Source organism: Galbibacter marinus (genome assembly GCF_000300875.1).
Lineage (GTDB): Bacteria > Bacteroidota > Bacteroidia > Flavobacteriales > Flavobacteriaceae > Galbibacter > Galbibacter marinus.
Window position 1 is genome coordinate 1 of record NZ_AMSG01000017.1, and the last position, 57671, is coordinate 57671.

Annotated in this window: 53 protein-coding genes and 2 pseudogenes (1 of these 55 running past the window's edge); 21 read left to right on the plus strand and 34 right to left on the minus strand. The window is 36.8% G+C overall.

Annotation, left to right across the window (positions count from 1 at the left end; genetic code table 11):
- Positions 1-43: 43 nt before the first annotated feature.
- On the minus strand, positions 44-952 hold the full coding sequence (locus I215_RS11185) for a hypothetical protein (protein WP_008992075.1): 909 nt from the start codon (positions 950-952) through the stop codon (positions 44-46).
- Between the two features lie 152 nt (positions 953-1104).
- On the minus strand, positions 1105-1644 hold the full coding sequence (locus tag I215_RS11190) for a hypothetical protein (RefSeq protein WP_008992076.1): 540 nt from the start codon (positions 1642-1644) through the stop codon (positions 1105-1107).
- Between the two features lie 167 nt (positions 1645-1811).
- On the opposite strand from I215_RS11190, the pseudogene I215_RS16500 reads away from it, so the two are divergent.
- Both I215_RS16500 and I215_RS11195 read left to right on the plus strand, forming a co-directional pair.
- Positions 1812-2180, plus strand: a pseudogene (locus I215_RS16500) (transposase); the annotation flags it as partial.
- Between the two features lie 14 nt (positions 2181-2194).
- Positions 2195-3418 carry an SIR2 family protein gene (locus I215_RS11195; RefSeq protein WP_083852501.1) on the plus strand — a complete coding sequence of 408 codons (1224 nt, stop codon included), beginning with the start codon at positions 2195-2197 and terminating at the stop codon, positions 3416-3418.
- Positions 3419-3463: 45 nt separating this feature from the next.
- On the opposite strand, the gene I215_RS11200 is transcribed toward I215_RS11195, so the two are convergent.
- The 5 genes and pseudogenes from I215_RS11200 to I215_RS15915 all read right to left on the minus strand — a co-directional run.
- Complete coding sequence (locus I215_RS11200) at positions 3464-4909, minus strand: type IV secretory system conjugative DNA transfer family protein (protein WP_008992079.1); 1446 nt, start codon at positions 4907-4909, stop codon at positions 3464-3466.
- Positions 4906-5940 carry a MobB family relaxase gene (mobB, locus tag I215_RS11205; RefSeq protein ID WP_008992080.1) on the minus strand — a complete coding sequence of 345 codons (1035 nt, stop codon included), beginning with the start codon at positions 5938-5940 and terminating at the stop codon, positions 4906-4908. The genes I215_RS11200 and mobB overlap by 4 nt, the downstream gene beginning before the upstream one ends.
- Positions 5909-6487, minus strand: coding sequence for a BfmA/BtgA family mobilization protein (locus tag I215_RS11210; RefSeq protein ID WP_008992081.1), 579 nt, complete (start codon positions 6485-6487; stop codon positions 5909-5911). The genes mobB and I215_RS11210 overlap by 32 nt, the downstream gene beginning before the upstream one ends.
- 470 nt (positions 6488-6957) lie before the next feature.
- Complete coding sequence (locus tag I215_RS11215; protein WP_008992082.1) at positions 6958-7764, minus strand: hypothetical protein; 807 nt, start codon at positions 7762-7764, stop codon at positions 6958-6960.
- 434 nt (positions 7765-8198) lie between these two features.
- A pseudogene (locus I215_RS15915) lies at positions 8199-8390 on the minus strand (transposase); the annotation flags it as partial.
- A gap of 473 nt (positions 8391-8863) precedes the next feature.
- Here I215_RS15915 and I215_RS11225 point away from each other — a divergent pair.
- The 5 genes from I215_RS11225 to I215_RS15920 all read left to right on the plus strand — a co-directional run bounded on the left by I215_RS11225 (position 8864) and on the right by I215_RS15920 (position 12706).
- The gene (locus I215_RS11225; RefSeq protein WP_008992084.1) at positions 8864-9313 is read left to right on the plus strand and encodes an RrF2 family transcriptional regulator; all 450 of its coding nucleotides are present in this window, start codon (positions 8864-8866) and stop codon (positions 9311-9313) included.
- A 193-nt stretch (positions 9314-9506) separates the two neighbouring features.
- Positions 9507-10067: a DUF6448 family protein gene (locus I215_RS11230; protein WP_237738956.1), complete on the plus strand. Its 561-nt coding sequence runs from the start codon at positions 9507-9509 to the stop codon at positions 10065-10067.
- Between the two features lie 120 nt (positions 10068-10187).
- Positions 10188-10649: a carboxymuconolactone decarboxylase family protein gene (locus tag I215_RS11235; RefSeq protein ID WP_008992086.1), complete on the plus strand. Its 462-nt coding sequence runs from the start codon at positions 10188-10190 to the stop codon at positions 10647-10649.
- 11 nt (positions 10650-10660) lie between these two features.
- Positions 10661-11968 carry an NAD(P)/FAD-dependent oxidoreductase gene (locus tag I215_RS11240; protein ID WP_008992087.1) on the plus strand — a complete coding sequence of 436 codons (1308 nt, stop codon included), beginning with the start codon at positions 10661-10663 and terminating at the stop codon, positions 11966-11968.
- A gap of 480 nt (positions 11969-12448) precedes the next feature.
- Positions 12449-12706: a hypothetical protein gene (locus I215_RS15920; RefSeq protein WP_237738957.1), complete on the plus strand. Its 258-nt coding sequence runs from the start codon at positions 12449-12451 to the stop codon at positions 12704-12706.
- Between the two features lie 202 nt (positions 12707-12908).
- Here I215_RS15920 and I215_RS11250 read toward each other — a convergent pair whose 3' ends face one another.
- Positions 12909-13385 (minus strand): Crp/Fnr family transcriptional regulator, encoded by a 477-nt coding sequence (locus I215_RS11250; RefSeq protein WP_202802602.1) that lies wholly within the window; start codon positions 13383-13385, stop codon positions 12909-12911.
- 289 nt (positions 13386-13674) lie between these two features.
- Between I215_RS11250 and I215_RS11255 the strand changes: the two genes are divergently transcribed.
- Both I215_RS11255 and I215_RS11260 read left to right on the plus strand, forming a co-directional pair.
- Complete coding sequence (locus tag I215_RS11255; protein WP_008992090.1) at positions 13675-14898, plus strand: MFS transporter; 1224 nt, start codon at positions 13675-13677, stop codon at positions 14896-14898.
- 149 nt (positions 14899-15047) lie between these two features.
- Positions 15048-18332, plus strand: coding sequence for an amidohydrolase family protein (locus tag I215_RS11260; RefSeq protein WP_008992091.1), 3285 nt, complete (start codon positions 15048-15050; stop codon positions 18330-18332).
- A gap of 82 nt (positions 18333-18414) precedes the next feature.
- Here I215_RS11260 and I215_RS11265 read toward each other — a convergent pair whose 3' ends face one another.
- On the minus strand, positions 18415-19089 hold the full coding sequence (locus tag I215_RS11265) for a DUF1684 domain-containing protein (RefSeq protein ID WP_040460291.1): 675 nt from the start codon (positions 19087-19089) through the stop codon (positions 18415-18417).
- Between the two features lie 54 nt (positions 19090-19143).
- A complete protein-coding gene (locus I215_RS11270) occupies positions 19144-20511 on the minus strand; it encodes a hypothetical protein (RefSeq protein ID WP_008992093.1) in 1368 nt (455 codons plus the stop codon).
- A 99-nt stretch (positions 20512-20610) separates the two neighbouring features.
- Here I215_RS11270 and I215_RS11275 point away from each other — a divergent pair, with 99 nt between their 5' ends.
- Positions 20611-21171 carry a DUF1543 domain-containing protein gene (locus I215_RS11275; protein WP_008992094.1) on the plus strand — a complete coding sequence of 187 codons (561 nt, stop codon included), beginning with the start codon at positions 20611-20613 and terminating at the stop codon, positions 21169-21171.
- Positions 21172-21187: 16 nt separating this feature from the next.
- Here the strand turns inward: I215_RS11275 and I215_RS11280 are convergent, their stop codons facing one another.
- Positions 21188-21661 (minus strand): Lrp/AsnC family transcriptional regulator, encoded by a 474-nt coding sequence (locus I215_RS11280; protein WP_008992095.1) that lies wholly within the window; start codon positions 21659-21661, stop codon positions 21188-21190.
- A 115-nt stretch (positions 21662-21776) separates the two neighbouring features.
- Here I215_RS11280 and I215_RS11285 point away from each other — a divergent pair, with 115 nt between their 5' ends.
- Positions 21777-22196, plus strand: coding sequence for a hypothetical protein (locus I215_RS11285; protein WP_008992096.1), 420 nt, complete (start codon positions 21777-21779; stop codon positions 22194-22196).
- Here I215_RS11285 and I215_RS11290 read toward each other — a convergent pair.
- Positions 22193-23695, minus strand: a complete 1503-nt coding sequence (locus I215_RS11290; protein ID WP_040460295.1) for an ATP-binding cassette domain-containing protein — start codon at positions 23693-23695, stop codon at positions 22193-22195. The two genes, I215_RS11285 and I215_RS11290, sit on opposite strands and share 4 nt — an antisense overlap.
- A 96-nt stretch (positions 23696-23791) precedes the next feature.
- Positions 23792-27274, minus strand: coding sequence for a methylmalonyl-CoA mutase family protein (locus tag I215_RS11295; protein ID WP_008992098.1), 3483 nt, complete (start codon positions 27272-27274; stop codon positions 23792-23794).
- 160 nt (positions 27275-27434) lie between these two features.
- Between I215_RS11295 and purU the strand changes: the two genes are divergently transcribed.
- Both purU and galB read left to right on the plus strand, forming a co-directional pair.
- A complete protein-coding gene (purU, locus tag I215_RS11300) occupies positions 27435-28289 on the plus strand; it encodes a formyltetrahydrofolate deformylase (RefSeq protein ID WP_008992099.1) in 855 nt (284 codons plus the stop codon).
- A gap of 227 nt (positions 28290-28516) precedes the next feature.
- Positions 28517-31258: a beta-galactosidase GalB gene (galB, locus tag I215_RS11305; RefSeq protein WP_008992100.1), complete on the plus strand. Its 2742-nt coding sequence runs from the start codon at positions 28517-28519 to the stop codon at positions 31256-31258.
- Between the two features lie 161 nt (positions 31259-31419).
- On the opposite strand, the gene I215_RS11310 is transcribed toward galB, so the two are convergent.
- The 5 genes from I215_RS11310 to I215_RS11330 form a co-directional block, all read right to left on the minus strand.
- A complete protein-coding gene (locus I215_RS11310) occupies positions 31420-32229 on the minus strand; it encodes an ABC transporter substrate-binding protein (protein WP_008992101.1) in 810 nt (269 codons plus the stop codon).
- The gene (pyrF, locus tag I215_RS11315) at positions 32226-33035 is read right to left on the minus strand and encodes an orotidine-5'-phosphate decarboxylase (protein WP_008992102.1); all 810 of its coding nucleotides are present in this window, start codon (positions 33033-33035) and stop codon (positions 32226-32228) included. Before pyrF ends, I215_RS11310 begins: the two co-directional genes overlap by 4 nt.
- A 90-nt stretch (positions 33036-33125) precedes the next feature.
- On the minus strand, positions 33126-34202 hold the full coding sequence (gene prfA, locus I215_RS11320; protein ID WP_008992103.1) for a peptide chain release factor 1: 1077 nt from the start codon (positions 34200-34202) through the stop codon (positions 33126-33128).
- Between the two features lie 218 nt (positions 34203-34420).
- On the minus strand, positions 34421-35602 hold the full coding sequence (locus I215_RS11325) for an AIR synthase related protein (RefSeq protein WP_008992104.1): 1182 nt from the start codon (positions 35600-35602) through the stop codon (positions 34421-34423).
- Positions 35603-35901: 299 nt separating this feature from the next.
- Positions 35902-38088 (minus strand): glutamine synthetase III family protein, encoded by a 2187-nt coding sequence (locus I215_RS11330; protein ID WP_008992105.1) that lies wholly within the window; start codon positions 38086-38088, stop codon positions 35902-35904.
- Between the two features lie 276 nt (positions 38089-38364).
- On the opposite strand from I215_RS11330, the gene I215_RS11335 reads away from it, so the two are divergent.
- From I215_RS11335 to I215_RS11350, 4 genes are all read left to right on the plus strand, one after another.
- On the plus strand, positions 38365-39390 hold the full coding sequence (locus I215_RS11335) for a glutamine synthetase beta-grasp domain-containing protein (RefSeq protein ID WP_008992106.1): 1026 nt from the start codon (positions 38365-38367) through the stop codon (positions 39388-39390).
- 172 nt (positions 39391-39562) lie between these two features.
- Positions 39563-39922 (plus strand): BlaI/MecI/CopY family transcriptional regulator, encoded by a 360-nt coding sequence (locus tag I215_RS11340; protein WP_008992107.1) that lies wholly within the window; start codon positions 39563-39565, stop codon positions 39920-39922.
- Positions 39922-41259 (plus strand): M56 family metallopeptidase, encoded by a 1338-nt coding sequence (locus I215_RS11345; RefSeq protein WP_008992108.1) that lies wholly within the window; start codon positions 39922-39924, stop codon positions 41257-41259. Before I215_RS11340 ends, I215_RS11345 begins: the two co-directional genes overlap by 1 nt.
- Before the next feature lie 341 nt (positions 41260-41600).
- Positions 41601-41753, plus strand: a complete 153-nt coding sequence (locus tag I215_RS11350; RefSeq protein ID WP_008992109.1) for a hypothetical protein — start codon at positions 41601-41603, stop codon at positions 41751-41753.
- Here the strand turns inward: I215_RS11350 and I215_RS11355 are convergent.
- Positions 41750-42265 carry an adenine phosphoribosyltransferase gene (locus I215_RS11355; protein ID WP_008992110.1) on the minus strand — a complete coding sequence of 172 codons (516 nt, stop codon included), beginning with the start codon at positions 42263-42265 and terminating at the stop codon, positions 41750-41752. The genes I215_RS11350 and I215_RS11355 overlap by 4 nt on opposite strands.
- A gap of 130 nt (positions 42266-42395) precedes the next feature.
- On the opposite strand from I215_RS11355, the gene I215_RS11360 reads away from it, so the two are divergent.
- Together I215_RS11360 and I215_RS11365 are read left to right on the plus strand one after the other, a co-directional pair.
- Positions 42396-42722, plus strand: a complete 327-nt coding sequence (locus tag I215_RS11360) for a DMT family transporter (protein WP_008992111.1) — start codon at positions 42396-42398, stop codon at positions 42720-42722.
- Between the two features lie 38 nt (positions 42723-42760).
- The gene (locus tag I215_RS11365) at positions 42761-43144 is read left to right on the plus strand and encodes a Dabb family protein (RefSeq protein ID WP_008992112.1); all 384 of its coding nucleotides are present in this window, start codon (positions 42761-42763) and stop codon (positions 43142-43144) included.
- Positions 43145-43245: 101 nt separating this feature from the next.
- On the opposite strand, the gene rimO is transcribed toward I215_RS11365, so the two are convergent.
- From rimO to recR, 14 genes are all read right to left on the minus strand, one after another.
- Positions 43246-44550, minus strand: coding sequence for a 30S ribosomal protein S12 methylthiotransferase RimO (gene rimO / locus I215_RS11370; protein ID WP_008992113.1), 1305 nt, complete (start codon positions 44548-44550; stop codon positions 43246-43248).
- 319 nt (positions 44551-44869) lie between these two features.
- Positions 44870-45148, minus strand: coding sequence for a hypothetical protein (locus tag I215_RS11375; protein ID WP_008992114.1), 279 nt, complete (start codon positions 45146-45148; stop codon positions 44870-44872).
- Positions 45148-46101, minus strand: coding sequence for a signal recognition particle-docking protein FtsY (gene ftsY / locus I215_RS11380; RefSeq protein WP_008992115.1), 954 nt, complete (start codon positions 46099-46101; stop codon positions 45148-45150). The genes I215_RS11375 and ftsY overlap by 1 nt, the downstream gene beginning before the upstream one ends.
- A 274-nt stretch (positions 46102-46375) precedes the next feature.
- A complete protein-coding gene (locus I215_RS15925) occupies positions 46376-46528 on the minus strand; it encodes a DUF4295 domain-containing protein (protein ID WP_008992116.1) in 153 nt (50 codons plus the stop codon).
- Positions 46529-46535: 7 nt separating this feature from the next.
- Positions 46536-46718: a 50S ribosomal protein L33 gene (gene rpmG, locus I215_RS11385; protein ID WP_008992117.1), complete on the minus strand. Its 183-nt coding sequence runs from the start codon at positions 46716-46718 to the stop codon at positions 46536-46538.
- A 27-nt stretch (positions 46719-46745) separates the two neighbouring features.
- A complete protein-coding gene (gene rpmB / locus I215_RS11390) occupies positions 46746-46982 on the minus strand; it encodes a 50S ribosomal protein L28 (protein WP_008992118.1) in 237 nt (78 codons plus the stop codon).
- 75 nt (positions 46983-47057) lie between these two features.
- Positions 47058-48305: a competence/damage-inducible protein A gene (locus tag I215_RS11395; RefSeq protein WP_008992119.1), complete on the minus strand. Its 1248-nt coding sequence runs from the start codon at positions 48303-48305 to the stop codon at positions 47058-47060.
- Positions 48306-48310: 5 nt separating this feature from the next.
- Complete coding sequence (locus tag I215_RS11400) at positions 48311-48646, minus strand: Hpt domain-containing protein (protein ID WP_008992120.1); 336 nt, start codon at positions 48644-48646, stop codon at positions 48311-48313.
- Between the two features lie 11 nt (positions 48647-48657).
- A complete protein-coding gene (locus I215_RS11405; RefSeq protein WP_008992121.1) occupies positions 48658-49269 on the minus strand; it encodes a fumarylacetoacetate hydrolase family protein in 612 nt (203 codons plus the stop codon).
- A gap of 25 nt (positions 49270-49294) precedes the next feature.
- Entirely contained in the window at positions 49295-50251 is a 957-nt protein-coding gene (locus I215_RS11410) for a carboxypeptidase-like regulatory domain-containing protein (RefSeq protein ID WP_008992122.1), read from the minus strand.
- Positions 50251-51027, minus strand: coding sequence for a 3'-5' exonuclease (locus tag I215_RS11415; RefSeq protein WP_008992123.1), 777 nt, complete (start codon positions 51025-51027; stop codon positions 50251-50253). Before I215_RS11415 ends, I215_RS11410 begins: the two co-directional genes overlap by 1 nt.
- Before the next feature lie 427 nt (positions 51028-51454).
- Positions 51455-52126, minus strand: coding sequence for an ATP-binding cassette domain-containing protein (locus I215_RS11420; protein ID WP_008992124.1), 672 nt, complete (start codon positions 52124-52126; stop codon positions 51455-51457).
- 693 nt (positions 52127-52819) lie between these two features.
- Complete coding sequence (locus tag I215_RS11425; RefSeq protein WP_008992125.1) at positions 52820-54169, minus strand: dihydrolipoamide acetyltransferase family protein; 1350 nt, start codon at positions 54167-54169, stop codon at positions 52820-52822.
- 97 nt (positions 54170-54266) lie between these two features.
- Positions 54267-54887, minus strand: a complete 621-nt coding sequence (recR, locus tag I215_RS11430; protein WP_008992126.1) for a recombination mediator RecR — start codon at positions 54885-54887, stop codon at positions 54267-54269.
- A 78-nt stretch (positions 54888-54965) separates the two neighbouring features.
- Between recR and I215_RS11435 the strand changes: the two genes are divergently transcribed.
- The gene (locus I215_RS11435) at positions 54966-56450 is read left to right on the plus strand and encodes a sodium:solute symporter (protein ID WP_008992127.1); all 1485 of its coding nucleotides are present in this window, start codon (positions 54966-54968) and stop codon (positions 56448-56450) included.
- Here the strand turns inward: I215_RS11435 and I215_RS11440 are convergent.
- Positions 56421-56780, minus strand: coding sequence for a CoA-binding protein (locus I215_RS11440; RefSeq protein ID WP_008992128.1), 360 nt, complete (start codon positions 56778-56780; stop codon positions 56421-56423). The genes I215_RS11435 and I215_RS11440 overlap by 30 nt on opposite strands.
- An 86-nt stretch (positions 56781-56866) precedes the next feature.
- On the opposite strand from I215_RS11440, the gene I215_RS11445 reads away from it, so the two are divergent.
- A protein-coding gene (locus tag I215_RS11445) for an outer membrane beta-barrel family protein (protein WP_040460309.1) crosses the window boundary here: on the plus strand, positions 56867-57671 show its 5' portion. 1667 nt of this gene lie beyond the right edge of the window; only the first 805 of its 2472 coding nucleotides appear in the window; the start codon lies at positions 56867-56869; its stop codon lies off the right edge, out of view.

Sequence of the window (57671 nt, forward strand, 5' to 3'; positions counted from 1 at the left end):
GGACTCTTCGTTCACGGCCGTCTACTCGATTAGTGGCTTTTATTCATTTTTTTAGTTTAATCAGCATATATTGGTAAATCTTATACTCTTTCCAAAGGACTTCACCAAAATTCAACCATCTATCAATAATTTGTTCATTGGAATTAAGCGCCTTTTGTGAAACATTATTTTCACTCAATTCATTCAAAAGAGACATTGACTCCTTTAGATTAATCATTTCCGTTGTAGGTTGACCATTTCTGAATTTTAAGAAGTCATAAATTGTTTGTCCGAGATTTTGTTCGTTATCAAGTCTAGTTGGTTCGTGAAAGCAGATTTCTTTGCCAGATTCTAAATAGCTATATCTGTGTTTATGCGTTGTAACCTCTGTATGAGGTGGAATAACAATATGCTCTCGAAGAATCGGAATATTTTGAAATCTGATACTCCCCGTTTGAGTTAAGATATTTTGTGTTTGTTCGAAAAAAGGGTCATGTCTATACCAATGCCAAGGTCTCCAAGATAATAAGGAAGACATATGCACTGCTAACAAATATGCTGTTCTATTGAGGAATAATGGTGCTGTGTAAAAAGCCTTTCCTTTTCCTGCTTTATCCAATTTATTTTTCAAATCAAAAAGTATATTGTGCTGGAAATCCTTGTGTTTAGGTTTCTTTGCTCTTAATTCAAAGTATAATGTTCTTGGAGAGCAGTTAGCCTTTAAGGCTTTTCTATCTTTTATGAATTGTGCGGAGCTGTAATCAGGATATGCTAAAGACCTTTTGAATTGAATATATATTGGACTAATAGAATCAATTCCCACATCAGCTCCATAGATCCTTTCTTCACTCTTGGAAAGAGGAACCATCGCAAAAGGAGCTCTAGGAAAACGAGTAATAGTCAACATACTCTGAACCATAAAACCTACAAGGTCTTCTGTGAAGTCTGGAATTATTTGGTTGGATTTACTCATTTTGTTTTAATTGCCACTAACGTATTTGTATAAGAATAGTGCAGTTTTGAGTCAGAGGATTTTCCGTAGGAAAATCAGAGTGACCAAATACGCGCTAACTTTTGGTTTTGTACTAAACTACGCATTATTTTTTACGGTGTTGGCAATAGTTTTTAATTCAGATTATAAATTTCTTTAGCATATCTATTTAATGCTGATTTAATTTCGTCTTTAAATTTCGTGTTATTAGCAAGAAACAATATTGAATTTGATGAAACCATATTTAAAAACAGAAAATCATTTTTAATATTTACAATGTTATAATGTTCAGTAACATTATCTTTTGTGATTAAAATACTATTGTTGTCTATAATTAATTCATATTCTGCGCGTTTAACAATTCCGTTTGTTGTAATTAGTAGTTCATTGTTGTTTCTAAAAGTGAAAAGGATGTTATCATTCGGCTCATTAGTAATTATCCAGCTGCATCCTGTTAAGTAAGATTTACTAATTTTCTTTTCTATTGATTTTTTAGTTTTATTAAAAGTTGTGTTCACTAATGCTGAAGTATTTTCAGTTGATTTATTGAAATTCCGTGTGAAATTGTTGATTTTTTCTTGAGATTTTTGCTTTCCAACTGCTATGTTCCAAATAGCAAAAATTATAGCTCCGAGTATGATTACGAGTATGATTAATATTATTATGTATTCCATTTTATTTAGATTCTGGTTAGTTTTCTCAAATTATCGCCAACGGCAGTCTGTCTCAAAACTACCGATTATATTTTAAAAATAGTTGGATTTGGTGTATAAAACAAATTAATTTGATATTGGTTTGTTCTATGGTTAAGGAAGCTTAGAAAGCTTGATTTCAAGTTTAACAAGGTAAAAAAGTAACTTTTAGAAAACAGAAACTAGAAAAAGGAACGCTAAAAGGTAATTACTTTACCAAGCGTAGAGATTGTAAGGGCTGCCCAATAAAACAGCAATGTATTGGCAAGAGTCATGAAAATCGGATCAATATTACCGCTTACCGGAAAGAATATGAACGTAATATAGCTCGGGTAAACAGTCCACAGGGACGTTATATGAAAGCCAAGCGACAAAGCACCGTAGAGCCCGTTTTTGGAACACTTACCCAGTTTATGGGTCTTAGAAAAATCAATACCATAGGCATCAAACAGGCGAATAAGTGTATGCAGCTCGCTGCCATAGCTTACAATTTGAAGAAGTATCTGAAATTCATTGAAAACCAAACTCTTTAATTCTTACTGATGAAGATTATAATAATTATGAGGGTAGAAATGCTTATTTAGCTGCTAAATTGCTTACAATTTTCATCGAAAATCCAATTATTTTTATTGGATATAGTTTAGATGATAAGAATATTCAATCAATTCTTAAATCCATTATTAAGTGTTTAACTAAAGAGAAAATTGAAAAATTAAAAGATAGGTTAATATTTTGTCAATGGACTCCAAATTCCATTGAAACAGAAATGTCTGATAGTACTTTACTAATATCGGATACAATAATACCTATCAAATTAATAACTACGAATGATTTTATTGATGTTTATACCGTTTTGGCTAATAATAAGAGAAAACTTCCCATTAAAATTTTAAGGCAGATGAAAGGTATGGTATATGATTTTGTGAAATCAAATAATTCAAAGTCTAAAATTTATGTAACAGACAATCTTGAAAATATTGAAAACATTCATAATGCAGAGTTTGTTTATGGTGTAGGACTAAAAGATAGGTTTGCAGAAGTCGGCATAAAAGGAATTGAACTTAAGGATGTTCTTTTAGATTCGATTAAATCTAGGGAATGGGATGCTATAAAAATATCAGAATTATGTTTACCTTTTTTAAATGGAAAATATATTCCTTATTTTAAGCATTTGAGAGCTGCTGGCTATTTAAATGATAATAATAATATTGATGAAGATAACGAAACAACTGAGTTTTCTCCAGAATTTATAAAAAAAGTGAATGATGTCAAAACAGAAAGTTTCTACCCATCTGCTAGCTATGTTAGAAAAAAAGAAGAAATTAATAAGAGTTATAAATCTTTACATGACTTGATATCAACAAATAATCAAATACATATTTTAATGTACACTCCGTTTAGCAAAGCAAGTCGCCCGGGAGAATACGTGGCATTTTTCACCATACAAATACCTACCATGGAAGGTCCTGGAATTGTATTTCTAGGTTGTGACGCCTATAGCGAGTTTGGTTTTCATACTGGTGTTGAAGAAGATGAATCCCCTGCAAATATTTTAAAGCATATTTACTTGTTAACTGAGGATGAAAAATTTGTTATCCACAGAGATAAAGGATTTACTTTAGTTCTAGATCGCTATGAGGAATTATCAGAAAGAATAGAAGGCATCATTAAACCTGTTAATGGTCGATTATTGTTTAATAAAAAGTTTCACGACAAAATTACGAAGCCCATGCGAGAGGGATTTCTGAAACACTGAAACTATGAGATTCATCAGAAGGAAATAACACTTCAAACAATTAGGTTATATCCCTTTAAAAATAGACTGCACTTCCCGGTGGGTTTTCTGAAAATGCATGGCCAAGTCTGCATCAGAAACCTGATGTTCCTGTTTAGGCTTATCTTTTAAAATGGGCTGTAACTGAAAACATACCTTTTTATCCTTTCCATCAGCAAAGGCGATAAATTCCCCTTGTTTTAGTTTAAAGAATATTTCGGCTCTACGTTTAGAAACCTCGCGTTCCCCTTTGGTAATACGGCTTTCAAAACTCATACCACTACTTTTGCTAATACTTCTAGTGGGCGTTTTAATCATTTCAAAAAAACGTTCATAATATTTAGCGGTATCTGGATCATTCACCTTTCCAAAAAACTGATACGACAAATTGCTTAAAATAGCCTTGCTCGCCTTATCCCCATATAGCAGATCGTTCTGCACTTTATCCTGCATCACATAGACGGTACAAATATCATAACTGCGGAGTGTTGCCGGAACACGGTGCATATTGGGCAATTTTAAAGTTGGAGCCTCTTCCATAAGTAAAAACGAGGAGGCTTTACCCCGTAGGCTCATTTGCTTGATGATAGTATGCATCACCATGGCAATGACAGGCGAATAGGTCGAATCATATTTAGGGTTGTTCACCAAGGCAATTACCGCAGGGTTTTCGGGGTTATTGATATCCAAAGACACTTCATCTTTAGACAATACGTAAAACAATTTTTTGGAACTGATTTTTTTAAAAGCATTCGCCAAGGTACTTTTGACTCCAGCAGTTTGTTTTTCAGATTCAATCCCGTTAATAAAAGCACTCGCCATACTTCGGGAGGTCAGATCGGACTTTAAAAATGCCACTAATTTTTTGGTATTCAAGGTCTGAAACAAGGCAATAATATGGGGCAGGGTACAGAAATCAGGGTAGGCCGTTTTCATTTTCCATATCATACCACTGAGTAGGCCTTCCACAGCATCAGAGAAAAATTTATTACTACCGCTATTTTCCGATAGGTTCTGTTCCAATAAGTTTTCCATGAGGACTCGCGACAACTCATTAACACTTTCCTCGTTGGGCAAATACTGTGGCGCGATAGGATTTAGCCGAAAATGAATCTCATCAAAGGCGATGGTATAAAAAGGCATTTCAACAGCTTTGAACAATGGAAAGGCCATTTCAGTGAGTTCGAAATCCTTATAATCATGGATGACCCCACAAAAACCATTTTGACTAAAATGTTGCAAAAAATTATAGACCACGCTTTCAGTTTTACCACTACCTGCCGAACCAATGATAGATGCGCCCCTTCTTATATTATCAATTTTAAAGTTGCCGTTTTTTAGTTTGAAGCGCACCTTGTATTTCTTATGAATTTGTTCCTTTTTTTCACCATAAAAAAGTCCATACAAAACAGCCCCCACAAATAATATTGGAGAAACAATATACAGGATGATATGTTCAAGCTGCCAATTCATATGCCAATAGATCCAGATTCAATAGCCTTACCAATGCCTTTTTTCAGGGTGTTAATGGCTTTCATAGTGAGTTGGAGTTTATTGGTAGGGATACTGAGTAATGATGTATTCACGCCTGTTTTTTGCAGCAGTTTAAAAGCCATTGCCCTTTCGTTTGTAGGTAGTTTGGTAATCATGGAAAAATACTGCTTGGGGTCTTTTAAAAAGGTTTTACGGGCGGTGTAAGATTCCACATAATTGCGTTTGTAATTGAATAGGGTATCAAAGGTTTTTTCGGCATTCTTATAAAAAGCATCCCGATCGAATCCGCGCTTTACAGTTTTGCCATTCATTTCTACTTCAGAAGCTTTGTATTTGCTTCCCGGAGACAAGCTATAACGATTTGATGCATCTTTGCGACTGACAATAATATGAATATGGCTTTGAGGTCCGGGCTTAGGCATATCTCTAACAATACGTTTACCATGCAATTGATATGGTGCTTCACGTTCCAGACGCTCAATGGCTTTTTGCAGCTTTTTGATATCGCCTGCCGTTTCTCCACGCTGAATGCTTCGCATCTGTAGTTTTAACTCTAAGATTTTAGTGGCATAAGATTGGTTTTCTTGAATTTCTTTATCCGAACCTTTAAAGGTGCGTTGGCGTTCCACTTTGGCGAAATATTTAATATCATCGATATTGACTGGTTTCCCATCGATGTCCCGGTTAAAAGCTTTAGCGTACTCTTTCATGGCTTCCCTTGTGTATTGTTTTAAAGCTTCAGGAGAATCCTGAATAGCTTTCAGCTCACGCTGACTTGGATTCAGGGTAATGGAATAAAATTTGGGCTCTGTTTTTTTTAGTTTAGCCGTATTGTTATCAATTTCTTTGATGACCTGTTCAGCGGAGATTTCATTATGATGTTGATCAAAAAAATGCTCTAGTTCAGGCATGGGTTTCCCTTCATTCTCCTTTTCGAGATAGTCTATAAAAGCGGCAGCACTTTGACCAAAGTTTCCACTAAGACTTTGTGCGGTGATGGTGATGTACATGATTCAATGATTTTTTTATGTTTTCCAATTCATCTTTATCCATATTTAGTTTATGATACCCTTTCCCAAAAGTTCCTTTCACATGATGCAATCGACTTAGTAGGATATCTATATTATTTTTATACCTGCTCAATTGCTGTTGCATCTCTTCAAATCGGTTTCGGTAATGTTCCAATTCGGTATCCCTGGTAATGGTTTCAGGAGTACCAAAATCAAAAGCATCTTCAGTCATTTCTATTTCCTCTTGTTCTTCTGATTGTGTTATTTCCTGAAAGAGCGTATCCAGCATCGCTTTGGTGGGGAGGGTCTGTTGTTTTTCTATGTTCCGAATGATAGCAATCAGGGCATTAATTCGTTTTTTAGTGTCATCCGCTTTTATTCCAAGATTATCATTAGGGTCAAGATTGTTCCATTTGAAGAAGTTCAACATAGCTTCTAGTGTTTCAGAATGTGATTTGGAAATATCTTTGGAGAAGACACGAAACCGTTCGGCAATATCTTTTTTGACATTGATCCCTGAGAAGCCGTATGTTGAAAATTTCTTCATTTTGCTGCAAAAAATTGCCTGTTTATCATGGGTTTCAGAAGTTTTGCTGCAAACTCCTGAAAATCAGTATAATCATCATGGTTGTAATTGATTGAAAATCAATTAATTGAAAACAACAAGCAAATCGAAACACCGCATCGCGTGTTACCCTCTTGCTCTTCCGCTCCCGTCCCTAAAAGGGACGAAACCAACAGACATCCACTACCAGTGGATGCAATATTTTAAATCTGATTTTAAGGTCATCTTAGGAAGGTCAAATCAATTTTTGTAATGACCAAAGTATTACGCTATTAATTTGATTAAAGATACAAAAAACTTTGAAGGTAGAATGGAATTGTGGAATTGCAAATAAAATCCACATTAAAAGTTAAGCCATAAATAAATATTTCAAACGTCAAAAATAATCCTTGATTTTTTTTAGAAAGAACTATACGTCAAGATATCAACCCTAGGATTGCTGCATCATTTTATTAATTAATATCATTATTAGAAGGTTTATTATAATTATTCATGTCCTCTAATTTTTTCGAAATCGAACAGATTATTTTTCTTAAAAAATCTGAGGGTTTAAATTCTAAATCTTTCAACAAAGACAACACTTTATCAAATGCAATAAAAGTGATAAAAGATTGTAAAATTATATTATCATAAGCTGCTATCCCAATTAAAAAGCTTTCCTGATATTCTAATACATTAATTACTATCACAGCAAGGAAATAAAGGAAGTATATTAAAAATCTAACATTCCTTTCGGATATAAAATAATCTGTGAGTTCGCGTATTTCATAAGGTCCATACCTTGAATCATTTACTATAGTAGTAAAAAAATAAAATAAATTTCTAATCTGATAGTTAAAGAATACAGCAAAAAACACTGGTATGGTAACTACGCCATAGAGAATGGTTAAATCCGTCGCGAATTCTAAATAACCATTATTATTTAAATAATTGAGTAGGAATAATGGGGTCACGGCTGTAATTATGAAGTATAAACATATAAATAGGAAAACCATAAGAAAGGGAAAAATAACAACCGCAAAAGCAGAAATAACCCCGAGTGGAAATAACACTACATTTGTGATCTTTTGAATCATTTTCTTTTTGAATTGTATTTGAATAATAATAGCAATTATACAAACTATAATATATCCAAAAATATATCCTCCATATGAATGGAAAAATTCTTTCTCGAAACTAACCAACAAAATTAGCTTATAACCTATAAAAAAAATTCCAACTAGTATTAATGTAGATCTAATCTCTTTAAAATAATTCATTATAAAGCGTATAATATAATTCAATGAATATAGAAAAATTATTACAAATATTTGGGTAATTATTTATGAATCGATTCTCTTAGAAAAATTGGTTAATAACAAGTTACTTTATACATTCTCGGATCTAAGAAATTAAATCCCTGAATCTAGTTAAACTCAAAACTAAAACTTTATTTTTGCAACAACGAAAGTACTAAAAACTAATTGGGGTGCTTTAATAGGGGCGTAATTGTTGGATATTATGTGTAATCCACTAAAGTACAGCGATTTACAAAAGTATTTCGAATCCAGTCATCCCGACAAAATGGGTGTCAAGCGACACCAATAAAATGCTAACTATATGATTATCAGTAGCTTTAATTTTTATTGATTTCATATGGTTAGCTTTAAAATCAAAACAAAAGTTACCTATTCGGTTACCCAGGGCAAACGCATCATAAATTTAAAACTTTTAGCAGGTAAGCATTACTCAAGGCTGCTTTGAACCTTTTCCCTTTAACCCCAACCTTTGCTGTCTTTTCATTTTTTAATAGGTTCAATGCTATTTTATTTAAGATTGAAAAGTTTTGAGCGGAGTTCCCAGTTCTTTTTCTAGAAGCATCCTCGGAAAATGCTACATCCAGGGTCCGGTCCCAGAAGCGTCCCAGTGGGTCAGGGTATCCAAGTGTTCTTCGGTGATGGCAAATCCATCCCGGTTTCTCAGTACATTTTCCAGAAGAATCCGAATGGAAAAAGGCAGCCTTGCGACATCGATTCCTCTTTCCTCTAATTTTCTTAGAGAGGCGATTTTATAGCTCATATTTTTTCTTTTGAGGCTTTAAAGTACGAAATAAAAATGAAATTAGGAGGCGAGAGTCGTGTTGACATTCCCCCAGAAACCTCTCAGGTCCGATCCTCCTTCTTTCATACCCTTAAATATTCGATAAAGGGAATTCTCATTAATTTATTAATTCCGCGCGACATTTTTATTTCCAAATCAAAGTTTTAAAATACTTGAGGACCTTCCTAAGCTGCAAGGATATTAAAGAAAAAATATAGAAGATAAACAAGTCCTTTATAACTTTTCCTATATTTGTTATAAATTCAATTATTAGAAAGTATGATCTCAAAATCCTGTAAATATGCAATAAGGGCGACTGTTTTTATTGCTTCCAAGGCCCGTCAGGACGTGAAACTGGGGATGAAGGAGATAGCTGCGGAGATTGAGGCCCCTGCCCCATTTACCGCCAAGATTCTTCAGATGCTCAACAAGAACAGGATAATCACTTCTCTAAAAGGTCCATATGGCGGCTTTTATTGTGAACAGGATCAGTTGGACCTCTCGGTACTGGAGATAGTGAATGCTGTGGATGGTCTTGCGGTTTTCCGAGAATGCATAATGGGGCTACACATCTGCTCTGACGAACATCCCTGCCCTTTGCACCACAAATACGCTGCGAACCGGGACAATTTGCTTAAGACATTTGAGGAGACAAGCATCAGGAGCCTTGCGGAAGATCTTTCCAAAGGCTTTGCTTTCATTAATAATCCTGGATACGAGGGTATATAATACTCCTAACCACCTCTTTCCATTCATCCTTCTGCTTTATTCTCCAACTAATTTTTATAAAGGATATTCTTGTCTTTTATAGGAAAGCTCCTTATCTTTGTATAGAATTTAAAATCCTAAAGTCATGGAAACCAAAAACAAACAAAAACGTAATTTATCAAAGATCATCGGCTTTTTTGGGCTACTCATTGCGATGTTATTGCTTCCGCAAAATAGCTTTGCCCATTGCGATTCTTATGATGGCCCTGTTATTCAGGATGCCTTCAAGGCTTTGGAATCTGATAATGTGGAGCTGGTCTATAAATGGATCAGCGAAGACCAAGAGGCGGAGATCACCTCTCTTTTCAATAAAACCTTAAAGTACAAGAACAGGGATAAGGAGGTATACCAACTTCTAGAGAAACATTTTCTGGAAACTCTGGTTCGTCTGCACCGAGAAGGAGAAGGGGCACCCTACACAGGTCTGAAACCGGCAGGCTCTACCAAGCAGATCATAGGTCTGACTGACACCGCAATCCTTGAAAAAGATCTTCCAACCCTTCTGAATAAGTTGAACAAGCATATCGGGAAGGTGATTAAGGAGAAGTATGAAAAAGTGGCTGCTCTCTATGATGTGAGGGATGAATCTCCTGAAAAGGGTCGCGCTTATGTTGCTGCCTACGTAGATTACACCCATACCATCGAAGCGATCCATGCCCCACTGGAACACAACGAAGCTTCACATCCTGCCCAACGAACAGTACATAAGCATTAAAATTGCAGCCTCATTACCCGCTGGTTTCCCCACCTCGATGAAAGAATCTAGAGAATGTAGTAAGTGTTGATCAGGCCAGATACCCCCTGAAGAGAAGAACTAATAAAAAAGTACAGAAATATGAAACAACGAATAAACTACTCTAAATCAGCTCCGGAAGCCCTGGGAGGGATTATGGAAATGGAAAAATACGCTGCTTCCATCCTGGAGATGTCTTTAATAGAACTTGTAAAATTAAGGGCATCACAAATTAATGGCTGTGCCTTCTGTATTGATATGCATACCAAGGATGCCAGGACAGCCGGGGAAACCGAACAACGGCTTTATACCCTGAGCGTTTGGAGGGAAACCCCGTTCTATAGCGAAAAAGAAAAGGCTGCCCTGGAATGGACTGAGGCACTCACCCTGATCTCAGAAAATGATGTTCCTGATACGGTATATACAGCAGTAAGGGAGCACTTTGAGGAAGAGGAGCTCATCGCCCTGACCATTTGTATCAATGCGATCAACAGCTGGAACAGGCTGGCCATCAGTTTTCGTACCCCTGTGGGAACTTATCAGCCTGCAAAAGGCAAAATTTAAGTATACGTACTATGAACAATAAACCCAAAAAAACAGTCATCATAGGCGGGGGGTTCGCAGGAATCACCGCAGCCAATAACCTGAAGAACTCCAATACCGAGGTCACCATTATAGACAAGGCCAATCACCATCTTTTCCAACCCTTGTTATACCAGGTGGCTACAGGAGCCCTTTCCCCCGGGGATATCGCGGCCCCTATTCGAGCCATCCTGGGTAAGAATTCCAAGATTCGGGTGGTACTAGGCGAGGTGAAAAAGATCCATCCCAGGAAAAAACACCTCAGTCTGGTCAATGGGAGAAAAATACCCTTTGACCAACTGGTGCTGGCACCAGGAGCCCAGTACAATTATTTTGGAAATGAAGAATGGCAGGAACATGCCCCAGGACTGAAGACCATCAGCGATGCCTTAAAAGTACGGGAACGTATTCTCCAATCCCTCGAGGAAGCTGAACAACTCCAGGATCCCCAGCAACGGCAGATGCATCTGACCTACGTCATCATCGGGGGCGGTCCAACTGGTGTTGAAATGGCAGGAGCCATTGCGGAGATAGCCAAACGAACTATGCGTAACGGCTTTAAAAATGTCAAGGAAGAGGAGATACGGATCTTTCTTGTCGAGGCTGCTCCAAACATTCTAAATGGATTCCCAGAACCCCTGGGAGATAAAGGTAAAGATATGCTGGAAGAGCTGGGAGTAAAAGTGCTTAGAGGAACCCCGGTGGTAAAAATAGAACGAGATACAGTACACCTGAAGGTAGGAAGCATCCACAGTAGCAATATCATATGGGCTGCGGGAATAAAAGCTTCTCCCCTGCTGGATTCCCTCCAGGTGGAACAGGATCGACTTGGCCGGGTTTTCGTCAATGGCGACCTCAGCATTCCCGGATATCCAGATATTTTCGTACTAGGGGATGCAGCCCATTTCAAGGACCCCTCCGGAAAACCCCTACCCGCCCTGGCATCAGTGGCCCGACAACAGGGAATTTATCTGGGAAAACAACTCGCCCGGAAAGAGAAAGGTAATTACCTACCTCCCCACTTCCGTTATATCGATAAGGGAACCATGGCTACCATTGGAACAGCAAAAGCAGTAGCCAACATCAGGGGACTCAAGTTCAGTGGCTTCTTCGCCTGGGTACTTTGGTCAACCATTCATATCCTCCTGCTGATCGGTTTCAGGAACAGAATAAATGTTTTTGTGGAATGGGTATGGAATTACATCACCAGGAAGAGAGGTGTTCAACTTATAACCGACAGATCCAGATGCAGACATTGTAGTAATAATGAAGTTCAAGTGGGAAGAAAGAAGAGCATTTAAAGAGAAATTTTAAATACAGAATATTCCGGAACCTGAGATGGTTAAGATTTCCCATTACTGATCGTAATCTCTCGCCAGCTCTTAGGGCAAATAAAGAAGCTAGAATGAGTTTCGGCTGTGAAGCCTGGTTATTTATTCCCATTTTTCGTTACGAGCCTGACCCGATATGGAATGATTAGCTAATCGGGGGCGCTTTCTGTTCAATTAATATAGGATTAATGCTTATGTCATTGCTGAGATTATTGCCTATGTGAATTCTCCAGGCAGTTGCCAGTATAAACGAAGGAATGTGGGATGCAAGATTAACTGAATTTGCGCAGCAACCGGGAATGGATACCATTAAATGGTTACGTGTAACCGGGGATACCACTTTTGCTATAGGATTTTTTGCCTTAATATGGTTTGTTTTCTCACTTAAAAGTGGCAGAGAAGCAGAGAAAGAATTAAAAATTAAAAGCTATGGATATTTACACAAAAATAATGGAGTTCCTCAAAAAACCCAAAGAAGAAACAAGGGACAGTGCACCCGAAGGTTTATGTGCAGTATGTTGGGGATATCAGGAATATGATAAGAAGATCCGAACCATCTTTGAAGACAAGCAAATCGATGTCAACAACCATTCCTATAAATACATGCGGATCCAGAAAATCCTGAAAGAGCATATTGAAGGCATCAAATTGAAAGAAGGGGAAATACACGATTGTCCCACCTGCAGCGGGAAGGGAGCGAATGAATAAATTTATTCAGGACCAGGGGGGTATTTTAATAGTAGAAAATAGAAATCTTCGTAAAATAAATTAATGGTGAAACTAAAAATGCAAAATCCCATTTTAGGGGACTTGATTTATAAAAATAGCGAATCGTTCTAAATTTTCAGGAATAGTATAAGTAGTGAAGCTTTTTTATGCCGTATGTCTATAGGCTAAATATATTCAAGTATCATGAACCTGAGTACAAACGACTAAGGGTCTCTCTACTGACCCCCGAATACTCGGCAATATATTTTTTGGGCACTTTTTGTATTAGATTGGGATAATTGTTTGCAAATTCTTCATATCGCTGTTGTGGATTGCTAGACAGAAGAGAGATTATCCTTTGTTGCAGAGATAAACAGCCATTGGTGAGTTTAACTCTAAAGAAATGCTCCATTTTAGGCAAAGTCAAAGCTAGCTTCTCTCTTCCTTCCAATGTAAGGCATAACACTTCCCCTGCTTCCATACATAGAACATTCATAGTAGCTTGTTTTTGGTTGAAGTAGGCTATATAATCTGACATCCACCAATTTTTTATAGCAAATTGAACTATATGCTCTTTTCCATTTTCATCAAGGTAAAAAACCCTAAAGATTCCATGCAGAATTAGAAATTCATATTTTGCTTCTTCCCCTTGCTGGATTAGGTATTGGTTTTTTAAAATTTTTCTTGTCGTAAAAAAAGCTTAATTTGTTCAAATTCTTCATCTTTGATAGATGTAATATTTTCTATAAATCGTATGTTTTATACTACATCTACTTTTGAGCAATAGCAAAAAAATAAGGTAATCTTCAAAAATACATATTTTAGAATACTGGTAATCTTAATGACCTTCTAAAGTTGGTTTAATGAGAGTTAATCATTACTCTAAAAACAATCTGATAATTCTGTTCAATTTATTGGTTCACTTACCTTAATTTTGTTGTTTTTATTTGAATCAATTTTCAGGCCCTATGAACGTCCAAAAAAAGACAAATCAGGCTACCGCCTATAGCATATTAATCGGCATTAGTTTTGCACACTTGCTCAACGATTCTATACAATCTTTAATACCTGCCATTTATCCCCTTTTAAAGGACGAATTCACCCTCTCGTTTGCTCAGATAGGTCTGATTCAGTTAACTTTTCAATTCACCGCAAGCATACTGCAACCCTTTGTTGGTGCCTATACTGATAAGCACCCGCAACCCTACTCCATCGCTTTTGGAATGTTTTTATCCCTTGCAGGTTTAGTCTATATAGCATTTGCATCAGATTATACAGGAATATTACTTTCCGCAGCCCTAATAGGGGCGGGATCATCGGTATTCCACCCAGAATCTTCAAAATTGGCCAACATGGCCTCTGGTGGAAAACGTGGCCTAGCTCAGTCCATATTCCAAGTTGGTGGAAACACTGGCAGCGCAATAGGACCAGTTATCGCAGCAGCAATTGTTGTTGCGTATGGAAGAAATTATGCAGCCTATTTTGCCATATTCGCATTAGTAGCAATTGTGGTTCTAATTTACACAGGACGCTGGACTAAGAGAAAGCTAGAAGAATTTAAAACATTAAAGAAAAACACCCTCACAGAAGACTTCAATACCCATTTATCCAAAAAGATGGTATACAGGTCGGTAGGTATTCTTTTTGTGCTTATTTTTTCAAAGTACATTTATATGGCCAGTATAAGTAGTTATTTCACCTTTTACCTCATTGAGAAATTTGATGTATCAGTCGCAGACTCCCAATTGTTTTTATTTGGTTTCCTTGCCGCGGCAGCTGTAGGAACCTTTTTCGGTGGCCCATTGGGCGATCGATACGGTAGAAAGTATGTCATATGGTTTTCAATACTTGGTGCAGCTCCATTCGCATTATTAATGCCTTATTTAGATAGTTTATTCTTAACCTCTGCCTTTAGCATTATTATTGGTTTTATACTTTCATCGGCATTTCCAGCCATCATAGTGTATGCTCAAGAACTAATGCCTGGAAAAATTGGAATGATTTCTGGATTGTTCTATGGGCTTTCCTTTGGTATTGGAGGAATCATGGCTGCTCTACTAGGTGTTCTAGCGGATTATAAGGATATCTACTTTGTGTATTACCTGTGTTCGTTTATGCTACTTTTAGGTCTTGTTGCTTATTTCTTGCCTAACTTAAAATCCTTGGCAGAAAGCGACGCGGAATCAGCTTAATTTAGGAGAAGCTTAATAGCATTGATAAATAAACACTTCTTAGAAATATCGATTTAAGAAGAATCCAGATTAAATTTCACTTTGTAGCTAAAAGTGCTTTTCATCCCTAGAAAAGAAGCTGTATATTTGGTCGTTTTAAATCATACATTATGCTAAGAAAGTTTCTTTGGATGCTGATAATTTGCACAGCTCCTATGTATCTTATTGCTCAAGAAAAAAAACAAAAAGACGAGCAATGGAATGTTTCAGATCCCTATACAGATCAATGGAATATCAAAGAAGTTCCCCTTAAAACCAATGAGGGTACTTGGATGAATCTCGATGTAAGTCCTGATGGGAAATTCATCGTATTTGACCTATTAGGCGACATCTATAAAATGCCTATTTCCGGTGGTAAGGCCAAAGCACTTCGCTCGGGAATGCCTTTTGAAATACAGCCAAGGTTCAGTCCTGATGGAAAGAAAATAGCATTCACTAGCGATGCTGGTGGAGGCGATAATATATGGATCATGGATGCCGATGGCAGACAGGCCAAACAACTGACAAAAGAAACCTTTAGATTATTAAATAATGCTGTTTGGACTGCTGATGGTAATTCAATCATCGCCCGTAAACACTTTACCTCATCAAGATCATTAGGAGCTGGTGAGATGTGGCAGTACCATATCGCAGCAGAAGGTGGCTATCAATTAACAGAAAGGAAAAACGACCAACAGGATGTCAATGAACCTAGCACCTCCTCTGATGGACGCTATTTGTATTACAGTGAAGACATGTATCCAGGTGGATATTTCCAATACAATAAAGACCCTAACTCACAGATATATGTAATCAAACGTTATGACCTCAAAACAGGCAAAACCATTACAGTTACAGGAGGACCGGGTGGAGCAGCAAGACCTCAGGTATCCCCTGACGGAAATCTTCTAGCTTTTGTTAAGCGCGTTAGAACTAAATCCGTATTGTTTATCCACGATTTAAACACTGGAGAAGAGTGGCCAGTTTATGATCAACTAAGTAAAGATCAACAAGAAGCTTGGGCTATATTTGGAGTATATCCAGGATTCGATTGGATGCCTAACAACAAAGAACTTGTTTTCTGGAGTGAAGGAAAAATTAAAAGAATCAATATTGAGGATTTAACCGTAAATGATATTCCATTTGAGGTAGATAATGTGATAAACATTGCTGAGACTCATTTAGTCCAGCACCCAGTATTTCAAGACACTTTCAAGGCTAAAGTTATCAGAAATGCGACCACTTCACCAGACGGAAAAACCTTGGTATTTAACGCTGTTGGATACCTTTGGAAGAAAAGCCTACCTAAGGGTAAACCTGTTAGATTAACACAAAGCCAAGAATTTGAATTCGAACCTTCATTTTCTCCTGACGGAAAACAGATTGTTTATGTGACTTGGAGCGATAAGGATTTGTCCTCTGTTCGTAAATTATCCCTAGCAGATGGGTCTGTAACAGAATTAACCACTGAAAAAGGAATCTACAGAAACCCCTCATTTTCAAATGATGGTAAAAAGATTGTCTTTGTAAAAAAGAGTGGAAACAACGATTTAGGACATACCTATGGTAAGGAATCAGGAATTTATTTAATGTCATCCGAAGGTGAAAACATCAGAAAAATATACCATCAAGGTGACTTTCCAGTATTTAATCTCGATGATAGCCGCGTATTTATTCAAACTGGCGGTGCTATGATGGGTGGTATTACCAAAACCTTAAAAAGTATAGACCTTCATGGTGAGGATGAGCGAGTATTAGTGAGTTCTAAATACGCCAATAGATTGGTTCCTAGCCCCGATAACAAATGGATTGCTTTTACCAATTTACATAAAGCATACATTGCTCCACTTGTTTTAACTGGTCAAACTATTGAATTAGATCCTAAAACAAAGTCCGTTCCTGTTACTCAAATCACCAAAGATGCAGGACTGAATTTACATTGGTCAAATAATAGCCAAAACATTCACTGGACACTTGGAGACCAATACTATACTAATGAAGTCTCACAACGGTTTACCTTTTTAGAGGACTCTCCAAAAAAGGTAGGGCCAATTACGGAAATAGGAATCACTATTGATCTAGAAGTAACAACAGATGTTCCTAGTGGCTCCATTGCATTTACAAATGCACATATTATCACCATGGAGGGTGATAAAGTAATTGAAAACGGGACGATCTTAATACGCGAGAACAAAATTGAAAAAATAGGTTCTTCCGATGAGATAACCTTACCAGCTGATGCTAAAGTTTACGATCTACAAGGCAAAACCATCATGCCTGGTATAGTAGATGCACATGCGCATATAGGCGCGTTTCGTTATGGATTAACGCCAGAGCAACATTGGCCATCATTTGCAAACCTAGCTTATGGTGTTACAACGGTACACGATCCTTCAGCTTTGAGTGAAACCATTTTCAGTATGGCTGAATTGGTAAAAAGTGGAGATATGGTAGGCCCACGAATATTCTCAACAGGTATTATTCTCTATGGAGCAGATGGTGATTTCAAAGCCGAGATTAACGGTTTAGAGGATGCAAAATCCGCTATTCGTAGAACTAAAGCCTTTGGTGCTACATCTGTTAAGAGTTATAATCAACCTAGAAGAGAACAACGCCAGCAGATCATGCTGGCTGCCAAAGAATATGACATTAATGTGGTACCAGAGGGAGGAAGTACCTTTTATCACAATATGACTATGATTATGGACGGTCATACAGGTGTTGAGCACAACATACCGATAGCCCCTATATACAAAGATGTTCTTACATTATGGGGTGAAAGTAATACGGGTTATACCCCGACTCTCATTGTGAATTACGGTGGTATCAATGGTGAATATTATTGGTACGACAAAACCAACGTTTGGGAGAATGAAAAACTCTTAAATTTTACTCCAAGAGCATTAATTGATTCCAGGTCAAGACACCGAACTAAGATTCCAGACCAGGAGTATGAAAATGGACCAATCTTAGTTTCTCAAACTGTTAAAAAACTATCAGACGCAGGGGTTAAAGTAAATCTTGGTGCTCATGGGCAGCTTCACGGTTTAGGAGCACATTGGGAACTATGGCTGTTGCAAATGGGCGGTATGAGTAATTTTGAAGCCTTACAAGCAGCAACTATCAACGGTGCTCAGTACATTGGAATGGGAGAAGAAATCGGTTCCTTAGAAGAAGGTAAACTCGCGGATCTTATTGTATTAGAAAAAGACCCTTTAGAGGATATTTCGAACTCAAACACCATCATTTACACCATGGTCAATGGTAGGTTGTATGAGGCAGAAAACATGAATGAAATTGGAAATCACCCCAAAGAAAGAGGTGAGTTTTACTGGGAAAATTCAAAGAGTAATGCTGCTTTTCCATGGCATCAAAGTACGCATAGTTTTACAGCACCAGGCTGTAGTTGTCAGTAGCCTCTTTATAGTATAATATAATTCACCCTCTAGGAATTTATGATTCTTAGAGGGTGAATTTATTTTAGTTAAACTATAAATTTTATGATTTCGAATTTTTAAAATCTTTTACCCCAACTGTAATGGCGTAATCCAATGTATTTTCTTTTGGCACTATGGGACATGAATACTTTTCATCATATGCACAATAAGGATTATACGCCTTATTAAAATTGATTACAATGAAATCACCCTTAGGAATAGTTAGGTCTAAATAACGTCCTCCACCATAGGTTTCCTCCTCATTAGTTAGATCAGAAAAAGGCAAAAACAAATAATCCTTAAACTCTTCAGTTTCTCTTAGTTGAAGATTTTGATAAACATTAAGCTTAAATGCTTTACCGTGGATTTCAAAGCTAACAACACCAAATAGAACTTCTTGGCTCATTCTTTCGGTGGTAGTTGGCATAAAAAATGGTTGTTCATTTGGAGTGCGCTGAAATTTTGCGACTACACTGAAAGTTGTATCAATTGGAAAAAAGGACAGACCATTAAAACTCTCTAGATCCTTCTTCTTTAAAGGGGAACTTTTTGGATTGGAAAATTCCTCATTTATTTTTTTTTGAAACAACACCGCTTGGTCATATGGGTTATCAGCACCCAATGCTTCGGTATCTGTTTTTTCTTGAGTATCGGTTTTTTGATCATGATATTTTTTACCATCCTTACACCCGTAACTCACCATTAAAATCGAAACTAAAACTATCCAAACTCTCATAATACTGAAATTTAGCCCCAAAGTTACAACTAAACTTCTGATTTAGGGTACATTTCAATAGCGTACTTGTAGCCCGTATGACTCTAAAAGTTCATTGTATTCTGGTTGTATCCTTAGTAAGGCAATCTCATGTTGCTTGTCTAATAATTCGGTGGCTGTGAAACCATTTTTAAGCATTTTATCCAAGTAATACAATGCCATTCCATATTCGCTCTTTTTAACGGTGATTCTCAGTATTCCAATATACGCATCGTAATTCTTTTCATCCACCAAGGTCTGCAAAATGGCGATATACAATAAATTATCAAGTTGCTCATCAGAAGTATAAGAATTTGCAAGTTCGCCAGAGGCGACTTCTAAGAAACTAAGCAATCTTGATCCTAAATTTCTTCGCTCCCTTATAGGCGAATTAAGAAAGTTATTTTTAATGCTATTCACTTGTTGTTCCCAATAGGCCAAAGATTCCAATTCACCACTTGAAATGTCTTGCGGAAGAAAGCTAATATAATCCATGTACTTATAAGACTCGATTCTTCGAACCTCATTCCAATTGTTTCGTTGTTTTCTAAAATTTTTATGCTTACGAATGGCTTTTTCTAAAGCTCTTAAATTATCTTTTTCGATGGAGAATCTGTAATTGGTTTGGTTGAGCTTCATATCATTATATGCTCTATAAACTAGGTTCTCTTCTAATAGATCTTGGTTAAATCTTAGCTCCATCCTAAAATATTCATCCAATTTTTCTGCCCCTTCTGGGCGCATATTTTTATTGATAGCTTTAACACTTACTAAACGAACGGCTTTATCGATATATTCCTTTGGTGGCCACTTGTGTCCTCCAGAGAATACTAATAAATTAGCATCAAATTTCTTTTGTTCAAGGTAGTCTAATGCCTGCAGCATTTCATTGTAGTTGAAATCCTGATCTCCGACCATCCCAATGTAAAAAAACTTATTTTCTGTAGGCACATATCCTGGTACATTTGAAAACGATGCACCACATGCAATAACACCTTTAATTTGAGAAGACATAACTGCAATACTCATCGCCAAACGTGCACCTCCAGAAAATCCAGCCAAATAAATCGCATTTTTATCAATGGAATAGCCCCTTATAACTTCACTATAGAAAGTTCTTGATTTTAGTAGATTCTCTTGGTAATTCCCATTTTTTACCTCATCAGGCGATGCAATCACATAGCCATAACGATCCGCTGATTCTTGAAAACGCTTCACAGCCTCTACCGCATCACCAACTGGAGAGAAAACCATAATGACAGGCCACTTTTTATCCTCGCTATATTGCTCGGGAAGATAAACGGCATAGGTGTCTGATGAATTTGAGATTTTAACCGCATCCAAAAGTTGAGCGTTAGATAAGTAAGCTCCTAACAAGCACAGGATTATAATAATTCTTTTCATTTTAAATTTCTATCGGAATTGGCGCAGTTAAAAATTAATAAATAACTGCGTTTTAACTGATGTTAAAATACAATACCTTTGTGTTTTGGCAAAACTATTATGAGAAAGGATTTAAAATTATTTATGGTAATGTTGGGGTGTAAACCCGAAGGTAGGTTCACGGAACAGCATGATATCTTCTTTGGTATTGGATCCTCTCTCAAGGATTTATTGCCTCAGATGATTGAATTTTGGCCCGAGGCCAAGGGTAAAATTCATATTGATGCCTACAGAGAAGTAAATCATGTCGACCGTTACAATGTTATGGTGAAAGAACGGGAAAAAGACTCCAGCCCTCTTCAATTATTTTTCCTTAATCTTGGTGGTTATAAAGAGAATGAATTCGAGGAATACCATTACAAAATCCTGACCATCACTCAATCTAAAGCAGAGGCCGTCAAAAACGCAAAAGAATCTGCTTTCTATAAACATTGTGGATTTGAGGGAGCGCCATCGCATATCGATGATAAGTATGGAGTGGATGTGGACGATATTTATACCATCGAGGAGATCTTATCTGATTCCATAAAGCAAAAATACCAACTGTACTACACCAAATCTTCGGAACAATTGGAAGATGAACTGCATATTGGCTACCTTAAAATCGATAAGCTCAGATAACATAATAAAATTAATCTTATCGGACCTTCCCTAAAAAACTAGAAGTTCTACGGTTGTGTTCAATAGGATTGTGTTCCACGACCTTTGAAAGTACAATGGAGGTGCGAACCTCCCCATAGGTTAATAAACGATCGATAAATTCCTCCAAATGAAATTGGTCGGCTAAAACCACCTCCATCAGTAAATTCTCATTACCTGTGATGCGATAACAATTTCGAACCTCCTTATAGGTTTTTACTTGTTCCATAAATGGCTTTAGCTTGCCCATAAAAGCTTTCAAGGTTACAAAAGCTTTTAACTGGTACCCTGATTGAATATGGTTTATTGCTACTTTATAACCGGTAATAATCCCGAAGTCTTCCATCTTTTTTATACGTTCTGCAACCGCTGGTGAAGACAGCCCAACTTTCCTACCTATTTCAGCATTGGTATAGCGAGCATTTTCTTGTAATAGTCTTAAAATAGACCAGTTTAAATTGTCGTTTTTCATTTTAAATGAAATTTGGAATTTTACCTTAATAGTTAATGCAAATTAACTATTTCTCCTTAAAATCAAAATTAATTATTCGTAAATCTGTAGTATTTTTGGAGTACAAAGCAAACTGATGAAAAAACATTATTCATACTATAAAAAACGACATGTCACTAAGTTACCTGTTTACCGCAAGGCATTACATATCTTTAAGCTTAGCCGTCAAATAGTGGATTTTCTTCGTGGTGATAAATCTGTCCTAGATTTACACAGGTCTTCATGTACATCAGATCAGTTTTCTGAGAAACTCATCATGGCTTCTCTTGGTTTAGCGCCAAAGATTGCCATAGCAGAAAGCTCTCCAGATCCTACGGTCAAACATGCGTCCATTTCTTCAATTGAACGTACCACTGCTGCGATTCTCCATTATTGTGAAAAACTAGAGAGCTCTCATAAACAAAGTAGCGAATTTTTAAATCTACTTCGCACCGAGGTTAGAAAATTTGGCCACCTTCATGATAAGTGGGCAATTGGTCTACACAACAAGAACTAAAGAGTCCTTATTGGTCCATTTTCAATAACTTTTCCTTTTTCTAAGACTAATACATTTTGAACACTGCTTGGGATTTCATCTTTGTGATGTGATACATAGACCATTGTAATATGTTTAGAACTACAAATATGATCCAATAATCCTTTAAAGTATTCAATTTGATCCGCATCCATACCCTGACAAGGCTCGTCTAAAATTAATAACGCAGGTGCTTTAATTAGTGCTCTAAGAAGTAAAATAACACGTTGTTCCCCAAGAGATGCATCTAAAAAGAGAGTGTTTTGTAATTTGGTAAGCTTTACCATTTCCAGCCAAGAAAGTGCCGTAGCCCTTTGATGGGGTGTCGGTGGAGATACTGTACCGATTTCATCGAGATATCCCGAAATGATCACATCTAAGCAACTCAAGGTACTATAAGGTTTTGCATCAGAGGTAATCCCTGGCACACTACTAAGGACTCCTTTACCTCTCATAAAATACAAATGGAGCTCTGGAGATAAGTAACCAATACGGCTTTTTATATCCCATATACTTTCTCCACTACCTCTTTGCCTGTCAAAAAGTTTTAAATCATTGGTATATCCTTGAGGATTATCAGCTGTAACCATACTGAGAAGTGTAGATTTTCCAGCTCCATTGTGCCCCAGTAAAGCCCAGCACTCCCCCTGTTTTACTTGCCAGTTAATATCTATAAGGATTGGGCTACCCTTCATTTGTACATTCACATGGTTCATCGATATAATGGTATCGAAACGATCTGTTTGTTGACCAAGTAACTCATCTACCTCAATAGTGGTATTTATCGCAGTCTCATCTGGGCTTTTTACCTTGACCTGCTGTGGATTTCCCTCTAAGGCTATCTGGCCTTCTTTCAAAAGAAACACCTTATCTATAAAGTCAGGAACTTCTTTTTTTCCACAGATTATAACAAGGCTCAATCCCTGCTTGATAAGCTGCTTGAGTAAGTCAGACAATTGAGCCCGGGCTCCGACATCTAATCCTGTAAAAGGCTGGTCCACAATCAGTAATTCTGGCTGCTCCAAGATCGCTACTATTAACTGCAATCGCTTACGTTCTCCATTACTGAGTTGCATAAGGTTTCTATCCAATAGGTAACGAACCTTAAAGGTATCCAATAGTTCCAAGTCCTCCAAAGACTGCTGCTCTATTGCGAGTCTCTTAAGAAGTTGCTGCAAAAATTCAGGTACAGTCATTGGGTTCTCATAATCGTGAAACTCATAGCGCTTACTATAATAAGTACTACCAAGTCCTGCGATTTCACTAAAGTGATCTTGTTGGGGAACAAATACTGTACGAAAATTATTTTCAACAATCCCTGAGGTTGGATGTACCGATTTAGATATGAGTTTGGCTAGGGAAGTCTTTCCACTTCCAGAAGCCCCAATAATAGCTAGAGACTCTCCAGGGTTTAACTCAAATGTAATATCTTTTAAAACTTGTGTGCTTTTATATAAAAGTGAGGCCTTTTCAAGTCTCAAGCTAGGATAATTTGAAACCATATTTTTTATATTCAAATAAGGTCCGAAAGTAATCAAATTTCAGCACACAATCCTCATATACCACATCGATAAAAACTACATATTTCTTCTGTATTGTCCACCTACCTCAAATAGTGCAGTTGTAATTTGTCCAAGCGAACAATATTTGGTTGCCTCCATGAGGGTTTCGAATATATTCTTGTTCTCAATAGCAGCTTGTTTAACCTCCTGTAAAGCTTTTTGGGCTTCCTTCTGATAAGTATTATGCAAAGTGGATAAGGTTGTTAATTGTAGCTGTTTTTCCGCCTCAGTTGCCCGGATGACTTCTTTTGGAATTACTGTTAAGGAACCTTTACTACTTAAAAAAGTATTTACCCCTATAATTGGATACTCTCCTTTGTGTTTAAGGGTCTCATAATACAAACTTTCTTCTTGAATTTTTGATCGCTGATACATGGTTTCCATCGCTCCAAGGACTCCCCCACGCTCAGTTATTCTATCAAATTCTAAAAGCACTGCTTGTTCTACCAAATCTGTCAGCTCTTCAATGATGAAACTTCCTTGAATAGGATTCTCATTCTTAGTAAGACCTAATTCTTTATTGATAATGAGCTGAATAGCCATCGCTCTACGGACAGACTCCTCTGTTGGAGTTGTAATGGCCTCATCATAAGCGTTGGTATGCAAAGAATTGCAGTTATCATAAATGGCATATAGCGCTTGTAGGGTAGTTCGAATATCATTAAAATCGATTTCTTGAGCATGTAAAGATCTACCAGAAGTTTGAATATGATATTTCAACATTTGAGAACGTGGGTTGGCTCCATACTTATCGCGCATGGCCTTTGCCCATATTTTTCTTGCCACACGACCAATTACCGCATATTCAGCATCTACACCATTGGAGAAGAAGAAAGATAAATTAGGACCAAATTTATTGATATCCATACCCCTACTCAAATAGTACTCCACATAGGTAAATCCATTGGCAAGTGTAAAGGCTAGTTGAGTAATAGGGTTGGCTCCTGCTTCTGCAATATGATATCCAGAAATCGAAACAGAATAAAAATTTCTAACTTCATTAGAAATAAAATAACTCTGAACATCACCCATTAATTTTAAAGCAAATTCTGTTGAAAATATACAGGTGTTTTGTGCTTGATCTTCCTTTAATATATCAGCCTGAACGGTCCCCCGTACTTGGGTCATAGTTCGTGCCTTAATACTGTTGTAGACCTCTGGGTCCAAAACCATATCTCCCGTGACACCTAACAACATAAGTCCTAGGCCATCATTTCCCTCTGGTAACTGTCCATTTTCTTTATTACTTCCATCGACTGAAAAGCCGTGATACGTAGGTCGCTTCTCTCCTCTTTCTTTATAAATAGCATCAATTTTATCTGAAACTTGTTGCTCTAAACCATTTTCTTTAATATACAGTTCACATTGCTGATCAATGGCTGCATTCATAAAAAAACCAAGCAACATGGGTGCGGGTCCATTAATGGTCATACTAACTGATGTCATTGGGTTTGCAAGATCAAAACCACTATAGAGTTTTTTTGCATCGTCCAAACAACAAATTGAAACCCCTGCATTACCGATTTTCCCATAAATATCAGGTCGTAAATCCGGGTCGTTCCCATATAAGGTTACCGAATCAAAGGCCGTTGACAAACGTTTTGCTTCCATTCCTAAACTAACGTAATGAAACCTTCTATTTGTACGCTCAGGTCCACCTTCACCAGCAAACATCCTTGTTGGATCTTCGCCCGTTCGCTTAAATGGATATAAGCCTGAAGTAAAAGGAAATTCTCCAGGAACATTCTCTTGTAATACCCAGTTTAATAAATCTCCCCAAGCCTTGTATTTTGGTAAAGCAACCTTTGGGATTGCACTTCCTGACAATGTGCTGGTATGCGTTGGAATTCGAATCTGCTTATCTCGGACTTTGAACTCATAAACTGGATTTTTATAACGTGCCTTTTTGTCCTCCCACTGAATTAAAATATCCCAATGGTGAGGATCCAAATCTTTTTTCACGCGATTAAATTGATCCAATAGTAATTGAACTAGTTTAGCCTGATTTGTATCAGAAACCGAATCTAGAAGCAAAGTTTCATTAAGTCCAACTTGAGTTAAATAGTTGGTTTCTTTCTTTGATTTATCAGCTTTGGTTAAGCTATATATTGACCTAAAAATCCCATAAAGATTCTGGGCAACTTCTACTTGTTGATTAACCTTTGTATCATAATTTCGATTGCTTTCAGAGATCTCAGAAAGGTATCGCGTTCTATTGGGTGGAATGACATAAGTTTTTTCGCTTTTTTCCATAGTGATATGGAATTGTGAATCAAGCAAAGCGTTGGTCTTTTCTTTTAAGATTTGCATTATGGCCATATAAAGGCGATTCATACCAGGATCGTTAAACTGTGATGCAATGGTACCATATACTGGCATATCATCTGGTTGTGCATCCCACATAAGATGATTTCGCTGATATTGCTTCTTAACATCCCGAAGGGCATCCAAAGCACCTCTTTTATCAAACTTATTTATGGCCACTAGGTCCGCAAAATCCAACATATCGATTTTTTCTAATTGGGTAGCGGCACCAAATTCAGGAGTCATCACATATAGCGACACATCAGAATGATCCAATATCTCTGTGTCACTTTGACCAATACCGGAAGTCTCAAGTATGATTAAATCGAATTTTGCTGCTTTAAGAACCTCAATGGCCTCGGCAACATTTTTGGATAGTGCTAAGTTAGATTGTCGTGTTGCAAGACTTCTCATATATACCCTAGGATCATTAATAGCGTTCATCCGAATGCGATCTCCCAACAAGGCTCCACCGGTTTTTCTCTTAGAGGGATCCACGGAGATAATTCCAATGGTTTTATCTTCAAAATCATTTAAAAATCGTCTTACAACCTCATCGACTAAGCTACTTTTACCAGAGCCACCTGTTCCTGTAATACCAAGAACTGGAACCTGGAGAGAACTAGGATTTAATTCTGAGAAAATCTCTTGAAACAAATCATGTTGATTCTCAGTTAAGCTAATCAGCCTAGCGATTACCCCACTGTTTTTCTCTCTAAGGCCAGATTTAATATCAGCGCGGTCTATAGAATCTATAGGGAAATCAGACAATTCCACAAGATGATTAATCATTCCTTGAAGCCCTAGAGCCCTTCCATCGTCAGGAGAATAAATTTTAGTTATCCCATAATCCATGAGTTCCTTAATTTCTTCAGGTAGGATAACTCCACCTCCACCGCCAAAAATCTTAATATGCGTTGCCCCTCTCTTTTGCAAGAGGTCATACATATATTTAAAATATTCGTTATGTCCTCCCTGATAAGAAGTCATTGCAATGGCGTTGACATCCTCCTCGATAGCAGTGTTCACAACCTCCTCCACGCTTCGATCATGACCTAAATGTATAACTTCTACACCTGAGGACTGGATGATTCTACGCATGATATTAATCGCTGCATCGTGACCATCGAAAAGAGAGGCCGCAGTAACGATTCTTATTTTATTCTTAGGAATATATGGTTTTGTTTGATTCATTTTCAAAAATATGAGGTTTTAATAGCTGCAATTTAAAGAATTTGCAACGAATTAGGAATTTTGTTTTAAAATACCCTTGTTAAAAATTAATAATTACAACAAAGTAAAATTTTTTGATCCCCAAAATACCGTAATTTTATCATTGTAAACAACAAATCATATGACCAAAATCACTATTCTTATTCACTGTAAGGATACTTCAGGGATCATCGCATCTGTAACAAGCTTCATCCATCAAAACCAAGGAAACATTATTTATATCGATCAACATGTCGATCGGCAAAATGGAATCTTTTTCATGAGGTCCGAAAGTGAATTTGTACATGACAATTTTGATTTAGAAAGTTTTAGATCTGAATTTAAGTATCGTATCGCTGAGCCCTATCAAATGAAATGGCAGTTGCATTCCGATGATTACCGTCCTAAAATGGCCATTTTTGTTTCAAAATACGATCACTGTTTATACGACCTATTAGGAAGATATAATTCAGGTGAATTAAAGGTAGACATTCCTTTTATCTTAAGTAATCATCCAGACCTAAAACCTATAGCAGAGGCATTTAAAATTCCATTTTTCCATGTTCCTTATACGAAAGAGATAAGTCAAGAGGCACAAATAAAGCAATTACAATTACTTGAGCAGCATCAAGTAGATTTCATTGTGCTAGCCCGGTATATGCAAATTATATCAACAGCATTAATCGAGCGCTATGAAAATAAAATCATCAATATTCATCATTCTTTCTTACCTGCCTTTGTGGGAGCCAAGCCTTATCATTCCGCCTACAAAAGAGGGGTGAAAATTATTGGCGCTACAAGTCACTATGTCACTAAGGAGTTAGATGCTGGACCTATAATTGAACAGGATGTTACAAGGGTAACCCATGCTCATTCCATAGAAGACATGGTTACAAAGGGAAGAGATCTTGAAAAGATTGTACTGGCAAGAGGTATCAAACTTCATGTAGACAGAAAAACAATGGTGTATAATAATAAGACCATTATTTTCAGTTAAGCAATTACAGCAGAATTCTAGGATTTGGTAATATTAAAAGCTGACATTTGACTTCTCTAAAATCTCGTGAAGTTATTATTGAGATATAAAAAACATATCTAACCCACAAATATTTTAGATTACCCAACCTTTACAATATTCTTGGATATAATTCTTATTTTTATTCTTCTTGTTGAATGTAATTCCAGTAGTTTTGGAATTCAGCAATTTTAACCCAACCACCCACTATGCGTTATAAAACTATAATTTTTACAGTCATATTTATCTTAGCATCCCTTATTATTAGTTGCCAGAATGATACAAAAACCGAAAACAACAATACCGCAAGAAATAAAATATCCATAAATGAAGGATGGAAATTTTTTAAATACACTTCAAAGGGCAAAACTGATGATCTATTTTATGATATTCGGCCGGCGATTGAAAATGCAAATGATAATAAAGCTGCTGATACACCAGCAACGGAAGCTGAAAAATTAGAAACCTCTCAAAAGGCCTTAAAACCATATATCCTACCAACGGCAAATACTTTTATAAAAGACTCAACTCAGCATCATACTAGACCTGAAGGTCAACCCGGGAGCGATTTTCCTTTTGTGCAAACTCGCTTTGATGACAGCAATTGGGAAACCATAGATTTACCTCATGACTGGGCTATTAAAGGTCCCTTCCAAAAAGGTGATAGTGCTGAGGTAGGAGGTGGAATGGGCCGTTTACCAAGTAATGGCGTAGCCTGGTATAGAAGAAAAATTGACATCTCTGAAAAAGATAAAAACAAATCTATTTTTTTAGATATTGATGGTGCCATGTCTTATGCTATTGTATGGCTTAACGGGAACTTAGTTGGCGGTTGGCCATATGGCTACAATTCGTTTCGATTGGATTTAACACCTTATCTAAACTTTTATGGAGATAACCAAATAGCAATTCGATTGGATAACCCAAATCACTCTGCCCGCTGGTACCCAGGTGGTGGCCTGTATAGAAATGTGTGGTTAACCAAAACCAACAAAGTACATGTTTCACATTGGGGAACTACAATAACCACTTCAAATGTCTCCAAGACATCGGCAGAGATTCATGTTGATGTAAAGGTCGAAAACAATACAGAAACTGATTCAAATATTGACCTGATCACGAAGATATACGAATTTAACAATAATGAGGTCGCAACGCCAGTTGCCACAATCACAAAGTCTAATGTTAAAATTCCAGCGGGCAAAAGTCAATCCATTAAAGGGTCAGTAACCACAGACAACCCAAAACTTTGGGGGCCTCCTCCATCACAAACTCCTCACCTATATAAAGCTGTTACTTCTGTAATGGACGAAAATGATTTAATAGACAACTACGAAACCATATTTGGTATTAAGGATATTGAACTCGATCCTAATCAAGGCATTTTGGTCAATGGCGAATTAATTAAAATTCAAGGGGTAAATGAGCATCATGATTTAGGAGCTATTGGTACTGCATTTCATTTACGCGCAGCGGAGCGTAAATTAGAAATTTTAAGAGAGATGGGGGTCAATGCCATCAGAATGGCCCATAATCCACCAGCTCCAGAATTTTTGGATCTGACAGATAAAATGGGATTTTTGGTAGTGGATGAAGTATTCGATTCTTGGAAACGAAAAAAAACACCTCATGATTTTCATTTAATATTTTCAGATTGGTATGAAGCTGATGCTAGGGCTATGGTGCGCAGAGATAAAAACCATCCATCGATCATTATGTGGAGTTATGGGAATGAAGTTGGTGAACAGTACACAGGTGAACAGGGAGCAGCCATTGGACAAAAGTTATCAGATATCATAAAAGAGGAAGACCCAACTAGACCAACAACAAGTGCAATGAACTGGGCAAAATCAGATATGCCATTTCCTAAAGTTATGGATATCATCAGTTTTAACTATCAAGGAGAAGGCATCCGCCAAGATCCCATTTTTGACAATGTAACTGATAGAATTAAGACAAAGCCACAATATGAACCGTTTCATAATAAATTTCCAAACAAAGTTATTCTAAGTAGTGAAACCGCATCGGCAGCCAGTAGTCGTGGCATATATTTATTTCCTGTAACGGATTTAATCAGCTCACCAATCCGGGATGGAATGGGTGGTGACTCTAAAATAAAACACGTCAGCGCATACGAACTTTATGCCGTTGATTTTGGATCTAGTCCTGATAAGGTTTTTGCTTCATTGGATAAACACCCTTACTCAGCAGGAGAATTTGTTTGGACTGGATTTGATTATTTAGGTGAACCAACGCCTTACTATGATTCAAGAAGTTCGTATAACGGCATTATCGACTTAGCCGGATTCCCAAAAGATCGTTATTATTTATATCAAGCAAGATGGCGACCAGACTTACCAATGGTCCACGTATTGCCACATTGGAACTGGCCTGAGAGAATCGGGCAAATAACACCAGTACATGTATTTACCTCTGGTGACCAAGCGGAAGTTTTTCTAAATGGAAAATCACTTGGTAAAAAGAAAAAAGGAGAATTTGAATACCGTTTGCGTTGGGATGAGGTACAATACTATCCCGGAGAATTGAAGGTTGTTGCCTATAAAAACGGCAAAAAATGGGCAGAGAAAACGGTTTTTACAACCGGAGAACCTTTTAAACTGATCGCAAAGGCGGATAGATCTACAATTGATGCCGATGGTAAGGACTTATCTTATATCACAGTTCAAATAGCTGATAAAGACGGTTTAGTTGTTCCGACAGCCAATAACGAACTTGAGTTTAACATTCAGGGCCCAGGAGAAATTATTTCCACCGATAATGGAGACCCTTCTGATTTAACATCCTTTGTTTCTAAAAAACGAAATGCCTTTAATGGTCTCGCACTAGTTGTTGTTCGCTCCAAAAAAGGAGAAACTGGAGCCATGGAGTTAACTGTTAAATCAAATGGATTGAAGAAGACCGTTGTTCATTTAGTAAGTCACAAAAAATAGTAATCAATTATCCACACAAATCATCGATTTAATAGTTTGGTAATTTACTCTTAACACTAACTAGAATCTATATGCTGACATTTGCATCATCAGTAACGCACCAAATAAATTTTGAGTTAGCAAAACAGATTAGTTAGTTTAGTTTAGTTTTAAAGCCGATATCAGTCGGCTTTTTTCGTTTTCAATTGTAACTTAAGTTCTTTAAAATATTCTAAAGCTAAAGAGACCCGAGAGCCATACCAGGAGAAGAATTCTCCATCTACTAATACGATTTCAGTGCCCGGAAATACTCCCGCTAGTTCCTCTTTATGCTTTTCTTTAAAAGGATAGGGTTCTGAAGATAAAAACAGCAAATCGATCTTAGAAGTATGTAAATCTGATAATTCAATCTCAGGGTATCTGGAGTGATTCTTAAAAGCGTTTTTATAACCTGCCACCTCGAGCATGTGATTAATAAAGGTATCTCCCCCTGCAAGCATCCACGGTTTTTTCCAAATCATATAGGCGACTTTTTGACGTGGCTCACCAGATAAAAATGAATTATACTCCTTTGCCTTTTTTTTAATCTGTTGGATGAGAAACTCAGCTTTGCGAGCTACTTTAAAAATCTCACCATATTGCTGAATTAATTCATAACAGTCATCTAAATTATAGATATCAGCAAGATGCACCTGAGTGAAGTCTTCTAACTGCTCAACAATTTGCTGGGTATTCTCTTCCTTATTACAAAGTACTATGTCTGGATTTAGGGATTTGAGTGTTTCCCAGTGTACGTTTTTGGTTCCTCCAACTACAGTAATGTTACTTCTCAGATGATTCGGATGAACGCAAAACTTGGTAATACCAACTAATAAATGTTCTAAACCCAAATCATATAAAAGTTCTGTTTGAGATGGAACAAGGCAAACTACCCTTTTAAAAGCACGTGAAGTATCAATATGTCTACCTAGTTGATCAACCAAAGGAATCAAAGAAAACTGGCCATTTGCAATTGTAGATCCTTCGCCTTCTCTGCCGCTTTTTCAGCAAAGTCTTTCCCTTTTGAAGCATATAAGATACCTCTAGAAGAATTCACTAAAAGCCCCACATTATCATTCAACCCGTATTTGCAGACCTCCTTAAGACTCCCTCCCTGAGCTCCTACCCCGGGAACTAGTAAAAATGATTCTGGAACTATCGCACGAATATCCTTTAGATATTCTGCTTTGGTTGCACCAATGACATACATTAGGTTTTCAGAATTCACATAATTCTTTGAGGTTTCCAGCACATTTTGATAAAGAGGTTTTGCGGCATATTCCTTGGTCTGAAAATCAAATGCACCAGGATTTGAGGTAAGAGACAATAATATGGTATGCCGATCCTTAAAAGCTAAGAACGGCTCTACAGAATCTCTTCCCATATAAGGAGCTACGGTCACAGAATCAAAGTTGAGATCCTCAAAGAAGGCTTTAGCATACATGGTCGAAGTATTCCCGATATCGCCTCTTTTAGCATCCGCTATGGTAAACAACTCTGGATAATGCTCATTAATGTAATCAATTGTTTTCTTTAAACTCTCCCAGCCTTTGATTCCCAGAGCCTCATAGAAAGCAATATTTGGCTTTAACGCTACGGCTAAATGGTGCGTGGCATCAATAATTGCTTTATTAAATTCAAAAACAGGGTCCTTGGTTTCTAACAAATGGGTTGGTAACTTCTTTAAATCGACATCCAAACCTATGCATAAAAATGATTTTTTCCTTCTTATCTGCTCTACCAGCTGGGTTAATTCCATAGTAATGATTGCATTTACTTAAAGCCTCTTAAGGATATATTTCACTTTAAAATACTTTATAAAATATTTTTAAATGAAGAGAATTTTGGTTTATAAAATTTCGCTAGCCTCCTTAAGCTTCTCTGTATTTTCTGCCAATTTCAATTCTTCTATTATTTTATCCAAATCACCGTTTACAATATTAGAAAGGTCGTAAAGTGTAAGACCTATACGATGGTCGGTAACTCTTCCTTGAGGGTAATTATAGGTTCTAATTTTTGCACTACGATCTCCACTAGAAACCATACTTTTACGTCTTGCGGAATCCGCTTCTTGTTTTTTCGCCAATTCCCTTTCATACAATCGAGATCGTAGAACCTTGATTGCTTTTTCTAAATTTTTGTGCTGTGATTTCTCATCCTGACAGCGTACCTCTATTCCAGTAGGGATGTGTTGTAACTGGATCGCAGAATAAGTCGTATTTACAGATTGTCCTCCAGGACCAGTTGAGGTGGTTCTAATAATCTTCACATCCCCCATATCCAACTCAACGTCGAATTCCTCAGCTTCTGGCAATACCATCACAGTGGCTGCAGAGGTATGTACCCGGCCTTGCGTTTCAGTTTGTGGAACACGTTGAACTCGATGCACACCCGCTTCGAATTTTAAGGTTCCGTAAACATCACTTCCGTTGACTTCAAAAATAATTTCTTTATATCCTCCAGAGGTTCCTTCATTGAAGTCCACCACGCCAACCTTCCATCCTCTACCTTCACAATATTTGGTGTACATGCGTTGTAAATCACCTGCAAAAATACTTGCCTCATCTCCTCCTGTTCCTGCTCTGATCTCAACCACGACATTTTTAGCATCCTCTGGATCCTTAGGAATAAGCATGAATTTGATCTGTTCTTCCAAACCAGGGAGTTTCTCCTTGGCCTCATCCAACTGCATCTTTGCCATTTCTACCATTTCAGCATCACTTGCATCAGCAATGATTTCCTCAGCCTCAGCAATGTTATCCAAAACCTCTTTATACTCCTCCCTTTTATCTACAAGATCTTTAAGATCTTTGTACTCCTTATTGAGTTGCACATAACGCTTTTGATCAGCGATGACATCCGGCTGGATGATCAAATCTGAAATCTCATCAAAGCGTTGCTTTACAACATTTAATTTATCTAACATAACTTCTTTAAAATTGGCAGCACAAATTTACGATTATTTTGATGGAATTTGATATGTGCCAGCCTTAGTATAACAATCCCATATTCATTTTAGTATCCCTTTTATTTGGCAAAACACCCATATGCGCAGCTCACATAGGGCAGTTAAAGAGCTTATAACCTAACTATTAAACTCTCTAATTTACTACCAAAAAAGGTTATTAATTATAAAAGAAGACGTTAATAATATTCAAAAGTTCCCTTATCCGAAATAATGCTCAGCTTTTTGGTAGATGAAGCCTCTACCCTTCCTACTATTTGAGCGTCCACATCAAAAGACTTAGAAATTGCAATGATCTCCTGGGCTATACTTGGATCAACATACAACTCCATACGATGCCCACAGTTAAATACCTGGTACATCTCCTTCCACGACGTTTTAGACTGCTCTTGGATGAGTTTAAATAGCGGTGGCACTTCAAACATACTATCTTTAATGATATGCAAATTGTCAATAAAATGCAATATTTTAGTTTGTGCTCCTCCACTACAGTGAATCATACCATCAATCTTTGCTGATCCGATTTTTTGAAGTATCGCTTGAATGATCGGCGCATAGGTTCTTGTTGGAGATAATACTAATTTTCCAGCATCCAGTGGAGATCCTTCAACAGAATCTGTTAGATTTGTATCTCCAGAGTACACCAATTCCTCTGGTACACTGTGATCAAAACTTTCTGGATATTTTTCTGCCAAATATTTACCAAACACATCATGTCTCGCCGATGTTAACCCATTACTTCCCATACCTCCATTGTATTGCTTTTCATAGGAAGCTTTACCATAAGAAGCCAATCCAACAATCACATTACCTGCTTTAATATTCGCGTTATCTATAACATCGGAACGTTTTATTCTGGCAGTAACAGTAGAATCCACGATAATGGTTCTCACCAAATCCCCTACATCAGCTGTTTCTCCTCCAGTGGAATAAATATTTACCCCATACTGTTTCATTTCAGCAATAAGTTCCTCGGTACCATTAATAATCGCAGCAATTACCTCTGAAGTTATCACATTCTTATTTCTCCCAATGGTCGAAGAGAGCAAAATATCGCTCGTAGCTCCTACGCAAAGTAAATCATCGATATTCATTATCAAGGCATCTTGAGCGATCCCTTTCCAAACTGAGACATCCCCTGTTTCCTTCCAATACATATAGGCCAAAGAAGACTTGGTCCCTGCCCCATCAGCGTGCATGATCAAACAATGATCCTCGCTACCCGTTAAATGATCGGGAATAATTTTACAAAACGCTTTTGGAAATAATCCCTTATCAACATCTTTAATGGCGGCATGCACATCTTCCTTTGAAGCAGAAACACCTCTTTGTGAATATCGTTTACTTATCTGAGAACTCATTGAATGAAATTTTAGACAAAAATAGCCATAAAAAAAAAGCACACAAACTTTTGTTTGTGTGCTTATACTTTAGAAGGTTGGTTAAGGCCTTCTATCTTCTGTAATTCAAAAATTTTATGTCCCAAAATTTAAGAACTACATCATTAAATTGATTAATAGCGTCCCAAATATAGGAAAACATTTAGTTGTAAAATCAGGAAAAATCCCCTAATTTATAGATACTTAGCTTTTTTCGACCTAGCCACGTAAAAATCGGTTTAAGAACAAAGCATATTATATGCTTTATAACCGATCAAACATTATTTTGTAAACAACAGTTCTCTATATTTAGTAAGTGGCCATAAATTATCCTCTACCATTAATTCTAATTTATCACAATGGTAACGGATGTCTTCAAAAAATGGCAACACACGTTCGCAATAAGCCTCTGCTTTAAGCTGCGCTTTATCCAGTTTATTCGCGTATTTTCTAGCATCTATCATCATATTAACCTTTGAGTTGATCTCAGAAATATGTTCAGAAATTTCTTCAATCAAATCCAGTTGCTCTGGAGCCAATTTCTTAAAATCACTTCCAAAGACATCTTTGATTCCTTTAACATTAGTGATTAATATATTTTGATAGCGAATTGCAGTTGGAATAACATGATTTCTAGCAATATCACCTAGTACTCTACTCTCTATTTGAACTTTGTGTACATATTCCTCTAATTCTATTTCGTGACGGGCTTTAATTTCGATCTCACTCATAACATCAAGTTGTTCAAACAAATCGATGGTGGATTTCTTAAGATATACCTTAAGAGCCTCTGGAGTCGTTTTATTATTACTCAGGCCTCTTTTGACCGCTTCCTTTTCCCATGCAGCGCTGTATCCATCTCCTTCAAACCTAATTTTCTTAGAAGCTTTAATATACTCTCTAAGCACATTAAATATGGCCTCATCTTTTTTCAGGCCTTTTTTGTCAATCAAAGCATCCACTTCTACTTTGAATGCTTTAAGTTGCTTGGCTACAATGGCATTTAAAATCATCATCGGTTTTGCACAATTCGCCTTAGATCCCACAGCTCTAAATTCAAATTTATTACCTGTAAAGGCAAAGCTAGAAGTACGGTTTCTATCCGTGTTGTCTAATAAAATCTCTGGAATCTTACCAACTACATTTAATTTTAGATCTGTTTTCTCCTCAGGTGACAACTTTCCTTTAGACACATCCTCTAATTCCTCTAAAACCTTGTTGAGTTGACTTCCAATAAAAACAGAAACAATTGCTGGAGGTGCTTCATTAGCGCCCAATCGGTGGTCATTTGTTGCGGAAGCCACTGAAGCTCTTAAGAGTTCTTCATTATCGTGAACAGCCTTAATGGTATTTATAAAGAAGGTCAAGAACTGTAGATTCTTCGTCGGTGTGGTACCAGGGCTTAATAAGTTGACACCTTTATTTGTGGCCAAGGACCAATTGTTATGTTTACCCGACCCGTTAATTCCGGCAAATGGTTTTTCGTGGAACAGTACTTTAAAATTATGCTTGTCTGCCATTTTATCCATAAGGTCCATCAATAATGAATTATGATCCACCGCAAGATTCGCCTCTTCATAAATAGGCGCCAATTCAAATTGATTTGGAGCCACTTCATTATGTCTGGTTTTCACAGGAATCCCCAAGCGAACACATTCATTTTCCAATTCTATCATATAGTTCAGCACACGATCGGGAATAGATCCAAAGTAATGGTCGTCTAATTGCTGACCTTTTGCTGGTGAATGACCAAGCAATGTCCTACCTGCTAATAGTAGGTCAGGCCTTGAAAGGGTAAGCGCTTTATCAATTAAAAAATACTCTTGTTCCCAGCCCAAGGTAGCGTTTACCTTGGTGACACTTTTATCAAAATATCGTGCCACCTCTGTGGCAGCTTGATCAATAGCTAATAGAGATCGAAGCAAAGGCGCTTTATTATCTAAGGCCTCTCCTGTATAGGAAACAAAAACTGTAGGGATGCATAGAGTCGTCCCGTGAATAAATGCTGGAGATGTTGGATCCCAAGCAGTATACCCCCTAGCTTCAAAAGTATTTCGGATACCTCCGTTTGGAAAGCTGGAAGCATCAGGCTCTTGTTGTACCAGCTGTGCACCGCCAAACCTATCAACCGCATCAGTGGTACTAATGGGCTCGAAAAAGGCATCGTGTTTCTCGGCTGTTGTTCCAGTTAATGGTTGAAACCAGTGCGTGTAATGTGTGGCCCCTTTAGATATTGCCCATATCTTCATATAAGTGGCAATCTCATCAGCTAATTTTCTGTTTATCTTTCCCCCACCTTCTATAGCATCCATTACACTACTATAAGCTTCTTTAGACATCACCTGCCTCATGACAACTGCATTAAAGACATTGGCACCGAATTGATCTGAACGATGGTCAGGTGTTTCAACATGAACAGGAGTGCGTTCAAACGTTTGCTTTATTGCTTCAAATCTAATTGTAGACATATAAATAATTGGTATATAAAGTATTAATACTTCGTTTATTGTTACGAATTAACAAATTACCTAAATATTTCACATTGTAGGAAATATTGAGACATTATTTTTTAATTATTTGTCAACAAAATTCGCTCAAATTATGCATATAAAAAAATACCCCCTAAAAAAATAGGGCATTAATAAAAATTAAAGACGTATTTAAAAAAACACCCCTTGATTTATCGAGATATTTTCAAAAAAACTACTTTTGCGAATGTAAAGTTCAATTAAAACTATAAAATTATGAGCAAGGCAAAACTTGAATACATTTGGTTGGATGGATATTTTCCCACCCAAAACATGAGAAGCAAAACTAAAGTTGAAGACAATTTTAGTGGAAAATTAGAAGACTGCCCTATATGGTCTTTTGATGGTTCCTCAACCAAGCAAGCATTAGGAGGTTCTTCAGACTGCTTACTAAAACCAGTGGCAATTTATCCAGACCCTGCAAGGAATAATGGATATTTAGTCATGGCAGAGGTACTTAATGCGGATGGCACACCACACCAGACGAATTCAAGAGCCACTATTGATAATGAGAATGATGAAGATTTTTGGTTTGGTTTCGAACAAGAGTACTTTATTATGGACTCCAAAACAGAATTACCACTTGGTTTTCCTGTAGGAGGATACCCAGGTCCACAGGGATTGTATTACTGCTCAGTGGGAGGTAAAAACACCCATGGAAGAGCAATCGTAGAACGTCACGCCGACCTATGTATTGAAGCTGGCATTAATTTCGAAGGCATTAACCAAGAAGTAGCCTGTGGTCAATGGGAATTCCAAATCTTTGCCAAAGGAGGCAAAAAGGCTGGGGACGAAATTTGGATTGCCCGTTATTTACTAGACAGATTATGTGAGGAGTACAATTACTATATAGAGTACCACCCAAAACCTATCAAAGGAGACTGGAATGGCTCTGGAATGCATGCTAATTTCTCTAATACCCTGCTTAGAACCTGTGGTTCAAAAGAAGTTTATGATAAAGTTTGTGAAGCGTTCAGACCCGTTACAAAAGAGCATATCGATGTATATGGAGAATTCAACGATGAACGTTTAACTGGAAAGCATGAAACGGCTTCAATAAATGACTTCTCATATGGAGTCTCCGATAGAGGTGCCTCTATCCGTATTCCAATTATCACCGTTGAGAAAGGATATAAAGGATGGTTAGAGGATAGAAGACCAGCTTCGAATGCTGATCCTTATAAAGTTGCTGCTAGAATCATAAAAACAGTAAACACTGTAAATGTAGCAGTGGAAGCATAAAATATAATTCTACATCACCATTACTATAGAGGCTGCATTTAGTGGCCTCTTTTTTTGATTTAAACACAAGAATTCCTGCAAAATTAGTTATAAAACTATAAAAGTAGTTGCTTAACTATAAAAATAGTTTTATATTTGGTTTCTATTGATTCATAAAGCAAAGATTACGCGTATGCAAAAGTTAACCAACAAAGAAGAAGACATCATGAAGATTCTGTGGCGCCTTGAAAAAGCTTTTGTCAAAGAAGTGATGGCCGAGATCAAAGAGGAAAAACCACATTATAATACCTTATCTACTATTATCCGAAACCTAGAAGAGAAAGGCTTTGTCAGTCATAACGCTTTCGGAAACACCCACCAGTACTACCCTATTGTGAAAAAAGAAAGCTATCGTTCCAGATTTGTCACCAAAGCAATGGAAGACTACTTCAACAACTCTTACAAAAATCTTGTAAGTCACTTTGCCAAGGAAGAAAAAATATCCGTGGAAGAATTAAAAGAAATCATTCATCAAATAGAAAACAGTAAGTAATGGAAATTTATCTAATCTATGTACTTAAATCTGCGATCCTTCTGAGCATATTCTGGATTATATACACTGTTTTTCTAAAAAAAGAAACGTTCTTTAATCTCAATCGCTACTTTTTAATTCTTGGTATAGTAACGGCATTATTGCTACCTGTTGTTAAGTTTCAACGAATGGTTCACATACATTTCCCTAGCGTGATCCCATTTGAGAACCCCGTAGGTGTAATCGCTGGGGTCAATGTAGAATCGCCTAATTATTGGACCTATCTATTCGGGCTTTATATCCTAGGGGCTTCGGTTGTAGCGGCGCGATTTATAATGGAACTATTATCTTTAAAAAGGATCCTCAGAAAGGGAAGGCTTGTAAAGAAAGTAGGAAAGGTATCATTTATCGAAGTTGAGCAAGAGGTAAGTCCATTTTCATTTTTAAGCACCATTGTCTACAACCCTGACTTACACTTGGAATCTGAATTAGATACCATATTAAAGCATGAAAACATTCATATCTCACAAAAGCATTCGGTAGACATGCTACTAGCTAGCCTTATCAAAATCATCCTGTGGTTTAATCCTATCAGCTGGAATTACAAAAAGCAGCTCGCTCAAAACCTTGAATATATCGCAGATGATCAGAGTTGTACTTTGGCTGATAGTAGCAAAAAGGACTACCAATATTTATTGTTAAAACAACTATCCGGAAACTCGTTTTCCGTCATCAATCCATTTTTTAATACATTAATCAAAAAACGAATCGTTATGTTACAAAAACAAAGATCAAACAAAAGAAGTAGTTGGAAATATTTCTTAGTACTTCCATTTTTAGCAGGGTTTATGTTACTTTTTAGCTTTAAAACCCAGGTGAATTATCTGCCAATTGAAGCCTCTTCTCCACTTGGCATTAATGTAAGCCAACAAGCCCAAGATTCTTTACCTCCCCTTTATGTAATCAATGGAGAAAAACAACCTTCTGATTTTAAAGTAAGTACTATCGCAGTGGATGACATAGAAAGTATTTCAGTGCTAAAGAATGAATCAGCCACAGAACTCTATGGAGAGCAGGGAAAAAACGGGGTCATTCATATTACTTTAAAACCCAACAATTCCACTACTGACACCTCTAAGAAAACAGTTCTACAGGTCCCCACTAAAAGCATTTCGGGTAAACCACTCATAATTGTAAATGACAGACAAATGCCTGATGACTTTGACATAAATTCTATAGACAAATACACTATAAAATCCGTAGATGTAATTAAAGAGAAAAAGGCTACAGAAAAATATGGTAACAATGCCAAAGATGGAGTCATTAAAATCTACACAAAAGATCATCAAAAGAAGTAGAAGAATTGTAAAAGCTTTTTAAGGTTAGCAGCTATGGGTAAATATCCATAGCTGTTTTATTTTCATAATTAATTTACAGTTGATAGATAAATATCAAAATAAATTTACTTTGGAAAACAGACCCTCTAAAAAACGATGGATCAGGACATTTAGTAACTGAAAAAAAATTGGTGCTGCTTGGGCAAATATTGGTTTGCTTAGAAGAATATTAGTATATTTACTTTGTAACCAGCCCAGTAAATCCCTAATTTAAATTTAGGGTACAAAAATTAATTGTCAATAAAAAAGGGACGGCTGTTACTCCTTGTGAAAGCACAATGATTTTTTAAACTGCATGATTCATGAAAAAACAACTCTTTAAAATATTAGCTAAAATCAATCGAGCCATCCTCCCTTCATATACCAAAAAAGGCTTAGACCTTGCCACGGCTACTAAAGTGCAATTAGCGATTATAGGCTGGAAGGCATTTGTAACAAAAAACACATTAGATTAATAAGTGACTACTGCCTTTGTATTGAAACCTTTTAGTTTATCTCTACCATTTAAAAAAGCGAGCTCCATTAAAAAATTACACTGCACAACCTCTCCACCTAGTGCTTCCACTAAATTGCATACAGCTTTTGCTGTTCCTCCGGTTGCCAGAACATCATCGTGAATTAAGACCTTGTCTCCTTTTTTAATACCATCGGTATGGATTTGTAAACTGTCTTGCCCGTATTCCAAATCATATACTTGAGTCAAAGTCTGGAAAGGTAATTTCCCAGGTTTACGTACTGGGACAAAACTACATTTTAAAGCTGCTGCTAATAAAGTTCCAAAAAAGAATCCACGACTCTCTACTCCCACTACAACATCTATTTGCCGATCTGGCATCAATGAAATAAGTGATTGTAAGGCCTGTTCTCTCATGCTATGATTTACTAATAAAGGTGTGATATCTTTAAAAACAACACCTGGCTTTGGAAAATCCTTCACTTCTCGAATAAACTCTTGTAATTCTTGCATCCCTATAAGTAATTTTTAAACAAAGATATCATATACTCACGGGTTGAAATAATACTTAAAGATGAAATAAACTTTCTGACTATTAAGGATAAAGAATCTACTGTATCTTTACAACCAAAATAAAGGTTTTATGAATTGGATCATATTAATTATAGCAGGACTCTTTGAAGTAGGCTTTGCCACTTGCCTAGGTAAGGCTAAATCATCTTCTGGAAATGAAGCTATTTACTGGTATGCTGGGTTTTTAATTTGTTTAACTATAAGCATGGTACTACTCATTAAGGCAACCCAGACTCTACCACTTGGCACTGCCTACGCTGTGTGGACTGGCATAGGGGCCGTTGGAACAGTACTAATGGGTATCCTTGTATTTAACGAGCCGACAACCTTCTGGAGGGTCTTCTTTATCACAACATTAATTATGTCTGTTGTAGGACTAAAATTCGTTTCGAATTAAAGTAGAAATGACTATATTCGTTTTTAAAATCAACAACTATGAAATTTTATCGACCAATTGTTATACTTGTAACAGTAGCTATGTTTATGCTGACCTCATGTGAGTCATCAACCAATTCGCCAGAAAAGGGTATTATCACCCACACGGTATTTTTTAAATTAAAGCACCCGAAAGGTAGTGAAGCTGAAAAAGAATTCTTAGCTCAAGCCGTAGCTTTAAAGTCCATTAATACAGTAATGAATATGACACAAGTTACTGAGATAGGGCAAAAAAATGATTTTGATTTAGGGCTAACAATGCAGTTTAAAAATCAAGCGGATTACGACACTTACTCCAACCATCCAGATCACGTTGAATTTGTTAAAAATGTTTGGGATAAAGAAGTTGTAGATTTTATGGAAATCGATTATATCGTCGAGTAAAATCAACCTTCCTTTTAAAGAAGTAAAATGCCATCTAAAACTATTTTAATTAGATGGCATTTCTATTTTTAGTCCTCTTTTGGACTATCATATTTTATTAGCTAAGCTACTGGCTCTCCATAGAGATCAAAATCTGCAGCCTCTAAAATCTTAATCATAGCGAATTCACCAGTTTTTAAATAATGCTTACTAGCATCTATAAGAACTTCATTATCCACATCTGGAGAATCAAACTCCGTTCTTCCTACAAAGTAATTTCCTTCTTTTCGATCGATTACACATCGGAAAGTCTGCCCTACTTTTTGTTGGTTTAACTCCCAAGAAATCTGAGATTGTATATCCATAATTTCTGAGGCGCGTTGTTGTTTAACCTCCTCTGGAACATCATCTTCCAATTGGTAAGCATGGGTGTTTTCTTCATGACTGTATGTGAAACAACCCAAGCGTTCAAATCGCATTTCTTTCACCCACTCCTTTAGAAGGTTAAAGTCTTGCTCAGTTTCTCCAGGATATCCCACAATAAGGGTGGTTCGAATAGCCATTTGAGGGACAGCTACTCTAAAGTCTTTTAAAAGCTGAGTGGTTTTATTATAGGTGGTTCCTCTTCTCATCGATTTTAAAATCGAATCAGAAATGTGCTGAAGTGGAATATCAATGTAATTACATACCTTTGGCTCTTGTTTTATTACCTCTAAAACATCCATTGGAAAACCAGTAGGGAAGGCATAATGCAGTCGGATCCACTCCACTCCTTCAACTTTAACAAGCGCTTTTAGAAGTTCAGCTAAAGCTCTTTTTTTATAAATATCAAGACCGTAATAGGTAAGATCTTGAGCAATTAAGATTAATTCTTTTACTCCACTAGCTGCCAATTTTTCTGCCTCTATAACCAGCGCTTCAATTGGAGTACTTTTGTGTTTACCCCGCATAAGAGGTATCGCACAAAAACTACAAGGACGATCACAACCTTCTGCGATCTTTAGATATGCATAATTCTTAGGAGTGGTAGTGAGTCGCTCACCGATGAGTTCATGCCGGTAATCTGCACCCAATGCTTTTAAAAGACTAGGTAATTCGGTAGTCCCAAAATATTGGTCCACATCCGGAATCTCTTTTTGAAGGTCTGGCTTGTATCGTTCACTCAAGCAACCCGTAACAAACACTTTATCAACTTCACCTTCTTCTTTCTTTTGCAAATACTCCAAGATGGTGTTCACACTTTCTTCTTTTGCGTTATTGATAAAACCACAGGTATTAATTACCACCACGTTACCTTCCTTTTCATGAACAACTTCTTTCCCACTGGCTTTGAGCTGTCCCATGAGTACTTCACTATCGTAAACATTCTTCGAGCACCCTAGGGTAACTACATTAATTTTATTCTTTTTTAACGTCTTGGTTCTCATACCTTACATATAAATATTAACCTTCAAAGTTACCAATTCTAAGGCCTAAGAAAGTAGTATAATTAACTCTAGCAAACTACCCTACCTACGACAGAGCCGATGGGTTGGGCTTCAAGGATTGTAGACTCACCTAACGATAATGCCTTACCTTGTTTTGGTTTTATATCCGACTGCATCCAACAACCAGATACTGTTTATACTTTGTTTTATCCATCAGTAACCCAGAACGGATTCTACTACTTGGGAAAAACCTATAAACAATCGGCAAAATTACGCTTTTGATAGCGTATAAAACGAGTATCTCGAAGGAATTTAACCCTTATGACATTAAATTGTGCAAATAAACTATCAATTGCTCTTCGTAAAAGCGAATAACAGAAAACAAAATCACACAGATAATAGCATAGATCCATTTATAGCCCCCTGTTTTAATAACTTTAAAAAGCAAATAAGCGACTATAGCACCTACAATTCCAAGAATGAAATTAGGCCAAAACCACTGCCCTCCAAAAATTGCTATACCTTTTAAAATAGCATAAAACAAACTAAAATAAGCCAATACCCGAGTTAGGGTCACTAGAAATTTTGAGCTATTCATCACTTGAAGAAGGAATCGACAAATTCATATTTATTAAATACTTGAAGATCTTCAATTGCCTCTCCTACTCCAATATATTTAACAGGTATTTTAAACTGGTCTGAAATTCCTATAACCACCCCACCTTTAGCTGTACCATCTAATTTGGTAACGGCTAAGGAACTCACCTCAGTGGCCTTTGTGAATTGTTTTGCCTGTTCGAAAGCATTTTGACCCGTAGAACCATCCAAAACAAGCAATACTTCATCCGGCGCATCAGGAACTACTTTTTGCATAACACGCTTTACTTTAGTAAGTTCATTCATAAGGTTTATCTTATTGTGTAATCTACCAGCGGTATCGATGATTACCACATCAGCGTCTTGGTTAACAGCAGATTTCAAGGTATCAAATGCCACAGAAGCAGGATCACTACCCATTTGCTGTTTTACAATGGGAACATCAACGCGATCCGCCCAAACTTGTAGCTGATCAATGGCAGCCGCGCGAAAAGTATCTGCAGCACCTAAAACCACCTTTTTACCTTGCTTTTTAAATTGGTATGCAAGCTTTCCAATAGTGGTAGTTTTACCCACACCATTAACTCCTACTACCATTAGAACATAAGGTTTTTTATCAGTAGGAAGCATAAAGTCTTCCTGCTCCCCAGTATTGGTCTCTGACAACAAACTAGCGATTTCTTCTCTTAAGATCCCATTGAGCTCATCGGTTCCTAGGTACTTATCCTTTGCAACCCTTGCCTCAATACGCTCAATAATTTTCAAGGTGGTATCTACCCCCACATCGCTACTAACTAACACCTCTTCAAGATCATCAAGTACCTCATCATCCACCTTAGATTTACCTGCTACGGCTTTACTTAACTTACCAAAGAAGCTAGTCTTTGATTTTTCAAGTCCTTTATCTAAAGTCTGTTTCTTTTCTGAAGAAAATATTTTTTTAAAAAAACTCATTTATTGCGATTAATTCTTTGGTGTTCTTATCATCCTAAGGCGACAAGAATGGTTATTATCCTTGATTAAACTCTTACAGTAAAAATTTTGTTCTCTATAAATGACGGTCATTCTAAAAAATAATCCGTCTATACAAACATACAACTAAATTAACAGTTGTGATACTATTTTGACGCTTAGGTAATTTTAAACTTACATCAGTCAAAGTACATTAAATCAAAAAAGCCACTTCCCGGATAGAAAGCAGCTCTTAGCGATAAAAAGTTGTGAACTTTTATTTTTTATTCACCCAGTCATTAACTAGTTCTGGAGCCATAACGGCTTCAACAAAAGTATAAGCACCTGATTTAGGAGATCTAACCATTTTAATTGCTTTGGTTAATCTCTTTGAATTTGTCTGTAACGTTGCTACTGATTTCTTTGCCATGGCCTAATTATTTTATTTCTTTATGAACAGTCATTTTCTTAAGGATAGGATTGAACTTTTTCAATTCCATACGATCCGGAGTGTTCTTTTTATTTTTAGTAGTGATGTAACGAGAAGTTCCTGGCTGCCCAGATTCTTTATGCTCGGTACATTCTAATATCACCTGTATTCTATTACCTTTCTTTGCCATTTTATTCCTTATTTAGCGGATTACCAATTACTTAATAAACCCTTTTTCTTTTGCCTCTTTTAATACTGCAGTAATCCCTTTTTTATTAATAGTTTTTAATGCAGCAGTAGAAATTTTAAGCGTAACCCAACGGTCCTCTTCTGGAAGAAAGAAACGCTTTTTAATTAGGTTAGCGTCAAATTTACGCTTTGTTCTATTCATAGCGTGAGAAACGTTATTTCCCACCATTGCCTTCTTTCCTGTAAGTTCACAAACTCTTGACATGCTTCTATACTTTAGTATTATTTAAAAACAGGGTGCAAATTAACGAATTCTAAGTCTTAATAGCAAGTGAAAGAATCATTTTTTTGAAAATTCTTTAAAAAGCATTTCCAAAGCTTTATTTACCGCCTTATTAATCACTTTTTCCCGATGATTTCCTAGGTTAAGTTCCTTAGAAAAAACACCTTTCGGAGTCGCCAAACCGATAAAAACGGTTCCTATTTCGGCATCTGAGTCTCCTTTTACCGGTCCAGCATTCCCCGTAGTAGACAGGGCAAAATCTGTTTTAAACATCTTTTGAGCAGACAAAGCCATAGCCTCAGCCACTGGCGCACTGACTACGCTGTGCTGATCTATTACGGATTTATCAATATGCAAAACATCGATTTTCGACTCAGTAGCATAGGTGACAACACCACCTGTAAAAAAACTAGAAGCCCCAGGGATAGCAGCGAAGGTATGAGCCAACTTACCTCCAGTACAACTTTCTGCTACCGAAATGTGCTGCTTACGATCACTTAGTAACTTAGCTAATGTATGCTCCAAAGCATTCTCCTCCTCTAATCCAAAATATAAATCCTGAATCAATGGCATAAGGCCGTCCATTTGTTTTTGAACCTCCTTCTCCAACAATATTTTATCATCTCCTTTAGCCGTTAATCTCAGCCTTACTTTACCTAAATTTGGTAGGTAAGCTAATTTAATGGTTCTCGGAAGTTGATTTTCCCAAAACTCGAGACGTTCCGCTAATGCACTTTCTCCGAGTCCGTAGGTAAGAATGGTCTTGTGGAGAATATAAGGGTGCTTAAACTGCTTTTTCAGCTTGGGAAGCACAGAATCAACGATGAGTGCCTCCATCTCAAATGGGACCCCAGGAAGAGAGATAAACACCTTTCCTTGTTTTTCAAGCCACATTCCTGGTGCTGTACCATAATGATTCATCAACACCTGCGCGCGTGAAGGCACAAGTGCCTGCCCTTTATTTAAATTAGAAATTGGACTATTGGAATACTTTTTAAACAGGCGTTCTACATTTTCTAACACCGCCTTGCTTTCAACAAGCTCATCTGAAAAGTAAGTACAAATCGTATGCTTTGTGATATCATCCTTAGTCGGCCCAAGCCCCCCTGTGATAATAACAATATCCACTCTGGATTCTGCCTCTTCCATCGCTTTCAAAATGTGGCTTTGTTCATCTTGAACAGAGCTCACCTGAAAAACTGAAATACCGATTGAATTGAGTTTCTTAGCAATGAACGCAGAATTCGTATCTACGATTTGACCTATGAGTATTTCATCGCCAATAGTAATAATTTCTGCTAACATTTTAGCTACTTTATATAATTGTTTAATTCCTGATACGCCGCTTGGAATTCAATGGAAGCACTAGTGGACAAACCTTTGATGCTCTCAATGTCCATATCTCCCCTAGCATGGGATTCTATGGTCAACATCTGATCCTTTAACTTGTCTATTCCAAGTAAATCTGCGTTGGGTTTTATTTTATGTGCATATTGATAAATAGCACTAAAATCTTGAGTATCAATTGCTTTTTCAAGACCCTTAAAATCTTCAGGAGTCTCTTGTAAAAAGGTGGTTATTATGGTTTGATTAAACTCCTTATCTCCTCCAGATAATTCGTTGAGCTTATCTAAATTGTACTTCATAATGTTAGGTATTATTTAATTGATAGGTTAAATATTTCTTGTTCGTTTATGTGTCCTTGTAAATGGTCACCACTGTGAACCTGTGAAACGCCAGCAGGGGTACCCGTAAAAATTAAATCGCCTGTTTTGAGTGTAAAATACTTCGAAACATACGAAATTAATTCATCTATTTTCCATAACATTTTTGCGCTGTGACCACATTGAACCTGTTCATTGTTCTTAGAAAGGCTAAAATGAACATCGTTTAAATCTCCTAAAGATTCCTTTGCCAACCACCTACCTACAAAAGCAGAATTATCAAAGGCTTTGGCCTGTTCCCATGGCAAACCTTTAGCCTTTAAGGAACTTTGTATATCTCTAGCTGTAAAATCTATACCTAAACTCACCTGAGTGTAATAGTTAGGCGCGAACTTCTGAGCGATATGCTTTCCTACTTTACATATTTTAACGACAAGTTCTACCTCATGATGAATCTCAGAGGAAAACCCTGGTAGGTAAAAATCCAATCCATTTTTTAAGAGAGCCGTATCAGGCTTCATAAAAATAACAGGAGCATCAGGTTTTTCATTCTGAAGCTCAGCAATGTGTTCAGTATAATTTCTGCCAACACAGATAATCTTCATGTCAGTTTTAATTTAAAATCGCAAATTAGTAAACAACTTTCACTTTAAAGGCTGGTGCAACGATTTTTCCATTTTTAAATGTATTTCCATCCCCAGTGAGCTTAAGGTTATCCATGGACTTCCAACCCACATTGGATCTATAATAAGCATGCACATCCTCAGGTTTTTCCTGCACCCCTCTAAAGATAGGACCATATCGTATAGTCTTAACATCCTGATACACTGTATCCCCTAATCGTACATCAAACTGTTCTTCAAATTGGTTTTCTTGGATAAACAAATGTTCAACAGCTATATAAAACCCTTTTTCTGGCACCTCAATACCGAATTCAGACAAGGACACCTTGGCTTTTCTTTGGTTCTTTTTAGAATGAACAATCAAGTTGCTAAGTAGCAGATCCTCTGCTGGACTCAGATCATTGTTCACACCAAGAACTCTTAATTTAAATTTAGACTCCACATGATAAGGTGGATTGAAATAAATAGTTACCTGATCCAAATAGAGTTTTTTAACGTCTTTAAAGTCATTGGGGTAATATCGAGCTAACACTGAAGGGTATGCACCCCCGCTAAAGTTCCCCAAGCCAACCCATTGTTTACCACTAAAGGGATTAAGGGTACGGCTATTCTTTTTATTTTCGCGATCATAAACAACCACTTCATTTAAAGCCTCAATCTTAGGAGAAAGGAAAATGGTTTTATTGGAAAGTTTATAAGAAGGCATCACCTTACTTTGATAACCTAAACTGGAGATACGAACATCCTCCCTTAATAGCGTGCTATCTACTTGCAAAAAAAACCTGCCTTGTTCATTGGAAGTAGTTCCGTATTTTGTCTTAGTAAAAATGATATGAGCATAAGCTAAAGGCTCATCTGTTTGATCATCCTTTAACTCACCAACAAGAATTGATTTTTGAGCCTGACAGTAGCCGAAGGCAATAAACAGACCGATATAAATAAAAACTTGACCGAGCTTAAACATTAGCTTAGCTTCGTATTCAATTTTCTAAGTTTAATAGCGGTCAATACCTTTTTGGTATATCTCGGAAAATCGGCGTTTAAGATCCACCCAAAATAACCAGGTTCTTGTTCTAAAACCTCTTCTACCTTTCTCCCTTTATGTTTACCAAAAGCAAACACCTCGACACCATCCTCATCAAAGCCTATAAAACCTGCAAAGTCTGCTGTAACTCTACGGGTGGTGAAATTCGAGAGAAATTTCATATCATTTTCAAGCTCAGCATAACGATCAAGCTGTGATTTTAGCACCTCATAGGTAGCATTGGTATCCACCTCAGCACTATGCGCATCATCCAAACTTTTGCCACAGTAAAACTTATAAGCAGCGGAGAGGGTGCGTTGTTCCATTTTATGGAAGATGGTTTGTACATCTACACTTACTCTACTGCCCATATCAAAGTCGATATCAGAGCGAAGCATTTCCTCAGCAAGCACTGGGATGTCAAAACGATCTGAATTAAACCCAGCCAAATCACTGTCTTTTATCATTGCATATATGGTTTTGGAGAGCGCTTTAAAGGTTGGCTCATCCTTCACCTTTTCATCTGTGATCCCGTGAATTGCTGAAGATTCAGGAGGAATAGGCATCTCAGGGTTCACTAACCATGTCCTACTTTCCTTGTTTCCATTTGGAAATATTTTCAATATTGAGATTTCCACAACCCGATCTCTAGCAACATCGATCCCAGTTGTTTCAAGGTCAAAAAAGCAAATGGGTCTTGATAATTTTAGTTCCATGTATGTATGATTCAAACGGTGAACTACCAAACAACAAAAATGTTTTTGGCTACCAATGGATCAGAATATTCAACTGCTCCATTGGCGTACTCGCAAGTCCTTTTACGAGGTTTTTAACTCTAATTACTATTATACAAGTGTACGAAAAATGCCATCAAAAAACAAGGTCATTTAGATCCAAGCTACCATTAAGAGTGGGTTGGATGCAAGCTCCCTTTCCTTAAACAGTCTTCAGTACATGACAAAAGTTAAAAAGAGAGGAAAAACTAGTTCAAAAATCACAAACTAAGGACTTCTATATAAAACTAATATTCTCTATACTAAGATGAATAACTACCGCCTAATGATTTACAAAAAGGAACACTTGTCCAATTAAAAAATACGTGAATATAAATCAATAGTTATATTAGCCACCTTACAAAGAACGTTAACTAATAAACTGAGTTTCTGGAAAATATCCCAATTTTAATAATTCACTTTTATTATTGATTTTTTTTAAATACCCATTTTGTAAATAAACTATGCTATCAGCTAAACTCATTACCCTTTCATAGTCGTGATCTGTTACAATAAAACCTTTAGAGGATTTCATTTTCTTAATACAATCTATGATATAATCACCTACAATTGGGCTAACACCATTAAAGGGTTCGTCAAGCAAGATAAATTCCGCATTGGAATTGATAAGCAGCAAAACTTCAATTATTCTTCTTTCGCCTGCTGATAATGCTTGATTTTTTTTATTTAGTAAAGGTCTTATATAATCATCCTCAAGGACACTTTTCCTGTTTTCTTTATGAAGGAATAAATTTATTAAATCCTTTATTGAAATGTTATTTGGCAAGAAGCTATCTTGGGGCATATAATTGATAAGATTTCTTCCATAAGTTATATTTTTTATTACCTTATCACCAATTCTAACAAATTTAGAGTCAGCCCTAACTGTTCCAAAAATAATTTTAAGAAGGGTTGACTTTCCAGAGCCATTTCGACCAATTAAACCCTTAATCTCACCTTTTTGACAAGAAAGAAATACATCACTTAAAATAACTTTACCATTAAAGGATTTTACTACGTTATCAACATGAAGACTATTCATATTAGCGATAAAATTATTAGATTAACTACAGCAATAACAAAAGTTGAAATCCAAAGCGTATGGTTATTCAGTCCTAAGTTATAGTAATAATAGTACTGATATTTATTTCTTATTTCATAAAAGAAATATTGTAACAAAGGTGAAATAAATAAAAAGATCAATCCTATCATTTTCGGTTCGCCTCCGGATAATATTCCTATTAGTATTGCAACTGCATAAGATGTAAAGAATATCTTTTTTTGAAATAAAAGTATGTTCTTAATTATTCTCAAAACACCAGTTTTAGATTATAACAAATATCACTATTTACTTGAGTAATCACCCTAGTATTAATCTCAAATATATTGATTTGTTTTTTAAATTCTCTAAACAATCCCCATTACATTTATGACCATAGAAGTTAATGTTTTTTTTAGAGTTCACCCTAACATGTGATGAATATGCAATCTGGATCTTTTATCGGTTGATCATAATTTAGAAATATATTCACGATAAATCAGGCACAAAAATATTATAACTTAAAAATTATGGAATTACACGCATTGGTTAACTTACACGTCTTTTTAATACGATTAACGAGCCATAAATGCATGCAAACATACCCAAGGACACTCGTTTAGAGCGCCACCCACAGAATTTAATAAAGTCAATATAATGTATTATGATTTTTTTGCTCCATTGTGAAAACAAGTCTTAAATTTTTTTGTTAGGATCCCAAGCCTCAAGATACTGAGCTATTCTTTGAATGAACTGTCCTCCGAGAGCTCCATTAACCACACGGTGGTCATAACTGTGAGACAGGAACATCTTATGACGAATTCCAATAAAATCGCCCTCTGGAGTCTCTATCACCGCAGGTACTTTCCGTATGGCACCCAAAGCCAGTATTGCCACTTGTGGTTGGTTGATAATTGGAGTTCCCATTACACTTCCAAATGCTCCTACATTGGTAACCGTATAAGTGCCTTGGGTAATTTCATCGGGCTTTAGTTTATTAGCTCTAGCTCTAGCGGCTAGATCATTAACTCGCTTCGCCATACCAACCAAGTTTAATTGATCTGCGTTTTTAATTACAGGAACAATTAAATTTCCGTCTTCTAAGGCTGCAGCCATTCCTAAATTTATATCTTTTTTCTTGATCACTTTATCACCTTGAACGGAAATATTGATCATCGGAAAGTCTTTAATAGTCTTGGCAACCGCTTGCATAAAAATGGGCGTAAAGGTCAATTTTTCACCTTCTCGTTTTAAAAACTGATCCTTCACCTTGTTTCTCCAGTTCCATATATTGGTCACATCAACCTCTATAAAACTCTGAACATGGGCAGAGGTTTTAACGCTATCAGTCATATGCTGGGCAATTAATTTACCCATACGGCTCATTTCTATAATTTCATCCTGACCATTTACAGATACAGGTGCACTTTGTGGAGCAACAGGAACTGATTTTAATTCCGGCTTTTGAACCTTATTAGATGGCTCAACACTCACCCCTTTTGAAGAATCTCCGTCTCCTTCAAGGTAAGCAAGGATGTCATTTTTAGTTACACGTCCATCTTTTCCAGTTCCTTGAATTCGTTCTAATTCATCTAAAGATATATTCTCTTGCTTTGCAATGTTTTTCACCAATGGAGAATAAAAACGCTCAGAAGAAGCATAGTCTGGGGTAGTTTCTAGACCTTGCTTTAGATCATCCATCTGCATTTCCAACTCCTGAGCACCAGAAATCCCCCTAGACTCTTCAATCTCAGTTTCAACTTCAGTTTCTTCATTAGTCTCAACAACGCCTTGAGGATCATCACCATCAGTTTCTATTATAGCCAATACATCCCCTACTTTGGCCACATCATCAACATTAAAAAATTTCTCAACCAAAACTCCATCCACTTCACTTGGGACCTCGGAATCAACTTTATCAGTTGCAATTTCCAAAACAGCCTCATCAGCTTCAATGGTATCTCCAACTTCTTTTAACCAAGAAGTGATTGTCGCCTCTGCAACACTTTCCCCCATTTGAGGAAGTTTTAATTCTATTTTTGCCATATCGATAAATTAGCGCTTTTAAATGATGTTATAATTGCGAAAATAATAAAAAATATGCTTTTTTGTTAATTATAATTTACAAAACATTCTTTCTAGCTTAGGAGCCTTTTAGGGAATTTTCAAATGGAATGCGGTTTAAAATACTTCTTCCCAAGGTAACTTCATCGGCATACTCTAATTCATCTCCCACCGCAATACCTCTTGCAATAGTCGATGTTTTTATGGAATGACCTTCCAACTGTTTAAAGATATAAAAATTGGTTGTATCTCCTTCCATTGTTGAACTTAAAGCAAAGATAATTTCTTTAATCTCCCCCAATTTTACTTTTTCTACCAAACTTACAATGTTCAAATCGGAGGGCCCGACTCCATCCATCGGGGAGATTTTACCACCTAGAACATGATAAACCCCTTTGAACTGCCCAGTGTTTTCGATAGCCATAACATCTCTAATATCTTCGACGACACAGACAAGGGTTCGATCTCTTTTGGTACTTGAACAAATCTCACATAACTCTCGATCAGAAATGTTGTTACAGTTTTTGCAGTATCTCACCTGAGTTCGCAACATCTGTAAAGACTCGGCTAATTCCAAGGTTTGTTGTTCTGGCTGCCTGAGTAAATGCAACACCAATCGCAAGGCGGTACGTTTACCGATCCCTGGTAATTGTGAAACCTCATTCACCGCGTTTTCCAATAGTTTTGATGAAAATTCCATTGGTGCGAAATTACGATTTTAAGACACAAATCTGAATAATATCCAATAGATTTGCAGATCAATACTGAAAAATTGGTAATGAAACCTAGCTTTATACTATTAATTCTTGCTTTATATTTTGTGGTTTTACTGGTTATCTCTTTAGTAACCAGTGACAAGGAGGAAGACAACGAAAATTTCTTTAAAGCAAAAAGACAATCACCGTGGTTTGTGGTTGCCTTTGGAATGATCGGCGCTTCGCTAAGCGGGGTGACCTTTATCTCAGTCCCTGGATGGGTAGAAGCTTCGCAATTTAGTTATATGCAGGTGGTCCTAGGCTACCTTTTAGGGTATTTAATCATAGGGACTGTTCTACTTCCTTTGTATTACCGAATGAACCTCACCTCTATTTACGCCTATTTAGAACAACGTTTCGGCAATTACAGCTATAAAACAGGAGCGTCATTTTTCATACTCTCTAGAGTGGTTGGCTCAAGTTTTAGACTGTTTCTGGTAGCAAATGTACTGCAGACCCTTGCATTTGACGCCATGGGTATTCCCTATTGGCTTACTGTAACCATCACCATTACCCTAATTTGGCTCTACACCTTTAAAAGTGGTATAAAAACGATCGTTTGGACAGACACCCTTCAAACTCTTTTCATGTTAATTGCCCTTGGGATAACCACAGTGGTCCTATATAATGAAATGAATATAACCCAAGGAATTATTTCCTATATTTCTGATAATTCACTATCAAAGATTTTCTTTTTTGAGGATGTAAACAGTGGGGATTATTTCTGGAAACAATTTTTATCGGGCGCCTTTATCGCTATTGTAATGACTGGTCTAGACCAAGATATGATGCAAAAAAACTTAAGTTGTCGCACCTTGAGGGATTCTCAGAAAAACATGTTTTGGTTTACGATAATTCTAACGGTAGTGAACCTGGTATTTATGAGCTTAGGCGTGCTTTTAACAGTCTATGCACAGCAAAACGGAATTGATGCTCACAAAGATGAACTCTTCCCCGTTTTAGCCAAAGATTATTTAGGGCCCGTAGTGTTTATCTCTTTTATCATAGGACTTATAGCGGCCGCATACAGTAGTGCCGATAGCGCCTTAACCTCATTAACTACAAGTTTCAGTGTCGATATCCTAGAGATTGACAAAAAGCACTCTCTTAAAAAACAGGTAAGGATTCGTAAACGTGTTCACCTTTTACTTTCTCTTGTTTTTATAATTGTTGTTATAAGTTTTAAATACATTATAAAAGACGAAAGTGTAATCGCTAAGTTATTTATTTTTACCGGTTACACCTATGGCCCTTTACTTGGTATGTATAGTTTTGGCCTCTTTACAAAACTTAAAACCAAAGACAAACTCATCCCTTATGTTGCGTTGTGCTCCCCTGTTCTGGCCTATTTTATCAGCCTTTACAGCAATCGTTACCTTGGATTTGATTTCGGATTTTTTGTTCTCATTCTAAATGGTGCCCTAACCTTTATCGGGCTATTGATATTTAGCGATTTTAAATCTAATAGACTAAACAAATCAATACTGCCCAGTGGAGAGCAACACTAAAGTACAAGCCTGTTCAACTATAATACCATGAGATTTTAATATGGCATAAAATTCGGGGTTTTCAGTTCCTGGATTAAAAAGGACACGTCTGGGTTTTAAATCAACGATATATTGGTAATACTCTTGTTGATTAGTAGGATTCAAATAAAGACTTACGGTATGGATATTTTCAAAATCTACTGGCTGCATTGAAATATCAACTCCTGCTACATTTCCTTCTTTTAGGCCAACGGCAACTGTTTCTATATTGTTGGCAGAAAGACGCTGCAAAGCCAAATAACTATAGCGACTTGGATTAAGTGAGGCTCCTATAACTAAAGTTTTTTTCATGTTAAAAAGTGTTAAATGCTGTAACAGTATCACAAATCAAACGTCAACTAAGTAATATCAATCAACAATCAAAAAACGATCAATCAATGAAACATGCATTTTTATTTTGCGCATTATTATTTTCTTATTTTTCACATTCACAAAACAGTATCCAATCTGAAGCACTACCAAAAATAGGAACTATTAATGGAACGGTAATCGATCAGTCCCTAAAACAGCCAATTCCTTACGCCACAGTGGCAATCAAATCAGATGACAGCGTTATCCAAGGCGGCATAACAGAGGAAGATGGTGGTTTTAAACTCACTAACATTAGTGCAGGAAAACACATTTTAGAAGTACAATTTATAGGATATCAAACCTATCAGAAAAACATTACAATTTCTACAGAGAACTATAAGGTTAATTTAGGCACCATAGCTTTAGTTGAAAATGTTACCGAACTAGAGGGAGTAAGTGTAGTGGCAGAGCGATCCACCATCGAACAAAAAATTGACCGAAAAGTAATCAATGTCGGTAAGGATCTCACCACTCAAGGTGCCTCCGCCTCTGATATTATGAACAACCTGCCTTCCATTAATGTAGACCAACAAACAGGTGCATTGAGCATGCGTGGAAATTCAAATGTGCGAGTAATGGTCGATGGAAAGCTATCAAATGTTCCTGTAGAGCAGTTACTTAAACAAATCCCTTCCACCTCAATTAAACAGATTGAGCTCATCACTAACCCTTCAGCAAAGTACAACCCTGAAGGAATGAGTGGTATTATTAACATCATTCTTCACAAGAACGCTAATATTGGTTTTAATGGTAATTTAAGTGTTGGTTTAGCTTATGAGGATCAAGCGAAATTCAATAGTGCACTAGACCTCAATTACCGAAATGGCAAAT

Coding starts and splice junctions, on each gene's coding strand:
- I215_RS11210 (WP_008992081.1), bottom strand. CDS start 6,487: ATGAAGAAATTTTCAACATACGGCTTCTCAGGGATCAATGTCAAAAAA.
- I215_RS11230 (WP_237738956.1), top strand. CDS start 9,507: ATGTTATTGCTTCCGCAAAATAGCTTTGCCCATTGCGATTCTTATGAT.
- I215_RS11185 (WP_008992075.1), bottom strand. CDS start 952: ATGAGTAAATCCAACCAAATAATTCCAGACTTCACAGAAGACCTTGTA.
- I215_RS11280 (WP_008992095.1), bottom strand. CDS start 21,661: ATGAAAAACGACAATTTAAACTGGTCTATTTTAAGACTATTACAAGAA.
- I215_RS11345 (WP_008992108.1), top strand. CDS start 39,922: ATGGAAATTTATCTAATCTATGTACTTAAATCTGCGATCCTTCTGAGC.
- I215_RS11440 (WP_008992128.1), bottom strand. CDS start 56,780: ATGAAAAAAACTTTAGTTATAGGAGCCTCACTTAATCCAAGTCGCTAT.
- I215_RS11420 (WP_008992124.1), bottom strand. CDS start 52,126: ATGAATAGTCTTCATGTTGATAACGTAGTAAAATCCTTTAATGGTAAA.
- I215_RS11190 (WP_008992076.1), bottom strand. CDS start 1,644: ATGGAATACATAATAATATTAATCATACTCGTAATCATACTCGGAGCT.
- recR (WP_008992126.1), bottom strand. CDS start 54,887: ATGGAATTTTCATCAAAACTATTGGAAAACGCGGTGAATGAGGTTTCA.
- I215_RS11405 (WP_008992121.1), bottom strand. CDS start 49,269: ATGAAGATTATCTGTGTTGGCAGAAATTATACTGAACACATTGCTGAG.
- I215_RS11225 (WP_008992084.1), top strand. CDS start 8,864: ATGATCTCAAAATCCTGTAAATATGCAATAAGGGCGACTGTTTTTATT.
- I215_RS11285 (WP_008992096.1), top strand. CDS start 21,777: ATGAAAAAACATTATTCATACTATAAAAAACGACATGTCACTAAGTTA.
- I215_RS11235 (WP_008992086.1), top strand. CDS start 10,188: ATGAAACAACGAATAAACTACTCTAAATCAGCTCCGGAAGCCCTGGGA.
- I215_RS11415 (WP_008992123.1), bottom strand. CDS start 51,027: ATGGAACTAAAATTATCAAGACCCATTTGCTTTTTTGACCTTGAAACA.
- I215_RS11425 (WP_008992125.1), bottom strand. CDS start 54,169: ATGGCAAAAATAGAATTAAAACTTCCTCAAATGGGGGAAAGTGTTGCA.
- pyrF (WP_008992102.1), bottom strand. CDS start 33,035: ATGGAATTAACCCAGCTGGTAGAGCAGATAAGAAGGAAAAAATCATTT.
- I215_RS15925 (WP_008992116.1), bottom strand. CDS start 46,528: ATGGCAAAGAAATCAGTAGCAACGTTACAGACAAATTCAAAGAGATTA.
- I215_RS11435 (WP_008992127.1), top strand. CDS start 54,966: ATGAAACCTAGCTTTATACTATTAATTCTTGCTTTATATTTTGTGGTT.
- I215_RS11240 (WP_008992087.1), top strand. CDS start 10,661: ATGAACAATAAACCCAAAAAAACAGTCATCATAGGCGGGGGGTTCGCA.
- I215_RS11375 (WP_008992114.1), bottom strand. CDS start 45,148: ATGAATAGCTCAAAATTTCTAGTGACCCTAACTCGGGTATTGGCTTAT.
- rimO (WP_008992113.1), bottom strand. CDS start 44,550: ATGAGAACCAAGACGTTAAAAAAGAATAAAATTAATGTAGTTACCCTA.
- I215_RS11365 (WP_008992112.1), top strand. CDS start 42,761: ATGAAATTTTATCGACCAATTGTTATACTTGTAACAGTAGCTATGTTT.
- I215_RS11265 (WP_040460291.1), bottom strand. CDS start 19,089: ATGAGAGTTTGGATAGTTTTAGTTTCGATTTTAATGGTGAGTTACGGG.
- galB (WP_008992100.1), top strand. CDS start 28,517: ATGCGTTATAAAACTATAATTTTTACAGTCATATTTATCTTAGCATCC.
- I215_RS11200 (WP_008992079.1), bottom strand. CDS start 4,909: ATGAATTGGCAGCTTGAACATATCATCCTGTATATTGTTTCTCCAATA.
- I215_RS11330 (WP_008992105.1), bottom strand. CDS start 38,088: ATGTCTACAATTAGATTTGAAGCAATAAAGCAAACGTTTGAACGCACT.
- I215_RS11275 (WP_008992094.1), top strand. CDS start 20,611: ATGAGAAAGGATTTAAAATTATTTATGGTAATGTTGGGGTGTAAACCC.
- I215_RS11270 (WP_008992093.1), bottom strand. CDS start 20,511: ATGAAAAGAATTATTATAATCCTGTGCTTGTTAGGAGCTTACTTATCT.
- purU (WP_008992099.1), top strand. CDS start 27,435: ATGACCAAAATCACTATTCTTATTCACTGTAAGGATACTTCAGGGATC.
- I215_RS11410 (WP_008992122.1), bottom strand. CDS start 50,251: ATGTTTAAGCTCGGTCAAGTTTTTATTTATATCGGTCTGTTTATTGCC.
- I215_RS11400 (WP_008992120.1), bottom strand. CDS start 48,646: ATGAAGTACAATTTAGATAAGCTCAACGAATTATCTGGAGGAGATAAG.
- I215_RS11395 (WP_008992119.1), bottom strand. CDS start 48,305: ATGTTAGCAGAAATTATTACTATTGGCGATGAAATACTCATAGGTCAA.
- I215_RS11255 (WP_008992090.1), top strand. CDS start 13,675: ATGAACGTCCAAAAAAAGACAAATCAGGCTACCGCCTATAGCATATTA.
- I215_RS11325 (WP_008992104.1), bottom strand. CDS start 35,602: ATGAGTTCTCAGATAAGTAAACGATATTCACAAAGAGGTGTTTCTGCT.
- I215_RS11335 (WP_008992106.1), top strand. CDS start 38,365: ATGAGCAAGGCAAAACTTGAATACATTTGGTTGGATGGATATTTTCCC.
- I215_RS11360 (WP_008992111.1), top strand. CDS start 42,396: ATGAATTGGATCATATTAATTATAGCAGGACTCTTTGAAGTAGGCTTT.
- I215_RS11295 (WP_008992098.1), bottom strand. CDS start 27,274: ATGAATCAAACAAAACCATATATTCCTAAGAATAAAATAAGAATCGTT.
- mobB (WP_008992080.1), bottom strand. CDS start 5,940: ATGTACATCACCATCACCGCACAAAGTCTTAGTGGAAACTTTGGTCAA.
- I215_RS11350 (WP_008992109.1), top strand. CDS start 41,601: ATGAAAAAACAACTCTTTAAAATATTAGCTAAAATCAATCGAGCCATC.
- I215_RS15920 (WP_237738957.1), top strand. CDS start 12,449: ATGGAGTTCCTCAAAAAACCCAAAGAAGAAACAAGGGACAGTGCACCC.
- I215_RS11260 (WP_008992091.1), top strand. CDS start 15,048: ATGCTAAGAAAGTTTCTTTGGATGCTGATAATTTGCACAGCTCCTATG.
- I215_RS11340 (WP_008992107.1), top strand. CDS start 39,563: ATGCAAAAGTTAACCAACAAAGAAGAAGACATCATGAAGATTCTGTGG.
- prfA (WP_008992103.1), bottom strand. CDS start 34,202: ATGTTAGATAAATTAAATGTTGTAAAGCAACGCTTTGATGAGATTTCA.
- rpmG (WP_008992117.1), bottom strand. CDS start 46,718: ATGGCAAAGAAAGGTAATAGAATACAGGTGATATTAGAATGTACCGAG.
- I215_RS11355 (WP_008992110.1), bottom strand. CDS start 42,265: ATGCAAGAATTACAAGAGTTTATTCGAGAAGTGAAGGATTTTCCAAAG.
- ftsY (WP_008992115.1), bottom strand. CDS start 46,101: ATGAGTTTTTTTAAAAAAATATTTTCTTCAGAAAAGAAACAGACTTTA.
- I215_RS11215 (WP_008992082.1), bottom strand. CDS start 7,764: ATGAATTATTTTAAAGAGATTAGATCTACATTAATACTAGTTGGAATT.
- rpmB (WP_008992118.1), bottom strand. CDS start 46,982: ATGTCAAGAGTTTGTGAACTTACAGGAAAGAAGGCAATGGTGGGAAAT.